65 protein-coding genes, 3 tRNA genes, 2 other RNA genes and 3 pseudogenes (2 of these 73 only partly in view) are annotated in these 55,195 nt (G+C 59.4%); 17 read left to right on the forward strand and 56 right to left on the reverse strand.

Translation table 11 applies throughout. The features are described 5' to 3' along the window. The 5 genes from CPA42_RS07165 to camp1 all read right to left on the reverse strand — a co-directional run. On the reverse strand, positions 1–207 hold the beginning of the coding sequence (locus tag CPA42_RS07165; protein WP_002516409.1) for an LpqB family beta-propeller domain-containing protein. Its footprint begins 1,569 nt before the window's first position; the window shows 207 of its 1,776 coding nt (coding positions 1–207); it begins with the start codon at positions 205–207; its stop codon lies beyond the left edge, outside the window. Then, entirely contained in the window at positions 204–1,709 is a 1,506-nt protein-coding gene (gene mtrB / locus CPA42_RS07170) for an MtrAB system histidine kinase MtrB (RefSeq protein WP_254932590.1), read from the reverse strand. Before mtrB ends, CPA42_RS07165 begins: the two co-directional genes overlap by 4 nt. A gap of 89 nt (positions 1,710–1,798) precedes the next feature. Next, the gene (gene mtrA / locus CPA42_RS07175) at positions 1,799–2,509 is read right to left on the reverse strand and encodes an MtrAB system response regulator MtrA (protein ID WP_002516390.1); all 711 of its coding nucleotides are present in this window, start codon (positions 2,507–2,509) and stop codon (positions 1,799–1,801) included. 64 nt (positions 2,510–2,573) lie between these two features. Continuing rightward, positions 2,574–3,152: a YqgE/AlgH family protein gene (locus tag CPA42_RS07180; RefSeq protein WP_002516393.1), complete on the reverse strand. Its 579-nt coding sequence runs from the start codon at positions 3,150–3,152 to the stop codon at positions 2,574–2,576. A gap of 499 nt (positions 3,153–3,651) precedes the next feature. Further along, the gene (gene camp1, locus CPA42_RS07190) at positions 3,652–4,509 is read right to left on the reverse strand and encodes a CAMP factor pore-forming toxin 1 (protein WP_002516415.1); all 858 of its coding nucleotides are present in this window, start codon (positions 4,507–4,509) and stop codon (positions 3,652–3,654) included. Positions 4,510–4,535: 26 nt separating this feature from the next. Between camp1 and CPA42_RS07195 the strand changes: the two genes are divergently transcribed. From CPA42_RS07195 to CPA42_RS12905, 3 genes are read left to right on the forward strand one after another with little or no spacing between them, the layout of a single operon-like run. Continuing rightward, positions 4,536–4,967, forward strand: coding sequence for a hypothetical protein (locus CPA42_RS07195; protein WP_002519424.1), 432 nt, complete (start codon positions 4,536–4,538; stop codon positions 4,965–4,967). Beyond that, complete coding sequence (locus tag CPA42_RS07200; RefSeq protein ID WP_002519423.1) at positions 4,906–5,292, forward strand: hypothetical protein; 387 nt, start codon at positions 4,906–4,908, stop codon at positions 5,290–5,292. Before CPA42_RS07195 ends, CPA42_RS07200 begins: the two co-directional genes overlap by 62 nt. After that, positions 5,292–5,573: a hypothetical protein gene (locus CPA42_RS12905; protein WP_002520180.1), complete on the forward strand. Its 282-nt coding sequence runs from the start codon at positions 5,292–5,294 to the stop codon at positions 5,571–5,573. Before CPA42_RS07200 ends, CPA42_RS12905 begins: the two co-directional genes overlap by 1 nt. Before the next feature lie 420 nt (positions 5,574–5,993). Here the strand turns inward: CPA42_RS12905 and CPA42_RS07210 are convergent, their stop codons facing one another. After that, complete coding sequence (locus CPA42_RS07210) at positions 5,994–6,221, reverse strand: ribbon-helix-helix protein, CopG family (protein WP_002519420.1); 228 nt, start codon at positions 6,219–6,221, stop codon at positions 5,994–5,996. 258 nt (positions 6,222–6,479) lie between these two features. On the opposite strand from CPA42_RS07210, the gene CPA42_RS07215 reads away from it, so the two are divergent. The 3 genes from CPA42_RS07215 to CPA42_RS13400 all read left to right on the forward strand — a co-directional run bounded on the left by CPA42_RS07215 (position 6,480) and on the right by CPA42_RS13400 (position 7,223). Further along, positions 6,480–6,629, forward strand: coding sequence for a hypothetical protein (locus CPA42_RS07215; RefSeq protein ID WP_002517794.1), 150 nt, complete (start codon positions 6,480–6,482; stop codon positions 6,627–6,629). A gap of 65 nt (positions 6,630–6,694) precedes the next feature. Continuing rightward, complete coding sequence (locus CPA42_RS13395; RefSeq protein ID WP_002516402.1) at positions 6,695–6,946, forward strand: ClbS/DfsB family four-helix bundle protein; 252 nt, start codon at positions 6,695–6,697, stop codon at positions 6,944–6,946. Next, entirely contained in the window at positions 6,885–7,223 is a 339-nt protein-coding gene (locus tag CPA42_RS13400) for a ClbS/DfsB family four-helix bundle protein (protein WP_008599889.1), read from the forward strand. The genes CPA42_RS13395 and CPA42_RS13400 overlap by 62 nt, the downstream gene beginning before the upstream one ends. A 208-nt stretch (positions 7,224–7,431) precedes the next feature. On the opposite strand, the gene CPA42_RS12910 is transcribed toward CPA42_RS13400, so the two are convergent. The 16 genes from CPA42_RS12910 to prfB form a co-directional block, all read right to left on the reverse strand. After that, positions 7,432–7,659 carry an HNH endonuclease family protein gene (locus CPA42_RS12910; protein WP_002520177.1) on the reverse strand — a complete coding sequence of 76 codons (228 nt, stop codon included), beginning with the start codon at positions 7,657–7,659 and terminating at the stop codon, positions 7,432–7,434. Positions 7,660–7,865: 206 nt separating this feature from the next. Beyond that, positions 7,866–8,206, reverse strand: a transfer-messenger RNA (tmRNA) gene (ssrA, locus tag CPA42_RS07240). Between the two features lie 102 nt (positions 8,207–8,308). After that, positions 8,309–8,449 carry a hypothetical protein gene (locus CPA42_RS12610; RefSeq protein ID WP_002547901.1) on the reverse strand — a complete coding sequence of 47 codons (141 nt, stop codon included), beginning with the start codon at positions 8,447–8,449 and terminating at the stop codon, positions 8,309–8,311. Between the two features lie 3 nt (positions 8,450–8,452). Next, on the reverse strand, positions 8,453–8,707 hold the full coding sequence (locus tag CPA42_RS07245) for a DUF4234 domain-containing protein (RefSeq protein ID WP_002516388.1): 255 nt from the start codon (positions 8,705–8,707) through the stop codon (positions 8,453–8,455). Positions 8,708–9,182: 475 nt separating this feature from the next. Next, positions 9,183–9,553: a transfer-messenger RNA gene (gene ssrA / locus CPA42_RS07250) on the reverse strand. Positions 9,554–9,581: 28 nt separating this feature from the next. Further along, positions 9,582–10,184, reverse strand: a complete 603-nt coding sequence (locus CPA42_RS07255; RefSeq protein ID WP_002516421.1) for a DUF1707 SHOCT-like domain-containing protein — start codon at positions 10,182–10,184, stop codon at positions 9,582–9,584. Between the two features lie 98 nt (positions 10,185–10,282). Then, positions 10,283–10,807, reverse strand: coding sequence for a DUF1707 SHOCT-like domain-containing protein (locus CPA42_RS07260; RefSeq protein ID WP_002516418.1), 525 nt, complete (start codon positions 10,805–10,807; stop codon positions 10,283–10,285). Further along, entirely contained in the window at positions 10,804–12,210 is a 1,407-nt protein-coding gene (argH, locus tag CPA42_RS07265; RefSeq protein WP_002519413.1) for an argininosuccinate lyase, read from the reverse strand. The genes CPA42_RS07260 and argH overlap by 4 nt, the downstream gene beginning before the upstream one ends. A gap of 141 nt (positions 12,211–12,351) precedes the next feature. Beyond that, positions 12,352–13,566 (reverse strand): acetylornithine transaminase, encoded by a 1,215-nt coding sequence (locus CPA42_RS07270; RefSeq protein WP_002519412.1) that lies wholly within the window; start codon positions 13,564–13,566, stop codon positions 12,352–12,354. Next, complete coding sequence (gene argB, locus CPA42_RS07275; RefSeq protein ID WP_002516381.1) at positions 13,559–14,491, reverse strand: acetylglutamate kinase; 933 nt, start codon at positions 14,489–14,491, stop codon at positions 13,559–13,561. The genes CPA42_RS07270 and argB overlap by 8 nt, the downstream gene beginning before the upstream one ends. After that, a complete protein-coding gene (locus CPA42_RS07280) occupies positions 14,488–15,297 on the reverse strand; it encodes a bifunctional ornithine acetyltransferase/N-acetylglutamate synthase (protein WP_002519410.1) in 810 nt (269 codons plus the stop codon). Before CPA42_RS07280 ends, argB begins: the two co-directional genes overlap by 4 nt. Before the next feature lie 11 nt (positions 15,298–15,308). Beyond that, complete coding sequence (argC, locus tag CPA42_RS07285; RefSeq protein WP_002515346.1) at positions 15,309–16,367, reverse strand: N-acetyl-gamma-glutamyl-phosphate reductase; 1,059 nt, start codon at positions 16,365–16,367, stop codon at positions 15,309–15,311. Positions 16,368–16,465: 98 nt separating this feature from the next. After that, on the reverse strand, positions 16,466–16,948 hold the full coding sequence (gene smpB / locus CPA42_RS07290) for an SsrA-binding protein SmpB (RefSeq protein ID WP_002515350.1): 483 nt from the start codon (positions 16,946–16,948) through the stop codon (positions 16,466–16,468). Positions 16,949–16,993: 45 nt separating this feature from the next. Beyond that, positions 16,994–17,896, reverse strand: a complete 903-nt coding sequence (gene ftsX, locus CPA42_RS07295) for a permease-like cell division protein FtsX (RefSeq protein ID WP_002515352.1) — start codon at positions 17,894–17,896, stop codon at positions 16,994–16,996. Between the two features lie 33 nt (positions 17,897–17,929). Continuing rightward, positions 17,930–18,616 (reverse strand): cell division ATP-binding protein FtsE, encoded by a 687-nt coding sequence (gene ftsE, locus CPA42_RS07300; protein WP_002515344.1) that lies wholly within the window; start codon positions 18,614–18,616, stop codon positions 17,930–17,932. A gap of 11 nt (positions 18,617–18,627) precedes the next feature. Continuing rightward, the gene (gene prfB, locus CPA42_RS07305) at positions 18,628–19,734 is read right to left on the reverse strand and encodes a peptide chain release factor 2 (protein ID WP_002515349.1); all 1,107 of its coding nucleotides are present in this window, start codon (positions 19,732–19,734) and stop codon (positions 18,628–18,630) included. 100 nt (positions 19,735–19,834) lie between these two features. Here prfB and CPA42_RS07310 point away from each other — a divergent pair. Further along, positions 19,835–19,908, forward strand: a tRNA-Val gene (locus CPA42_RS07310). A 70-nt stretch (positions 19,909–19,978) separates the two neighbouring features. After that, a pseudogene (locus CPA42_RS07315) lies at positions 19,979–20,758 on the forward strand (DUF805 domain-containing protein). 61 nt (positions 20,759–20,819) lie between these two features. Here the strand turns inward: CPA42_RS07315 and CPA42_RS07320 are convergent. Next, positions 20,820–23,186: an FtsK/SpoIIIE family DNA translocase gene (locus tag CPA42_RS07320; protein ID WP_002519407.1), complete on the reverse strand. Its 2,367-nt coding sequence runs from the start codon at positions 23,184–23,186 to the stop codon at positions 20,820–20,822. Between the two features lie 19 nt (positions 23,187–23,205). On the opposite strand from CPA42_RS07320, the gene CPA42_RS07325 reads away from it, so the two are divergent. Next, positions 23,206–23,496, forward strand: coding sequence for a hypothetical protein (locus tag CPA42_RS07325; RefSeq protein WP_002519406.1), 291 nt, complete (start codon positions 23,206–23,208; stop codon positions 23,494–23,496). Between the two features lie 14 nt (positions 23,497–23,510). On the opposite strand, the gene CPA42_RS07330 is transcribed toward CPA42_RS07325, so the two are convergent. Further along, positions 23,511–24,473 carry a thiamine-phosphate kinase gene (locus CPA42_RS07330; protein WP_002515338.1) on the reverse strand — a complete coding sequence of 321 codons (963 nt, stop codon included), beginning with the start codon at positions 24,471–24,473 and terminating at the stop codon, positions 23,511–23,513. Positions 24,474–24,515: 42 nt separating this feature from the next. Between CPA42_RS07330 and CPA42_RS07335 the strand changes: the two genes are divergently transcribed. After that, positions 24,516–24,971, forward strand: a complete 456-nt coding sequence (locus tag CPA42_RS07335; protein WP_002515347.1) for a DUF3515 domain-containing protein — start codon at positions 24,516–24,518, stop codon at positions 24,969–24,971. Between the two features lie 12 nt (positions 24,972–24,983). Here the strand turns inward: CPA42_RS07335 and CPA42_RS07340 are convergent, their stop codons facing one another. The 5 genes and pseudogenes from CPA42_RS07340 to CPA42_RS13205 all read right to left on the reverse strand — a co-directional run bounded on the left by CPA42_RS07340 (position 24,984) and on the right by CPA42_RS13205 (position 28,256). Next, positions 24,984–26,081 (reverse strand): D-alanine--D-alanine ligase family protein, encoded by a 1,098-nt coding sequence (locus CPA42_RS07340; protein ID WP_002515351.1) that lies wholly within the window; start codon positions 26,079–26,081, stop codon positions 24,984–24,986. Between the two features lie 48 nt (positions 26,082–26,129). Then, positions 26,130–26,852 (reverse strand): lysophospholipid acyltransferase family protein, encoded by a 723-nt coding sequence (locus CPA42_RS07345; protein WP_002520170.1) that lies wholly within the window; start codon positions 26,850–26,852, stop codon positions 26,130–26,132. Between the two features lie 153 nt (positions 26,853–27,005). After that, positions 27,006–27,401: a 3-isopropylmalate dehydratase small subunit gene (locus tag CPA42_RS13195; RefSeq protein ID WP_002519403.1), complete on the reverse strand. Its 396-nt coding sequence runs from the start codon at positions 27,399–27,401 to the stop codon at positions 27,006–27,008. A 5-nt stretch (positions 27,402–27,406) separates the two neighbouring features. After that, positions 27,407–28,138 (reverse strand): annotated as a pseudogene (locus CPA42_RS13200) (aconitase family protein). Next, positions 28,077–28,256 (reverse strand): hypothetical protein, encoded by a 180-nt coding sequence (locus CPA42_RS13205; protein WP_002519402.1) that lies wholly within the window; start codon positions 28,254–28,256, stop codon positions 28,077–28,079. The pseudogene CPA42_RS13200 and the gene CPA42_RS13205 overlap by 62 nt, the downstream one beginning before the upstream one ends. A gap of 144 nt (positions 28,257–28,400) precedes the next feature. Between CPA42_RS13205 and CPA42_RS07355 the strand changes: the two genes are divergently transcribed. Then, positions 28,401–29,120 (forward strand): IclR family transcriptional regulator, encoded by a 720-nt coding sequence (locus CPA42_RS07355; protein ID WP_002517908.1) that lies wholly within the window; start codon positions 28,401–28,403, stop codon positions 29,118–29,120. A gap of 123 nt (positions 29,121–29,243) precedes the next feature. Here CPA42_RS07355 and CPA42_RS07360 read toward each other — a convergent pair. The 4 genes from CPA42_RS07360 to CPA42_RS07375 form a co-directional block, all read right to left on the reverse strand. Then, positions 29,244–29,319, reverse strand: a tRNA-Glu gene (locus CPA42_RS07360). 136 nt (positions 29,320–29,455) lie between these two features. Next, positions 29,456–29,527, reverse strand: a tRNA-Gln gene (locus CPA42_RS07365). A gap of 93 nt (positions 29,528–29,620) precedes the next feature. Continuing rightward, positions 29,621–30,565, reverse strand: coding sequence for a CPBP family intramembrane glutamic endopeptidase (locus CPA42_RS07370; protein WP_002516508.1), 945 nt, complete (start codon positions 30,563–30,565; stop codon positions 29,621–29,623). Further along, a complete protein-coding gene (locus tag CPA42_RS07375) occupies positions 30,565–31,365 on the reverse strand; it encodes a fumarylacetoacetate hydrolase family protein (protein WP_002516499.1) in 801 nt (266 codons plus the stop codon). The genes CPA42_RS07370 and CPA42_RS07375 overlap by 1 nt, the downstream gene beginning before the upstream one ends. Positions 31,366–31,445: 80 nt before the next feature. On the opposite strand from CPA42_RS07375, the gene CPA42_RS07380 reads away from it, so the two are divergent. Then, on the forward strand, positions 31,446–32,735 hold the full coding sequence (locus CPA42_RS07380) for a thymidine phosphorylase (protein WP_002516498.1): 1,290 nt from the start codon (positions 31,446–31,448) through the stop codon (positions 32,733–32,735). A gap of 39 nt (positions 32,736–32,774) precedes the next feature. On the opposite strand, the gene CPA42_RS07385 is transcribed toward CPA42_RS07380, so the two are convergent. After that, positions 32,775–33,866, reverse strand: coding sequence for a branched-chain amino acid aminotransferase (locus CPA42_RS07385; protein ID WP_002519401.1), 1,092 nt, complete (start codon positions 33,864–33,866; stop codon positions 32,775–32,777). Positions 33,867–33,953: 87 nt separating this feature from the next. Between CPA42_RS07385 and CPA42_RS07390 the strand changes: the two genes are divergently transcribed. The 3 genes from CPA42_RS07390 (at position 33,954) to CPA42_RS07405 (ending at position 35,392) form a co-directional block, all read left to right on the forward strand. Beyond that, positions 33,954–34,334 (forward strand): isocitrate/isopropylmalate family dehydrogenase, encoded by a 381-nt coding sequence (locus CPA42_RS07390; RefSeq protein WP_002516511.1) that lies wholly within the window; start codon positions 33,954–33,956, stop codon positions 34,332–34,334. 20 nt (positions 34,335–34,354) lie between these two features. Next, the gene (locus CPA42_RS07400; protein ID WP_002516516.1) at positions 34,355–34,747 is read left to right on the forward strand and encodes an isocitrate/isopropylmalate family dehydrogenase; all 393 of its coding nucleotides are present in this window, start codon (positions 34,355–34,357) and stop codon (positions 34,745–34,747) included. A gap of 66 nt (positions 34,748–34,813) precedes the next feature. Then, positions 34,814–35,392 (forward strand): O-methyltransferase, encoded by a 579-nt coding sequence (locus CPA42_RS07405; protein ID WP_002516506.1) that lies wholly within the window; start codon positions 34,814–34,816, stop codon positions 35,390–35,392. A gap of 66 nt (positions 35,393–35,458) precedes the next feature. Here the strand turns inward: CPA42_RS07405 and ilvC are convergent, their stop codons facing one another. The 12 genes and pseudogenes from ilvC to CPA42_RS07470 all read right to left on the reverse strand — a co-directional run bounded on the left by ilvC (position 35,459) and on the right by CPA42_RS07470 (position 45,127). After that, entirely contained in the window at positions 35,459–36,487 is a 1,029-nt protein-coding gene (ilvC, locus tag CPA42_RS07410) for a ketol-acid reductoisomerase (RefSeq protein WP_002516503.1), read from the reverse strand. A 53-nt stretch (positions 36,488–36,540) separates the two neighbouring features. After that, positions 36,541–36,942: pseudogene (ilvN, locus tag CPA42_RS07415) on the reverse strand (acetolactate synthase small subunit). A 17-nt stretch (positions 36,943–36,959) separates the two neighbouring features. Next, positions 36,960–37,187, reverse strand: coding sequence for a hypothetical protein (locus CPA42_RS07420; protein WP_002516488.1), 228 nt, complete (start codon positions 37,185–37,187; stop codon positions 36,960–36,962). A gap of 407 nt (positions 37,188–37,594) precedes the next feature. Beyond that, a complete protein-coding gene (locus CPA42_RS07430) occupies positions 37,595–38,005 on the reverse strand; it encodes an HIT family protein (protein ID WP_002516512.1) in 411 nt (136 codons plus the stop codon). Positions 38,006–38,049: 44 nt separating this feature from the next. Continuing rightward, positions 38,050–38,811, reverse strand: a complete 762-nt coding sequence (gene hisF, locus CPA42_RS07435) for an imidazole glycerol phosphate synthase subunit HisF (RefSeq protein ID WP_002516482.1) — start codon at positions 38,809–38,811, stop codon at positions 38,050–38,052. Positions 38,812–38,860: 49 nt separating this feature from the next. Then, positions 38,861–41,614: a DEAD/DEAH box helicase gene (locus CPA42_RS07440; RefSeq protein WP_002516515.1), complete on the reverse strand. Its 2,754-nt coding sequence runs from the start codon at positions 41,612–41,614 to the stop codon at positions 38,861–38,863. 20 nt (positions 41,615–41,634) lie between these two features. Continuing rightward, the gene (locus CPA42_RS07445; RefSeq protein WP_002516486.1) at positions 41,635–41,799 is read right to left on the reverse strand and encodes a hypothetical protein; all 165 of its coding nucleotides are present in this window, start codon (positions 41,797–41,799) and stop codon (positions 41,635–41,637) included. After that, positions 41,796–42,665 carry a twin-arginine translocase subunit TatC gene (tatC, locus tag CPA42_RS07450; RefSeq protein WP_002519397.1) on the reverse strand — a complete coding sequence of 290 codons (870 nt, stop codon included), beginning with the start codon at positions 42,663–42,665 and terminating at the stop codon, positions 41,796–41,798. Before tatC ends, CPA42_RS07445 begins: the two co-directional genes overlap by 4 nt. A gap of 3 nt (positions 42,666–42,668) precedes the next feature. Next, entirely contained in the window at positions 42,669–42,902 is a 234-nt protein-coding gene (locus tag CPA42_RS07455) for a twin-arginine translocase TatA/TatE family subunit (RefSeq protein WP_002513313.1), read from the reverse strand. Positions 42,903–42,996: 94 nt separating this feature from the next. Further along, positions 42,997–43,200: a hypothetical protein gene (locus tag CPA42_RS07460; RefSeq protein ID WP_002516500.1), complete on the reverse strand. Its 204-nt coding sequence runs from the start codon at positions 43,198–43,200 to the stop codon at positions 42,997–42,999. Beyond that, entirely contained in the window at positions 43,200–44,168 is a 969-nt protein-coding gene (locus CPA42_RS07465; RefSeq protein ID WP_002516491.1) for a WYL domain-containing protein, read from the reverse strand. The genes CPA42_RS07460 and CPA42_RS07465 overlap by 1 nt, the downstream gene beginning before the upstream one ends. Then, positions 44,165–45,127, reverse strand: a complete 963-nt coding sequence (locus CPA42_RS07470) for a helix-turn-helix transcriptional regulator (protein WP_002513310.1) — start codon at positions 45,125–45,127, stop codon at positions 44,165–44,167. The genes CPA42_RS07465 and CPA42_RS07470 overlap by 4 nt, the downstream gene beginning before the upstream one ends. Positions 45,128–45,214: 87 nt before the next feature. On the opposite strand from CPA42_RS07470, the gene gluQRS reads away from it, so the two are divergent. Further along, positions 45,215–46,216 (forward strand): tRNA glutamyl-Q(34) synthetase GluQRS, encoded by a 1,002-nt coding sequence (gluQRS, locus tag CPA42_RS07475; protein WP_172037276.1) that lies wholly within the window; start codon positions 45,215–45,217, stop codon positions 46,214–46,216. Between the two features lie 42 nt (positions 46,217–46,258). Here the strand turns inward: gluQRS and CPA42_RS07480 are convergent, their stop codons facing one another. Then, positions 46,259–47,230 (reverse strand): FKBP-type peptidyl-prolyl cis-trans isomerase, encoded by a 972-nt coding sequence (locus CPA42_RS07480; RefSeq protein ID WP_306387844.1) that lies wholly within the window; start codon positions 47,228–47,230, stop codon positions 46,259–46,261. On the opposite strand from CPA42_RS07480, the gene CPA42_RS07485 reads away from it, so the two are divergent. Continuing rightward, the gene (locus tag CPA42_RS07485; RefSeq protein WP_306387845.1) at positions 47,130–47,414 is read left to right on the forward strand and encodes a hypothetical protein; all 285 of its coding nucleotides are present in this window, start codon (positions 47,130–47,132) and stop codon (positions 47,412–47,414) included. The genes CPA42_RS07480 and CPA42_RS07485 overlap by 101 nt on opposite strands. Here CPA42_RS07485 and CPA42_RS07490 read toward each other — a convergent pair. The 9 genes from CPA42_RS07490 to CPA42_RS07530 all read right to left on the reverse strand — a co-directional run. Continuing rightward, positions 47,343–48,080, reverse strand: a complete 738-nt coding sequence (locus tag CPA42_RS07490; RefSeq protein WP_002516481.1) for a pseudouridine synthase — start codon at positions 48,078–48,080, stop codon at positions 47,343–47,345. The genes CPA42_RS07485 and CPA42_RS07490 overlap by 72 nt on opposite strands. A 17-nt stretch (positions 48,081–48,097) precedes the next feature. After that, positions 48,098–48,463 (reverse strand): hypothetical protein, encoded by a 366-nt coding sequence (locus CPA42_RS07495; RefSeq protein WP_002516502.1) that lies wholly within the window; start codon positions 48,461–48,463, stop codon positions 48,098–48,100. Continuing rightward, positions 48,448–49,365: a ParA family protein gene (locus CPA42_RS07500; RefSeq protein WP_002519394.1), complete on the reverse strand. Its 918-nt coding sequence runs from the start codon at positions 49,363–49,365 to the stop codon at positions 48,448–48,450. The genes CPA42_RS07495 and CPA42_RS07500 overlap by 16 nt, the downstream gene beginning before the upstream one ends. Before the next feature lie 91 nt (positions 49,366–49,456). Further along, the gene (locus CPA42_RS07505; RefSeq protein WP_002516497.1) at positions 49,457–50,377 is read right to left on the reverse strand and encodes a site-specific tyrosine recombinase XerD; all 921 of its coding nucleotides are present in this window, start codon (positions 50,375–50,377) and stop codon (positions 49,457–49,459) included. Next, positions 50,374–51,033, reverse strand: a complete 660-nt coding sequence (locus tag CPA42_RS07510; protein ID WP_002516495.1) for an NUDIX domain-containing protein — start codon at positions 51,031–51,033, stop codon at positions 50,374–50,376. The genes CPA42_RS07505 and CPA42_RS07510 overlap by 4 nt, the downstream gene beginning before the upstream one ends. Further along, a complete protein-coding gene (locus CPA42_RS07515; protein WP_002516490.1) occupies positions 51,030–52,718 on the reverse strand; it encodes a CTP synthase in 1,689 nt (562 codons plus the stop codon). Before CPA42_RS07515 ends, CPA42_RS07510 begins: the two co-directional genes overlap by 4 nt. 528 nt (positions 52,719–53,246) lie before the next feature. After that, positions 53,247–53,468 (reverse strand): hypothetical protein, encoded by a 222-nt coding sequence (locus tag CPA42_RS07520; protein ID WP_002516479.1) that lies wholly within the window; start codon positions 53,466–53,468, stop codon positions 53,247–53,249. A 15-nt stretch (positions 53,469–53,483) separates the two neighbouring features. Next, on the reverse strand, positions 53,484–55,163 hold the full coding sequence (gene recN / locus CPA42_RS07525) for a DNA repair protein RecN (protein WP_002516480.1): 1,680 nt from the start codon (positions 55,161–55,163) through the stop codon (positions 53,484–53,486). Next, a protein-coding gene (locus tag CPA42_RS07530; protein WP_002519392.1) for an NAD kinase crosses the window boundary here: on the reverse strand, positions 55,160–55,195 show its end. It continues 921 nt past the right edge of the window; 36 of the gene's 957 nt are visible here — the last part of the coding sequence; the start codon falls outside the window, past its right edge; it ends in the stop codon at positions 55,160–55,162. Before CPA42_RS07530 ends, recN begins: the two co-directional genes overlap by 4 nt.

Raw genomic sequence — 55,195 nt, forward strand, 5'->3', positions numbered from 1 at the left:
CGCCATCGCCTGCAGGAACCCGCCCACCACGAGGTCGATGGACGCGCCGTCTGCAGGAGGATGGGGAGCGACGTCGATGCTTTCCCGCGCGGCGGCGCGGGGACCATCAGCTCGCTTCACTGGGCCCTGGGATGGTACTTCGGAGCATCCGGTGAGCAAAACAGCAGCAGCTGACAGCACAGCACGCCGGGAAGGGCGTAGGGTCATCGTTCTTCCTCGTCGTCAGAGCGGTCGGCATCGGTCGGAGATGCGGGGAGCGGGGACTTGACGATGACTCCGCCGGGCTGTCTGGGAACCACCAATCGGAAGTAGGCCCCCTGGTTCGGGCGTCCCCAGGCTGTCAGCCAGCCATGATGAAGGTTCGCATCCTGACGCGAGATCGCCAGCCCTAGGCCACTGCCGCCCACAGTACGCACCCGTGATGGGTCGCCTCGCCAGAATCGTCCGAAGACCTTCTCAGCTTGCCATGCCTCAAACCCGACACCGTGATCACGCACAGCGACTCCCACCGCACAGTCATTGCCCACCACCGTAACCTCAACGGTCTTGCGCTCGGCGTGCTCGACGGCGTTGGATACCAGGTTTCGGACGATGCGGCTGATACGACGCGGATCTACCTCTGCGGTCTGAGCAGCCTCGGCAACGAGCACGATCGATACTCCTAGACGATCGGCCAACGGTGTGACGTCGCTGATCTCGGACCGCACCAAGTCAACAATGTCACAGTCTTCTAGGCTGAGTTGGGCAGCACCGGCGTCAAACCGCGAGATCTCCAACAGGTCGGCGAGAAGCAGTTCTAGCCGCTCCATCTGGGCGCGCATGAGCTCCACGGATCGCACTTGCACCGGATCGTCCGGGTTAGCCTCGACCATTTCCGAGGCCATCCGCATCGTCGTCATCGGCGTGCGTAACTCGTGGGATACGTCAGAAACGAACTGCTGTTGCAGACTCGACAACTTCTCGAGCTCACCGATGCGTAGGTCCAGCTGCGCAGCCATGTCGTTCATGGACGATGCTAGGGTCGCCAGATCGTCGGTCCCGCGCACCACCATCCGCTCGTCAAGGGCGCCTTTGGCCAGTTTTGAAGCAGTAATGGACGCTTGGCGAATCGGCAAGGAAATATGACGAGTCGCCAGATAGGTCGTAACTGCAATAGCCAAGGCCATGAGAGCACCGACGCTAATGACACTGCGACGCAATAGCTCGACGGCAGCAACCTCCTGAGTCTCGGGAAAGATGAAATATACCGGGATGGATTGGCTGGCCTCTGGCGACCACAGCGTCGACCCAACGACGATTCCGGGGACATCTGGACGGACATGGTCGGTGTAGTGCACCGTCGTGGGGGCAGTCCACATGCCGTTGGACTCCCCCACCGTCGCTGTCAGGTCCGTCGGGACCGAATCTGGGGACACGCCTTGGGAGATGAGGCCGGAAACCGGTCCCTGAATGAGGACGTGGTATTGGTCGGACTGGCTCGCGGCGTCGTCGGCAAGAAGGTTGAGCCGCTCATAGAAAGATGCCGTACGCAGATCGGTGTCGCGCAGTTGTCCCTGAATCCGATTGATGGTCGCGGTCGTCTCGGCGACGGCTGAGGTGCGCTTAGCTTCAACGATGCCCGCGGTGGCCTGACGAACGAGGAAGAAGCCACCAACAATGAGAATGACGAGGCTACTCGACAAAGTGACAGTAACCGTGCGCAGCGGCAGGGAAGACCACCACAGCCGTCGAGGTCCGGTCAGCCACGATGGGCACCAACCCGGCCGCCAACCACGACCGGCGCGCCCCGCCAGGGTGATCAGCTTTCCTCCCCAGGGGTGTTGATGCGGTAACCGATGCCACGAACAGTGACGATCATCTGGGGGTGGTCCGCGTTGCGCTCCACCTTGGAACGCAGTCTCTGCACATGGACGTTGACCAACCGAGTATCGGTGATGTTGGTGTATCCCCATACCTCACGCAACAGGGTCTCCCTGCTAAATACCCTATTGGGGTATTGGGCCATCGTAACGAGCAGGGAGTATTCCAACGGAGTGAGTGAGATCTCCTCGCCTCCTAGTTGAACCAGATGGGCAACGGGATCAATGGTCAAATCCCCGACGGTAATGACCTCGCCCTCCTCACGCCGGGAAACGGGTGTGCGCAACCGGGCACGAATACGAGCAATGAGCTCGGCGGACCGGAACGGCTTACAGACGTAGTCGTCGGCTCCAGCACCAAGTCCTTGGACGACATTAGGGGTGTCAGTGCGGGCAGTGAGCATGATGATCGGGACGCCTGACTCACGTCGGATGTCCTGACAGATCCGGATACCGTCACGCCCGGGCAGCATGAGGTCGAGAAGGACCAGGGCGGGCCGGTGCTCGCGGAATACGTCCATGACATCACTGCCGTGCCCGACCCCTGCCGTCGAGAACCCTTCTTTGATGAGGACAAGCTGAAGCATCTCCGCTAGGGCCGCGTCGTCGTCAACGACAAGAATCGGCCCATGATCACCGGCGGCGTCCACCGTGGACCTCCTGACTGGATTCTGAGATGGTGCATATGGTAGCCCCCATACTCCTGGCCGGTGATCAGTTGAGGGCAGGGGTGTCGGTCGCCGTTGCGAGCAACGCCGCGGGGCCGTTCTGACGATGCAGCACCGCCCGCCATAAACCTCGCGGCTCAGAGGAGAAGATGTCTTCGGGGTGAGCCACGGCTCTGATCCAGTCTCCGCGAATGAGTTCGGCCTCTAGCTGGCCGGGCACCCATTCGGCGTATCCCGCGAAGATCCGGACGTCGGTGAACGCACCTTCCACAAGTTCAGTCGGGGTGTCGAGGTGGAGCAGACCAGTTAGTCCTTGGACACGTCGCCATCCGGGAGGTTCCTCACTCGAGCGTTGCACTCGGGCCAGGCAGATGGCCCCATTTGGCGACATCGGACCGCCGAGGAAGAGATCCTGCGGCGGGGTAGCTAAATGCACCCAGCCAGGAAGTTGTCTGTGCAAGGTTCCCGCTGTGCATGGTTGGTTGACGATAACTCCAAGGACGCCATCAAGAGCAACGTCGATGAGATAAACGACGGATTCGTAGAAAATACCCTCGTCAATTTGGCGACTTGCCACAAGCAAGTCACCGACCTTGAGAGGGTTCGCGAGTATCACGAGGTCCATTGTGTCACCCACGGGCAGGGAACCGGGGCACGATCGTCAACGGACTCTTAAGATAATCACAGGCCGACCCCGATTCCACCTCGATGCGACGTGCCAGGCCGTCGACGGGTTGCCGCCACGCCCCGCAGGGGTGTGAGCTGGGGCCAGTTCGGGACGTAGATGTGCCAGGGCCAATAAGCCCACTCGGGATACCAAAGGGGAGCCGAGGACCCGATAACACCGACAGGCATTCCGTCCCCGCCGACCCGGCTGGACCAGCGGATTTCGAAAGCCAAAAAGGGCAAGGTATTTCATCACTTGGGTGCGTATCCAGTCACCCCGTAGTTCATTTCAGCGATGACGCATCCGGCGTCGTGGCGGGACGTGACCATGCGCCCCACTCCGACACCTCAATCGAGCCCGGAGGAGAAGAGACTGTGAACACGAACATGGGCCCACCCCTCAAGAGGAATGGGCCCATGCCGTAAATGATTTCGATGCAAGTGTCAGGACAACAGCATCAGGAGGCGGCCGGAGCAGGCAGGCAGACGGACGGCACTGCCGGAGTCAGCAACCTGTTGGGAGCCTTGAGGGCATCCTGGTAGGCAGCCTTGACGTCCGTGATGGCCTGATCGACCTCGGAAACACGCACCAGCGGTTCCATCAGCACACCAGTAGCCTTGAGCAGGGCACGGCTCATGAAGTAAATGGTGCCCAAGCGCTTAAAGGGCAGCACGCAGGTGTTGCGATCGAAACGAATCTGGCGAAGCACACGGGACAGCTTGGTCTTGGTGTAGAAGGTGGCCACATCGTTGGGTTTGAGGTCAGGCATCTTCTGAGCCTCCGCAAGAGCCTTCTTCACAGCCGCCATTTCGTCCTTCAGCTGATCGCTAGTGGCGCTCACGGTCACCAGTAGCACACTGGCGTGGACCAACTCAAGGAACACGTGGGAGTGGGCTGGCTGGGCCTTGTCCTGCAAGGTGTGGGCTGCGCCGTTGACGGTATCGACCATCGTTACCAGCAACTCGACACGAGTGGGGATCGACTTAAGGAAAGCAATCCCACCCTTGATCACGTTGACGAGTGCTTCCTTGATCCGTCTGGCCGTCTCCAGGAGCTTGCCAATGATATTGAGGACGTTCGCGGGCGCGAAGGCTTCCTTTGCGCTCTTCTGGGTATCCAGAAGCGAGGCAATACGGGCATTGACAACCTGCAGCTCCTTCTGCGCTTCCGCAACAGAAAGGGTCTTATTGGGCTGAGTGGCGCTCACCGCAACTATGGGGGCAACCGGGGCAGCATGAGCTGTCGCTCCAGAGAAAGCTGCCGGCGCCATCAAGGCACCAACAATCAGCGGCGCTGCTAAGAACTTAACCTTCATTTGTGGGTTCCTTTCATCGGGAACAATTGCTCGCAACTGCAAGCAAGAAGCATCGTTGCACACCAGGGGGTCAACTTGGCGTCCTCAGTTCAAAATTGATTCAAACTAACAGTTCCATGTCGGGAAACAGCACCAGGAAGCTCGTGACATATCGTCTTTCATTGCGAGAAACATCTTACTTATGTACATTTCTAAGCTATAGCGTCTACCCTTGTCAGACCCAGGACGATGGGTGTCACATCTCCTTTCTAGTCAACCTAAGAGAGGAGGAAATGCCGCGATATATGTTCCACCCTGTCATCACGAAGGCCACCACAATCTATCCCAGAACAGCCGGCACTTCACTCACGATGCCCCGATGCTGGATTCCTATTGTCGCCCTTATTAGGGCAAGCGGTGCCAGTAGCAGAATATGTCACCTCAACAACTCGATCCACCCCTGCCCATTACATGGGTAACATATCCATGGAGGTTCGATGTATACTCGAGGATACAGTCGTCCATCACGCCCGCCTACATACCCATTACATCAGCATAGAAATATGCTCCAACAGCAACTCCGATGCCTCATTTGCCAGCCGGCCACATGCCTATATCCACGAGCAGTGGTTATCACCCAGATGTGGGTGCCGTAGAGAAGACCGCATTCTCGCGCGCGACATTTGCACCCGTCACCATGTCCCCACTCGCAAGCTTTCCACCGCCCAAATACGGGCCGATATGGCGGGAATATACAGTTCGGCGCCTCACAAGTCCGACCACGACGACGACCCCGGACCTTGATGGGCTCCGCTAGGACAGGTTCATGGCCATCATGCAAGGACACCCAACCTAGCCAGAAGGAGACGAACTCACCATGCCAACATCAGTCAGATCACGAAACTCATCAAGGCATCCATTCAGCAATGGCCCGCGATATCCGCATGACGCAAAACCAGAACAGCACGTTGAAACAGCAGGCATCGAACATCTCCACTGTCAAGAACCTCGCCACCAAAATGTGGAAGATCAGGACGCCCTATGACCCATCTGGTACTACGCGCTCGAGAACCAGGCCGCCTTGAATCCAAGCTCTTCGACATCACAAGGAAGGTAAAATGATGACTGACAAGGCTTTTTAGACTGGTGAGAGTGAACGCGCCCTCAAGACATTCTCCAGACCTTCGTCGCCGTGCTCGACGCGACAACTGGCAGGATGGACATGACCGCCCTATCGGTCAGGCGAGCGTAAACAACGGCACGCCTACCAGACCTAAATCGACAACTGCAGGCTCGCCCACAAGCTTTCCAGCCCATTCCTCAACCATCGCACAGGCGAACTCGAGGCTCACGCACCCACAATCCGTGTCACCATGAAGGGCTTGTCCTTCCTGCACTGGCTTCACGGCAGCACCGACGATTTTGCCGACCTCATCGACTCCGACGAGGCGGCGGCAGCATGAGCGCCGTTAACCTGCGCGTATCAGGTGTTGGGGGGCTAGTCCTCATGCGAGCGCAGCTTCGAGCGCTTCACGCACAATCTCGGAGCGTCGCTTCCCAGTGCGCGCAGCTTCATGGTCGAGCTTGGCGTTGAGTCCTTGGGGAAGCCGCACGGTCACCGACGGCGAACGCACGCCGGGGGAACTCAGCGATGGCCTACCCGCACCGCGGGCCTCAGTGGCCGCCTCAACGAGTTCGTCGGCCCGATGTACGACCGCCCTTCGTCTCCACACTTGGTGACAATCGGAGTGGGTTCACAAGTAGCAACGACGTGACGCACGTGAGCCTTGCCGACCCGGTGCCTGCGTGAACCTCAACTCCGCACCCCAAATATGACCTACACAATCAAGGTTATGCAAGACACAACTCAAGATGATGACGACTACCACGCCGATAAAGTGGCCTCATGAGCGCTATCAAAACGACCGAGGCCTCTCTATTCGACTGTCCATCCCATCTTTTGCCCGGCTTCGTGGACAAGAGATTTAACGTTGACTGCCAAATGGAGAGCCACCGGTAGACCACGGATATCGGCAGGTCTCGTTGACCCGAAGATAGCGGCCAAGGGTGACGTATTCGATACCGGTATCGCGCGACAGCTGGACCACGGATTTACCCTCAAAGCTGGCCTGCACACGTGATCACGGCGCCGAGGGTGCCTCCAGTCCATCCTGCCCGTGCGGTTCAGGTCGTTTAGGATGATCGCATGCCCAGACCGACGACGAAGAGCGAACTGCTGGCCGCAGCGAGTGCCTCCTTCAAGAAGCTCACGACGCTGTGGGACGGATTCACTCCCGAGCAAGCCCACGCGCCATTCCCGGCAGCGCTGTTGACAGGCGGTACTGAGGCACATTGGCAGCGCGACAAGTGCCTACGTGACGTCGTGATCCACCTGCATGAATGGCACAATCTCGTCACCGTATGGGTCAGTGCCAATCAGGCTGGCACCCTCTCCTGAACCGTACACATGGCGTAACTACGCCGCGCTCAACGAACAGTTCGTCCGCCAACATCAGAATACGACCTACGAAGCAGCTCGCGATCTCTTGGCGGCATCACACCAGCACGTACTCGGTATTATTAAAGGTTTCAGTAACGACGAGCTGTTCACCAAGAAGCACTTCGGGTGGACGGGGACGACCAGCTTGGGTTCCTACTTTGTGTCGGCGACCAGTTCCCACTACGAGTGGGCGGCCAAGAAAACCCGCACCTACGCGAGGATCCTCGCACGCTAACGTCGCTTCTTGACCCGCTAAGGGCCAATATCATGTTTGAATTCGGGGTTTGTGCGTGGCTGGCCCCACTCGTTGAGGAGCCGGCCAACTCTAAAGACCCGACGGCCCCAACCTCTCACCAACGCCGTGAGGATGCGCCACGTCGCGCGAACTGGCCCCAGAAGCTCACAAAGTTGAGGCCCGCGAGACATGGCGCAACGGCGCCGCATTAGTAGAAGTAGACGCGCGGAGCCTTCCTCCACCAAACGTCCTCACGGGCAGTCTTGGCTGAGTGGCACGGCCTCAAGTTCGCCTTGTCATGGCCGCCATCCCTCTCGAGAGGGATGGCGTGGCCCACATCTTGCACGGGTGTTACCCGTCCTACCGCTACGCAGTGCTCGCACAACGGATGAGCCGTGGCGTGAGCGTCCCGGACGCTCACGCCACCGGTGGTCATAACGCTTGTTAATTGCCGAGTCACATTGAAAGCGTCGGTAACAAACGTCCTCGGCTTTGACGTACGCGGTGCGGAATCCGTCAGAAGTGAAATCGGGACAGCCAGGGTGGGAGCAGAGGCGTTTGGGTTTGACCGGCATGCTCACCGCCTTCTACGAACGGCAAGTCCCTAAACGGGTCACCGAGAAGCGCCTGCGGGTCTCTGCCTAGTGGAGAGGCAGGAATTGAACCCACGTCCTTGAAAGACCATCCAGACATTTTCCGGGCGCAGTCGATGCTGTCGTTATTGCTCGGCTCCTGCACTCACACCGACATGGTGCAAACAAACTCGATCGTAGAAATAATTCCGCCCAGTCACCACGACAACAACTGGGCGGCAAGTCATCGCAACGAAACCAGAATCCGGGCTGACCCTTCGATCACTGATCAGGCAGCAAGAGCGAAGTCAGTGCGAGTATTCTCGGCACTTATAGATTCCCAACGATCGTTAACAAGTTGACCCTGGGCCCTCACCCCACTTCTCCTGGAACAACCGTCCGGAAAACGCTGCACTACAGCTCGGCTATCACTGCGCTGACGCCAACCGAATTGATCAGGATATCGGCCCTGTCACTGGCACCGCCACAGCATGATCCGCATCAGTGACAACGTCAGCCGCGCACGTTATAGTCGGCAGCCAGCGCATTCACGGCGTGCAGGAACTTGTGCATGAAGATAAACGGGCCGACGATGATGAACCCGCCCAACACTGCCCACAACCAGAAATCCCCCGCCGTCACGCCAGACTTCATGCCTCATCGATTCTGTTCGCGCCCAATACTCCCACAGACCTGATGCATCCAGATGTACATGGCAATTCCAATAGTCAGCGGAGAGATCACCAGGGCGACGAGCCAGAAATTCATAGTACGTCGGCCGTCCCACCGCGATGCGATGACATTGAGGTCCTCGCCGGCCCGGGCCAGCACCCAGACGTCGTAGATGCCGAAGGTGATTATCCCCAGCAGAATGTACTTGAGCAGGGACCGGTTGGTGTCAAAAGTGCCCATCTGAAACGCCGGAGCGCAAGGCTGCGGGACACTGCGCGGGTCACATGGCTGCTGGCTTTAGGACAACGGCTGACCATAGGTCTGCCAATCCTGGTCAGAATACGGCTAGGACGCGAACGAAACCTCGCCGCGCTGCGGAGGAACATTGGATTCAGGATTGAATGACACGAAATTCTCTTCTCCTCGGAAGAAATGATACCTGAACATCTCCGATGTCCAGAATCAGATTACCTTACCGAAGCGACCGTAAAAGTCCTGTCCATTCATCGCACTGTGCTTGAACCAGCGCTACGCGAAGGCCAGCACGGGCGAGCATGAGACACAGGACTCATTGCTGGAGTACTCCGCCGGTCGAAAAACTCCCACCATAGCGTCGCGGTTCTACAAAACAGGGAAGAAGAGATCGCACACAGAAATCTCATGTAGACAAAATGAGAAAATGCTGACTCCGGCTGCAGAGTTCAACACTCCCCTCTAGTGGAGATGGCGGGAATTGAACCCGCGTCCTTGAAAGACCGTCCAGACATTCTCCGGGCGCAGTCGATGCTGTCGTTATTGCTCGGCTCCTGCACTCACACCGACATGGTGCAGACAAGCCCAGTCACGGAAACGTCCCGTACAGCCCCCGTGACCACAGCTGTACGGCAAGCCTTCTAAACGAGGCCAGGATCCGGACGGAAGGCTACATCCGGGCTGACCCTTCGATCACTGATCAGGCAGCGAGAGCGAAGTCAGTGCGAGTGTTCTCGGCACTTATAGGTTTCCAAGGATCGTTAACGAGTTGACCCTGGGTCCTCGGCCCGCTTCTCCTGGAACAACCATTCCAAGTCGAAACCAGTCATCCCCCTGTTGAGTTGTGTTGGTTAAGTGTATCTCATCGACCACGACTTAACGAACCTACCGCACGCCGTCGTCCATCATCGAAAAATCTCAGCGGGATCACCCGTAGGAGGGGGTTCGTCCACTCAATTCCCTCGAATGCTTTAGCAGCGTGCATGATCGTGCCAGCGAACCACGCCATACCGACGAATGGGAAGGTCACGATCATGAGGTTCGTTTTGACGGCAACTCCCAATACCACTATCGCCAGGAGCAGCGCGACGAGCTGGAAATTGGCCTGTTGGGCCGCCTGACGACGTATCCAGGACCCCCGTGGCGAGATAGCAACTCCCAGCATCGGCCCAAGAGGCCCAAGGAACAATGGGGACAGCCCAATGACGCCAGCTGCCAACGTCTCGCCTGCGGCGATACGCGAACCGTGAGCCTGTCCACCGACGACCGCTAGTCCGGTCAGGGCGGCATTGAGATCAGCGCGAGTCACCGCCCCCAAAGCGCGAGTCACCCTATCGTCGAAGTCGTCGGGCGAGAGCCGACCGTCAACGTAGGCATCGCGCAAGAAGGCCACGACTCGATCACGGTCGACGTCGTTGACAAGCCAGCCATCTTTTCCGGTTTGCCACGTCTGCCAACTGTTCATGCTTTCCAGGATGAACCGACAGCAAGGCCTAACCAACCGAACTCACCTTGAGGTAGACCGTGGTCATAGGTGCCGCCCACAACCGCGATACCTGTGTCTCAGTCTTGCCCTTTGAACCCTCGAACTGCCTGCACAATCGTGACCACCGTCCAGATCAGTGACAGGAAGCCCGCGTTCCGGTGATTCAAGCCAAAGCCCGTCGGGCTTATACCAAAGCCTGCCACGAAGGCGAAGAATACGATCTGGGTCACCAGCTGGAGTTTGATCTTGCTGTGCGCCCATGACCCTTGAGCCGTCAGCGCGAAACCGACAGCCGGTCCAATCGGACCACTAACCAGAGCTGACAGACCGCACAGCCCGACTCCCGTCGTAGGCCTTTTGTCCGGGATGTCCGGCAATGGTGTCCTGATCCCCTCGGGGACGGAGGGCTTGAAGGACGGCAGATTGCGATAGCTCTCGTCGAGTTCGCAGCGAGTTCGCGCCAATAATGCGGTTTCAGTGCGGCGTTCTCGCTCCATATCGTCAATGGCACCGTGGGCATAAGCGTCGTTGATGTGGTCGAGAACCCGGTCTCGCTGCTCATTCGTCACCCGCAGCGACGAGTCGTCGGTCCCCCAATTCATCGGGTTTCGGCCTCTCCGAAACTGCGCAAGCCCGCAATGGCCTCGCGCAGCTCGGTGATCTGCTCAGCGACGCGCTCAGGCGCGGTCCCACCGCGTCCGGCCCGAGAGCGTACTGACCCCTGAACTGTCATGACCTCGCGCACCTGCGGGGTTAGACGGGGATCGATCGCGGTAAGTTCCTGGTCGGTGAGATCGGCCAACTCCTTATTCTGAGACTCTGCCTCGCGCACGCAAGCCCCGGACAACTCGTGGGCGACCCGGAAGGGAACCCCCTGGCGTACCAACCACTCGGCAACGTCGGTAGCCAATGAGAACCCCTGACCAGCCATCTCGGCCATGCGATCGGTGTTGAACACGGCGGTGTCCACCATTCCAGTGATAGCTGGCAACAGCAGGTGGAGCTGGTCAATCTGGTCGAAAACCGGCTCTTTATCCTCCTGAAGGTCACGGGCGTAGGCCAGTGGCAGGCCCTTAAGGGAAGCCATGAGACCGGCAAGATCACCAATGAGACGCCCTGCCTTGCCGCGGGCAAGCTCAGCGATGTCCGGGTTCTTTTTTTGCGGCATGATCGATGAACCCGTCGAGAAGGAATCGTCGAGAGTGACGTAACCGAACTCGCGGGTATTCCAGATGATGATCTCTTCACTCAACCGCGATAAGTCGACTCCGACCTGGGCGGCAACGAAGGCGAACTCAGCAACAACGTCTCGAGCCGCAGTACCATCAATGGAATTCGGGACTGACGACGAGAACCCCAGATCACGTGCAACCGCCTCTGGATCCAGACCCAATGATGATCCTGCTAGTGCCCCGGATCCGTATGGCGAACAATCCAGTCGCGCATCGAGATCGCGAAAACGCTGCACGTCGCGGAGCAGCGGCCACGCGTGGGCCAGCAGCTGGTGAGCCAGCAACACCGGCTGGGCGTGCTGCATGTGGGTACGACCAGCGATAACCGCGTCACCGACGTCCTCGGCTTGTCGACTTAGCACATGAGCGAGTCCCAGAAGCTCCCCAGCAAGACTGCGGGCTTCCTCACGAAGGTAGCGACGCAGCAGAGCAATAATCTGGTCGTTGCGGGAACGCCCGGCACGTAGCCGTCCTCCGAGATCTTTCCCGGCACGCTCCATGAGACCGCGCTCCAGAGCAGTATGGACATCCTCGTCCTCTGGCTGAGCCACGAAACGGCCCGAAACAACGTCCTCCTCCAAGGCGTTAAGAGCCTTCATCATCCCCTCGTACTGATCGTCATCGAGGAGACCTGCGGCATGAAGTACCCCGGCGTGAGCACTCGATCCAGCAATGTCGTGGCGGGCTAGTCGCCAATCGAATTGGGTGGAGACTGACAGCGCCGCCAGCGCCTCAGACGGGCCGCCAGAGAATCGTCCACCCCACAGCGCCATCGGGCGATCGGCCTGGGCGTTGTTCTGAGAATGGTCGTACGGTTCGGTGGTCACAAAGAACTCCTCTGTCGGGGATTTTCAGCTTACCTACCGTCCTTCACACCGTCTTCAAACCCCATCCCACGGCATCAAGGAGGATCGTCAGGCCTGCACCGCGTCAATGAGACGGGGAAGGGCAGCGATGAAGGACTCGGCCTCCGCCTTCGTGAGGATGTAGGGCGGGGCCAACCTCAGTGTCGATGGGTTAACAGCGTTGACGATGAACCCAGCATGGCGGGCAGCCGCGACAAGATCGGCGGCGATGTCCGAATCGAACTGGACGCCAAGGAGAGCACCGGTACCCCGTACCTCTGTAATGCGCGGATGACTTTGGCGCAGCGCGGTCGACATCAAGGTGCCGATCTGACGGACGTGAGTCAGTAGATCATCGGATTCGATCGTAGAAATGACCGCTAACGCCGCAGCACAAGCTAGCGGGTTGCCGCCGAAGGTAGTCCCGTGCTGCCCGGCTGCGAGGATCCCAGATACGTCCGATCCGAACGCCATCGTCGCACCGATAGGAAAGCCGCCTCCCAGTGCTTTCGCCATAGTCATCACGTCGGGGGTGATGTGGGCGCTCTGGTGCGCAAACCAGCGACCGGTACGTCCCATGCCACATTGCACCTCGTCGACGACCATGAGGACATCGTGGCAGGCCGTCAGCTCGCGTACCTGCTGTAGGTATTCATCCGACAAGGGGACGACCCCAGCCTCACCCTGAATGGGTTCCATAAAGACCCCGGAAACATCGCCCCTGTCTAGCTCACTAGCTAATGCGTCTGGGTCTTCGGGAGCTATGAAGGTGACATCGACAGCCGAGGGACCGAACGGTTGACGGTAAGCGATCTTGTGGGTCAACGAAAGAGCGCCGAGACTACGACCGTGGAAAGCATGATTAAGGGCGATGATACGTCCGTTTTTACGAGCCAAACAGATCTTGATGGCCGCCTCATTGGCTTCAGTACCAGAGTTCGAGAGAAACACTGCCGACCCCTTTGGTGCTTTCGCCAGTGCGAGGAGTTTTTCTGCGAGATCCAGCTGGGGCCCCGTGGTAAAAAAGTTCGAGACATGAGCCAGTGTCTCTGACTGATGGCTCACAGCCTCGACCCACGCTGGATGGGCATATCCCAAGGCGTTGACCGCAATTCCACCCAGCAAGTCCAGGTATTCCTTGCCATCATTGTCGACAACGACGCAACCCTGGCCGTGGTCTAGGCACAGCTGAGGATTGCCAAACACGCCGAGAAGTGCATTGCGGTAGCGCTCTTGCCAATTGCCGTTCGTTTGTTGCTCCGCCATCGTCATCCTCTCAGACATAGTCGTCGCTGCGTGCCATTGTTCCGACGCCCCTGGTAGTGAAAATCTCCAGCAAAAGGGCGTGTTCAATGCGTCCGTCTACAATCGCAGCACTCGAGACCCCGCCGTCAATGGCATCAAGCAGAGCCTGCGCCTTCGGACGCATACCCTCACCTAGACGCGGAATCATGGCACGCAAATCACTCGCGGAGACCTCAGAGATAAGAGTGTGAGGGTCAGGCCAGGTGCCATAAATACCAGCGACGTTTGTCAGCATGACGAGCTTTTCCGCACGTAGTGCCTGAGCAATAGCGGTGGCGGCAGTGTCGGCATTGACGTTGAGAACCTGTCCGGTGGGACGACCAGCCGCGTCAACCTCGGGACTCACCGGTGCAATGACCGGAATCTGACCGCGATCAAGCATAGAGATAACGAGATCGATGTTGACGTCAACGATGTCTCCCACCAAACCCATGTCTATTTGCTCGCCATCAACAATTACCCGCGACTTCCGGGCCGACAAAAGTCCAGAGTCCTCACCTGACATGCCAGCTGCTAGCGGCGCATAGGCGTTGATTCGATTAACGAGCTGACGGCCCACCTGCCCGACGAGCACCATCCGGACAACCTCCATGACCTCCGGAGATGTCACCCGCAAACCATTACGGAACTCCACTGGGGTAGCAGATTCAGCAAGCATCGCATTGATCTGAGGGCCACCACCGTGGACGACAATAGGGCGAATCCCCACAGAGGCCATAAACACAATGTCGTCGGCGAAGGCCTGCTGCAGGCCGGGATCAACCATCGCGTTGCCGCCATATTTCACGACGACAGTGCGGCCCTGAAACCGCCTGATCCAAGGCAGCGCTTCTACCAGGACCTCAGATTTCCGCTGAGCCGAGAACTGGGTGTCGTTGAGGGGGATGTCAAGAGCAAGGGTCATGATGTATACTCGCTATTCTCTTCGACGTATTGGTGGGTCAGATCATTGGTCCATACCGCAGCTTCGGCGTCACCCGCATGCAGCTCAATATCGATGTGAACCTCTCGTGGCCTCATATCGACGAGGTTGCGGTCCTCCCCGATACCCCCGGCCTTACAGATCTGGATGTCATTGATAGACACATCCACTTGGTCGGGATCGAAGGGAGCTACATTCTCGGGAACACATCCGATCGCCGCGAGGATGCGACCCCAGTTGGGGTCATTTCCTGCGATAGCCGTTTTGACGAGGTTGGAACGCGTGACCTCCCGGGCCACCGCCACAGCAGCTTCGGTACTGATGGCACCTGTAACGGTCACTTTGACATCGTGGTGGGATCCCTCAGCATCTGCGACAAGCTGGCGAGCCAAGATGGCGCACAGCTCGGTGAGTGCGTCGGTAAGTTCATCACCCGTCAGGCTGATACCGGAAGCCCCCGAGGCCATAGCGACAACTGTGTCATTGGTCGACATGCAGGCATCGGAGTCAACCCGACTGAAGGTGATGTCACAGTCGGCGAAGCCATCGATCCCGGTACAGGCGTTAGCGACAGCCGCGTTGACAATGACAGCACGAGCCTTGTGGTCGGCAGTGGCATGACGCGACCACTGGACCGGCGCAGCGCACACGCGGTTTGTTGTGAATACCCCGGCAACGACGTCGGCGGGTCCATCGTTGACGATGAGTGCAAGGTCCAGGCCTGGGGTGGTTCGCAACCCGGCCTGAATACCCCCGGCGCGGAATCCGAGTGGATAGGTGACCGACATGAATCCTCCTGTCACGGATTAAGACCAATGAGAGGCAACCCCGTAGTCTCGGGGAGACCAAAGGCCACGTTGAGACATTGAATGACGGCACCAGCCGTCCCTTTAACAAGGTTGTCCAGAGCGACAACGATGGTGGCAAGGCCGTTATCAGGATCGCCCACAGCATTGATGTGCGTCATAGCGGACCCGACGACGTCATGGGTATCGGGGTAGGCGTTAGTGACGTGAATGAGTGGCTCGTCACCATAGACCTCGCGCAACCGCGCGAGTAAATCATCAGAGGAAGCCTGTGATGGTGCGGTGCACACGGCGAGAATTCCCCGGGTCATCGGCACCAGCACGGCGCTAACGCTCAGGTGCGGTTTCTCAGCTCCCGCCATGCGAAGTGACTGCAGAATTTCAGGAATGTGACGATGAGCGTTACCAACCGAATAGGGATGGGCTCCCCCACTCATTCGGGAGAATGTGAGATCTGGACGACTGGATTTTCCAGCACCGGATGTCCCAACTATAAGGGTGGCTGTCGACTGAGAAATGTCAACAAGGCCGACGAGGGGTGCCAGTCCCAGGGCAACCGCGGAGGCATTGCACCCTGGCGCAGCGATGCGGGTTGCACCTGACAGCATGTCACGTTGCGAGCCGCCCTCAGCTCGTGGCAGCTCGGGAAGTCCATACGTCCAGGTACCAGCGTGGTCACTGCCGTACCAACGCTGCCAGTCTGACGCTGATAACAACCGAAAGTCCGCTCCAGCATCGACGATGACAAGGTCGGGATTCATCTTCACAAGCTCCTGGACAATCTGCCCGGAAGCCCCATGAGGCAAGGCCAGCACGACGGCGTCGTCGTGGGAGGCGAGACGCTCAACGTCGATCTCGGAAAGGGTTCGCTCCTTAGCCACACCGACAAGGTGAGGCATGACGTGCGCCAATGGAAGTCCAGCCTGGCTGTGCGCAGCAAGATCTCCCATCGTAAACGCGGGATGCCCTGACAGCAGGCGCACGACTTCGGCTCCCGCATACCCGGAAGCTCCGGCGACGGCAACAGTGAATCCTTTTGCGCTCATGTGCATATTTATACACTCGATCGCCCACGAGACCAACCCCGACTCACAATGTGATCGAGAACGGCCACCCCGCACCTATACGTGCGACGGCGGCCATCAAAGATTCAGCGTTTGCGGTTGCGCACCCGATTTGCCAGAGCTCGCTGAGCTTCACGCTTGGCATCGCGTTCGCGGATCGCCTGGCGCTTATCCCAGTCCCTCTTACCGGTGCCAACGGCAATCTCGACCTTGGCGTAGCCGTCCTTGAAGTAGAGCTGCAACGGAACGATCGTTTTGCCCGGGCCGTCCGCCTCGCGAGACAGCTTGGCGATCTCACGCTTATTGAGCAAGAGTTTGCGCTTGCGCATCACGTCGTGATTTCGCCATGTTCCGAAGGCATATTCGGGGATATGGAGGTTATACATCCACACCTCACCGCGTTCATCGACCTGAGCGAAAGCATCAGTCAACGTGGCCTTGCCAGCCCGCAGGGACTTCACCTCGGTTCCCTGCAGAACGAGCCCGGCCTCCCATGTGTCACCGATGGTGTAGTCATGGGTGGCGCGTCGGTTACGCGCGACGACCCTGACCCCCTGCTCCCTGGGCATGACAAACCTCCTTCGACACAGGATCTTTCATCCTATACGAAGAAATTAGACTCTAAGGTACTTCTTTGTTGCAACGTAGGCTGGCGCCACAGATAGCACGACTGCTACGACAACCATCCACGCGATGGACTTCCACACCTGGGGCCATCCAACCCATGCCAACGTCGTAATAGAATGCGCCATTTTACGCATGACGACCACATCAGCGCCCAAAGCCAGGGTCACACAGGCAAGCAGCGCGCCAAGAAGCCCTGCGATGAGAGATTCAAGGAGGAAAGGCATGAGGATATAGGTGTTGGACGCACCTACAAGTTTCATAATTCCCAATTCTCGACGTCTGGAGAAAGCCGCCATCCGAATCGTGTTACCAATCTGCAAGGCTGCCGCAACGAGCAGAAGCACAGACATCCCAAAGGTGACCCATCTCAGAGCATTCATCCACAGGAATATCGGGTCCAATACGTTATGTAAGTCGACAACCGACTGCACTCCCGGCAGACTTTGAGCCTCCGTCACCACCCCCTGGTACTGCTGAGGGTCAACCAGCTTGACACGATACGAGTCCTGGATGGTGTCCTCTGTCAAGACGTCACGCACCGGAGAATCAGCATAGATACGCTGATACTCTTCGAACGCCTCATGCTTGGATTCGTAGTAGACGCGGGAAACTTGCGGGTTTGACTCCAATGCCTCACGGATGGCGTCCTTTTGGGCCTGGGTGGCAGCTTTCTCGCCTGAGCATTGGGCCCCAGGAACACCATCGACGCACAGAAAGACCGATACCTCGACCTTGTCGTACCACTTGCCCTTGAGCAGATCGACCTGTTGGGTGGCCAACAGAGCCGCCCCGAATAGGGACAGGGACACCCACATGGTGACGACGACGGCCAGGGTCATCGCTGCGTTGCGGCGTAGTCCAGACCACGTCTCTCGCAAGGTGTGACGCATGTACTTCCTCGTTCTGTACTCGTGTCGGGGATCTCAAGAATTACGGTAGACGCCCTCGTTCTCGTCCCGGACAACATGTCCGAACTCGAGTTCGATCACTCGCCGCCTCATCTGATCGACAATCGTCGAATCATGGGTAGCCATGACGACCGTCGTGCCAGTGCGATTAATGCGATCAAGCACTTTCATGATGCCCACTGCAGTATCCGGATCAAGGTTTCCAGTGGGCTCGTCTGCGATGAGGATCTTGGGGCGGTTAACAAAAGCCCTAGCCAGAGCGACGCGCTGTTGCTCGCCACCGGAAAGTTCGTCGGGCATCCGCTTTTGTTTACCATCAAGGCCAACCAATTCAAGGGTGTCGGGGACGACGCTGCGAATCTCCTTCGTCGGCTTGCCGATAACCTGCATCGCGAAGGCGACGTTCTCATAGACCGTCTTCTTCGGAAGCAGGCGGAAGTCCTGGAAGACCGTGCCTATCTGGCGACGCAACGCGGGCACCTTCCACGACCTCAACTGGTTAAGATTCTTCCCGGCGACATACAGGGTGCCGCGGGTGGGTCGGTACTCACGCAAGATGAGTCGGATGAAGGTCGACTTCCCTGATCCGGACTGACCCACGAGGAAAACGAACTCCCCCTTGTCGATGTCGACATTGACGTCAGATAGAGCCGCTTGGCTCTGCCCGGTATATGTCTTTGTGACACTATCGAAGGTGATCACGTCTGTCCCCGTCAGTCGGTTTCGTTCTTGCGACGCCAACGAATACCAGCGTCGATGAAGTCGTCGATATCTCCGTCGAAGACGGCATCAGTGTTACCGACCTCATGATTCGTACGCAAATCCTTGACCATTTGGTAGGGATGCAGCACGTAGGAGCGCATCTGGGCTCCCCAAGAGTTGCCCTCCGACTTCAATGAATTCATTTCGGCTTCCTGTTCCTCACGGGCTTTCTCAAGCAGCTTGGCCTGAAGAACTCGCAAGGCGGCGGCCTTGTTCTGAATTTGGGAACGCTCATTCTGACAGCTCACTACGATGCCGGTCGGAAGGTGTGTCAGACGAACGGCAGAGTCGGTGGTATTCACACCCTGGCCACCAGGGCCCGAGGCATGGAAGACGTCAACGCGCAGATCGGACTCTGGGATGTCGACGTGGTCGGTCTCCTCAACGACGGGCAACACCTCGACACCGGCAAAGGATGTCTGACGGCGCCCCTGGTTGTCGAAGGGACTAATGCGCACCAGACGGTGGGTGCCCTGCTCGACCGAAAGAGTGCCGTAGGCGAAGGGGGCATGAACGACGAACGTCGCCGACTTAATGCCTGCCTCTTCAGCGTACGAAGTGTCGAGGATTTCAACCTTGTAGCCGTGACGTTCGGACCAACGCAGGTACATGCGTAGCAGCATCTCCGCAAAATCGGCAGCGTCAACACCGCCAGCCTCTGAACGAATCGTGACGACGGCCTCGCGCTCGTCGTATTGCCCCGACAGCAAGGTCCTCACCTCGAGAGCGTCAATCTCCTCACGAAGCTTAACCGTCTCGGTCGTCGCCTCAGCTAGGGATTCCTTGTCGTCATCAGCAGCCGCGAATTCCAACAGCACGTGGACATCCTCGATCCGCGCGCGCAACCGCTCCAGACGTTCAATCTCAGCCTGCAGGGCCGACAGTCGAGAAGTCACCCGCTGCGCATTCTCTTGGTCGTCCCAGAGATTGGGAACGGCCACCTGCCTCTCGAGGTCCGCGATCTCCGCTTTCTTAGCCTCCGGATCGAGAACATTCTCAATCGAGGACAGGGATGCGTCGAGGTCCTCAACGGTCTGCTGAAGGTCTACCAATGCCACGTTGAGCAACTCTACAGGGACGTGGCGACAACTCCGGTGCGATGATTCTCCACCCGGGAAGTGTGCTTCACGTGATAAATCGGTAGAGTAGGTGCACCTGGGGCGTATAGCTCAGTTGGTCAGAGCGCCTGCCTTACACGCTGGAGGTCGCCGGTTCGAGCCCGGCTGCGCCCACTTCCACAATGAATGGCCGTGCCAAGTGCACGGCATTCCAGCCCACGGTGTCCATGCTTCTGCATTAACTATGGACATTAAACGTTTTTACGATACCGTGCATCCCGCCAGTATCAACCACACGAAAAGAGGTGTCCATATGACGGAGCCGAACAATCCACACTGACCCGATGAGGCCGGTGTCTCAGGGTGGCCGAGCGAGGCCGGACGTGATCCCTACGGACAGCCTAGCAATCCCTACCAGATGCCCGCCCCCTACTCGAGCGGCCTTCCAGTAGCTGAGAATCATCGCCGCCCGTACGTCGACTTCGGCTTGGCCATCAAGTTGTTCTTCAAGAACTATGCGGTTTTTCGAGGCCGCGCCTCCCGCTCAGAGTACTGGTGGACCGTTCTGTTCAACTTCATCATCGCCGTCGCGATACAGGCGCTCATGCCCATCCTCCAAGGCGTCGGTCTCATGTCGGCCATTACCTCGAACTCCACGACCGAATTCTCCGCCATGTCGACATCCGGCGTCATCTTCACGATGCTGCCCCTTGCTTGGCTACTCGCTATTATTATTCCTTGCCTCGCCCTCACGGTGCGCCGTCTCCACGACGTCAACCACTCGGGATGGTGGGTCATGGCACCGACTCTCTGCGGCATCGTGTCCGCGATCATGATGATTCTCGCATTTGTATCCGCCGCCGCAAATGACGGGAAACCATCTATGGCGCTACTGACGATCGGCATCGTTCTTTTCGTCGCCATCTTCGTCGTCAATATCATCCTTCTTATCTTCGTCATCTCGGATTCTCATCCCGAAGCATGGAAGAAGTACGACAAGGAGCCTCTGCCCGTCACCGAGTGATCCAGGGTTCATGTGGGGGAGGGTCCGCGCCAAGTGCTCGGACCCTCCCCCACATCATCGCTCAACCCTCCGCCTGCAAATTGGCCAACACGTCGTCAAGGTCATCAGGCTTGACCAGAACGTCCCTCGCCTTAGACCCCTCAGACGGCCCGACGACATTACGGGTCTCGAGGATGTCCATAAGTCGGCCCGCCTTAGCAAAGCCCACACGCAACTTACGCTGCAACATTGACGTCGATCCCAGTTGCAGCTCGACCACGAGCTTCGCCGCTTCCAGCACAAGCTCCATGTCGTCACCGATATCCTCAGCCACCTTCATCGCGGCCGTCGGGGCGGCGACATCGTCGCGATAATGAGCCTCCATCTGGGACTTGACATGGGAGACAACCTGATGGATCTCGGAATCAGACACCCACGCTCCCTGCACACGCACTGGCTTCGAAGCACCCATCGGCAGGAAGAGCCCATCGCCCTGGCCAACGAGCTTCTCGGCACCCGGCTGGTCCAAAATGACTCGCGAATCGGTCATTGAGGAGGTCGCGAAAGCCAACCGAGACGGAATATTGGCCTTGATGAGGCCGGTGCACACATCGGTCGATGGACGCTGAGTAGCCAACACCAAGTGGATACCGGCAGCACGTGCCAACTGGGTAATACGAACGATGGAATCTTCAACATCACGAGGGGCTACCAGCATGAGATCGGACAGCTCGTCAACGACGACCAACAGGTACGGGTAGGGAGCCAAGACCCGTTCCGATCCCGGAGGCAAGGTGACCTCGCCAGCCTGTACAGCTTTATTGAAGTCCTTGACGTGACGGAATCCGAACGCAGCCAGGTCGTCATAGCGCTGGTCCATCTCACGCACGACCCATTGCAGAGCTTCGGCGGCCTTCTTGGCGCTGGTAATAATGGGCGTCACTAAGTGTGGAATCCCCTCATACTGGGTCAGCTCCACCCGCTTGGGGTCAACGAGCATCATCCGCACCTCGTCAGGAGTAGCTCGCATCATGACCGAGGTAATGAGGGAGTTAACGAAACTCGATTTACCGGAACCAGTGGCACCAGCGACTAGCAGATGGGGCATCTTGGCCACGTTGGCTATAACAAATCCGCCCTCGACATCCTTACCCAGGCCGACGACCAGCGGATTGTGATCATTGCGAGCCTTCGAAGAGCGCAGCACGTCGCCCAAGGAGACGACCTCCTTGTCCCGGTTTGGAATCTCAATACCGATAGCGGATTTTCCAGGAATCGGCGACAGGATACGCACGTCGGGAGAAGCAACAGCGTAAGCGATATTCTTACTCAAGGCGGTGACCTTCTCCACCTTGACGGCCGCACCAAGCTCGACCTCGTATCGCGTGACCGTCGGGCCACGGGAATAGCCAGTCACCTGGGCATCGATACCAAATTCGTCGAAAACCGTTGACAGCTTGGAAACGACAGCGTCGGAGGCATCAGTACGCGCCTGCGGCACTGAACCTGGACGCAACAGTTCCGAGGCCGGCAGGGTGTAGGCAATGTCCCCGGACAGTTGCAACTGTTCCACTCGGGCCGGCATCGGCTCATGAGCCGGCGGCTCGAGATCGGTATGTTCGTGAACGGTAAAGCCCTGCGGCAACCCGGCAGTTGTGCGCGCCTTATTCAGCTCATCGTCCGTCGGCACGTCACGCGGCAGGGATTCCTCAGCTGAGGCCGACGGCGTCTCGTCCACAATTTCAGCATCAAAGATCGCGTCAAGGCTCTCGTTAGTGCGCTCGGAACTGCTCTTGCGCTTTCGAGGACGCTCCTTAACAGGATCCATCTGCTGGGTATCGACGTCATCATCACGGTGATCGACGAGGGTATCCCCCACCAGCGGGGTGTCATAGGCGCGACGCGACTCAATTTCACGAGGCTTAACCACGGCCCGGTGCGAAGCGCTACGAATGTGGGTTACACCGTCAATTAACGGCCGTCCCACTACCAGCAACACCCCTAGAGCCGTCATGACGAGGAGCAGCGGCAAAGCGACCCATTTCGTTAACAGATCCGCGAACAAACTTGAGGAGATGTAACCGAGCATCCCGCCGGCGGCGCGCACTACCTCAGGATGATCGGGGCGCGGCAGGCCATGGGCAATATTGATAACCCCAAGTAAGCCAAGAAAGAAACAAGCCCAGCCCAGCACCTGGCGTCCACCGGTCCCAAGTGTCACTGGGTGACGCAGGGTATGCCACATCGCGGCTAGGCCGAAGAGCGGAAGGGCATAGGACAGCGCCCCGAAGATCGTCGAGACTCCCATTCGCAACCCATTGCCAAACCCGCCCGGCAGGTCGAACCAAAAGCCAGCTGCGACAAGGGCAGACAGCAGCAACAGCACGAGGCCAGTACCGTCATGAGTGATATCAGGTTCGGAAGGACGTCCACCGATCCCACGAATCATACTTCCCAATCCCCTCGCAATGCCGGACCACGTCGCTGACAGCACCTGGGCCACCGGGTTAGGGGAAGTGGACGCGCTGGAGGGCGTCGACCTGCTCCGCGAGCTGGCCGACGTTTTCTTGTTGCTTCCGTTCGAGCGCGCGCCCGAGCCACGCGACGATTTTTTCGCCGCCGTCTTTCGGGGCCGCGCTGGGGAAGACGCACGGGTCGCCATGTCATTGACGTTATCAACCATGGCCACCACCCGCCCAGAGGTGAAGCGGGGAGTCACGGGATTGGTAGTCGTGGCGCGAAACTCGACGGCACTGTAAACGCCGTCGCCACCTCAGGAATGGAAGTGGGTCCAACCTCGTTCCTGTTGCCAGACTTGGCCATCAACGAGAACCGTGGGATCTGGTGCCTCATCGGGAGGTAGGACCCGTCCGACGACGGTCCACCCATCCGGAACAGTGCCGGGAGCGAAAGTCGCTGCCAACGCATGATCCTCCCCACCGGCAAGCACCCACGTCAGCGGGTCCACACCGGTGGCCATACCGACGGTGCGGACTGACTCGGTGATATCCAGCTTCGCAGTGTCGATATCCATGGCGAATCCGGATGCCTCCGCGATATGGCCCAAATCAGCCAGCAGACCATCCGACACGTCAATCATGGCGTGTACTCCAGCCTTAGCCGCCACCCGTCCTTGACCGTAGGGAACCTCGGGACAACGCTGGGCAGCCACAACGGCACGTGGAGAACGGAAACCGCGTCCGAGAAGGGCCAGTCCGGCAGCTGCCAAACCGAGTTGGCCAATCACCGCAACTTCATCGCCGGGTACAGCACCGTCACGACGCACAGGTGCCATGCCAGCGGTCTGTCCGATAACTGTTACGGCGATGCTGACAACCGGGCCGCCCGTGGTGTCCCCACCGACGACGCTGACTCCTGCCTTCTGGGACTCGGCGGTCATCCCGGCCATGAATTCGCGGGCCCAGGACGCCGGAAGATCACCGGGAGCGGAAAACCCGACGACGAGGGCTACTGGTACGGCGCCCATTGCCTCGATGTCGGAAACGTTGACGGCGACGGCCTTTCGGCCCACGTCGGTCGCCGTCGACCATCGACGCCGGAAGTGAACCTCCTCGACGAGGACGTCGGTCGAGACAACTGCGGAACCGTCTACCTGGAACACCGCGCCATCGTCTCCCGGGCCGAGAGTGACAGCCTGGCCCATCGTCAAGTCGCCGACCATCGAGGAGATGAGGGGAAACTCCCCTACCTGGGAAATGGTCGTCGTGGTGGCCATGGGATCTCCTTATCAACCGGTCATCGGCGCTAGCGTGAATATGTGCGCATCTATCATGCATCCCCGGTCGCAACCCTGCTAGTGGTCTTCCTCCTGACCACTGCCTGCTCCGGCCAGGATGAGCCGATCGCCCATCCTTCTCCCAGCGGCCCTGCTGCGGCGGGGTGTCGAGCAGTCATGGCAGATTTACCGCAAACGGTTGCCGGGGCGACGCTCAACGACCACGACACGACCGTGGCAACCTGGGGTGATCCGCATATCGTGCTGCGCTGCGGGGTCGACAAGCCTGCTGGCCTCCAACCAACGTCACCCTGTGACGTCGTCAACGATGTCGGATGGTTTTCTGAGCAGATTGACGACGGCTGGCGATTCACCACTATTGGGAGAGCAGGCAACATCGAGGTGACGGTTCCGACTAGTTACGCCCCGCAGGCGGACGCCCTGGTCGATCTTTCAGCAGCCATTAAGAAAATGCCCCAAGTACGTGCTTGCCAGTGAGATACACCCCGATCAGCGCAGGCCGAGGGGCCTTTCCAAAGCCAACTCAATGAGCTCACTGACAATCTGGGCGTACGTCATGCCACTGGCCTGCCACATAAGTGGGAATCCTGAGCTGCGGGTAAATCCGGGCATGGTGTTGGGCTCATTCACGTAAACGGCGCCGTCAGGGGTGACGAACGTGTCAATACGGGCAAGCCCTTCACAGCCAAGCACCTGGAACGCTTTGATCGCGACTTTTTGCACCCGTCTGCGGGTCGCATCGTCCAGATTTGCATGAGCCTGAACGGATGCTTTCTGCTCTCCACTGAGGTATTTAGCTTCGAAGTCATAGAAGCCGTCAGGGTCATGAACGACAATCTCACCGGGCACGGAGGCCCGAGGGGCAGCACCATGACGGCCATCAATGACAGAGCACTCGATCTCGCGACCACGAATCCCCTGCTCAATGAGGACTTTGCTGTCGTGCTCGCGGGCCATCTCAATCGCAGTTTCCAGGTGTTCTGGGCTTGTCACGCGAGAAATGCCGATCGAAGATCCACCGCGGGCCGGCTTCACGAATACCGGGTATTCCAGGCGAGATGCAGCCTTGAGGATAGCATTTCTGTCCTCACGCCACTCATGATCACGCACGACAACGTAGGGTCCGACCAATACTCCAGCTTCCGAGAGGATCATCTTGGTGAGGTGCTTGTCCATGCAGTTAGCGCTGGCTGCCACCCCGCACCCGACATATCGCACCCCGGCCATCTCCAGCAGGCCCTGAATGGTGCCGTCTTCACCGAATGGTCCGTGCAATACTGGAAATACCACCTGGACTGCATCGACATTACCCTCGGTATCGACGATGCAGGTGCCCTCGGGCATCTGTTTGACCGACACCAGAGGACGATCTCCCACTTCGACAGTAGGAAGTTGTCCGGTACCGGGAAGAGCGAGGATTTCGTCGGCCCCATATCGCACCCAGATCCCCTCGGGGCTAATACCGACACCGGAGACATCGAATCGTTCGGCGTCAATCGCAGCTACCACGTTCGCCGCCGAAAGGCAGGAGATCGAATGCTCCGAACTCATCCCCCCGAAGATGACAGCGACGTGGATGCGATTCATGTGAGGTCCTTTCCGTATGACGGCACTCAACCTTACCGAGCCAGTACCTCAGTGAGGGTCGACGACTGGCCGCGCGGAAGCAATGGACTTGGGAATACGTGCCCCTTTGCGCATGTCGTAGCGATCCGGCGGTGGGAACTCCCCCCGAGCCCGAGCAACTTGGGCGTCAATGGCGTCCATGATCCGATTCGTGGCCTCCCTGACAGACGCAAGGTCGTGACGACCTCGCAAGTCTGACAGCTCAACATCGGTGCCGCAGTACAGCTTCATGGTCTTACGCGGCCACAGTTTCGGGAAGGTCATCTCCTTGTAGCCCATGACCTCTTGGGGTCCCCATTGTCCAACTGGAATGACGGGGACACCCGTCTCCAGCGCCAGACGTGCCGCTCCTGTGCGTCCTGTCATGGGCCAGTGAAGCGGATCAGCGGTGATCGTACCCTCGGGGTACATCACGACCGTCATGCCCTTATCGAGGGCTGCCTTAGCGTCGTGGAGGACCTTGGCCGGGTTGGGACCTTTCCGGTCGACCGGGATTTGTCCACTAGCCGAGGCCACCCAGCCGACGATCGGCACTGAAAACAGCTCTTTCTTCGCCAGCCAGTGCGGCCACCGTCCGTTGGCGACAAGGAAAGCCCCCAGCACGACTGGGTCGTAATTCGAGATGTGGTTGCTGACGATGAGCGCCGGCCCGGGGCCAGGAAGGTTCTCGCCACCGTGATGATCAAACCGCGTCAGGATACGAGCCAGCGGATACAACGTCCCTACCCCCATTCGGAAAATCAATCCGGGGGCGTCGGCTGGGTTAGTCACGGCGGGCAAAGCCACGGTTGTCCCTCCTGAATGAGCTAGATTACCCTACCCTACCGATTCGTCGATTCTGCGAGCGATCATCGACCGGGTTAGTTGATCGATAGGCGCGCCAGGTCAAGACGTAGTCGGCATGAAGGACGGCCGATGTGCCTCATATGCGGCGATATCGTCTGCGTGTTCTAGGGTCTCGCCGACGGCGTCAAGACCGGCCAGCAGACGCTGACGCGTGACGTCATCAATATGGAACGGGTAGGTCGTGCGACCCGGAAGGTTAATCGTCCGATTCTCGAGGGAGAGGGTGAGCTGCTCACCAGGATGCTGCTCGGCAAAGTCCCACAACTCTCCGACGACCTTGGGATCAACCTGAGCCAGTAACAAGCCGTTGTTCGCAGAGTTATTGCGAAAGATGTCAGCAAACCGGGAACCGATCTCGTCGGGGTCAAATCCATGTACTCCAAACGCTGCGCTGCGAGCTACCTCGTCCTCAAAGTCTTCGACGGCCGGCACCACACCGCCTAGGGGGGAGTCCCTGCCCAGGGTTGGTACCCCAGGTAACGAAGGGGGGCGAGATTCGAGGCGTCCACATGGATCTCAGCGTCAAAGGTCGCATCGTCGTCAGTACGCAGAGTGCGCCAGTACGCGACAGCCTTGTCCCACTGTGCACCACGCGGAGCGTGCGGACGATCCTTGAGGTAGGTGAAGGTGGTCTCATCAGAAGCAACCATGCCGACGCGAGCTCCCCACTCAATCGACATATTGCAGATCGTCATGCGACCCTCCATCGACATCTTCTCGATGGCCTCGCCGCGATACTCGACCATATGACCTTGTCCCCCACCGGTGCCGATCTCGGAGATGAGGGCCAGGATGAGGTCCTTAGGTGTGACCTCCTCAGGCACTTCCCCATCCACCATGACGGCCATCGTTGTGGGACGAACCTGCGGGAGGGTCTAGGTAGCCAACACATGCTCAACCTCGCTGGTACCGATACCGAAGGCTAAGGCCCCGAAGGCGCCGTGTGTAGAGGTGTGGGAGTCACCACAGACGACAGTCATCCCCGGCTGGGTGAGACCCAGTTGGGGACCGATGATGTGCACGACCCCCTGATCGGCGTCCCCTAAAGGCGGCACACCGAACTCAGGTGCGTTGGCTCGCAACGCCTCGACCTGAGCGCGCGAGACCGGGTCAACAATTGGCTCGATACTGCCGACGGTAGGGATGTTGTGGTCCTCGGTGGCAATGGTCAGAACCGAACGACGAACCGAGCGCCCAACTAATAAGCTCATCGAAAGCCTGCGGACTTGTCACCTCGTGGACGAGGTGAAGGTCGATGTAGAGAAGATCACGCTCCCCGTCGTGCCCCATGCCTGAACGATGTGAGCGTCCCAGAGTTTCTCGCTCAACGTCCTCCCCACCGCACCTTCCCATCCGTTGTTTGCAGTGTGATCCCCCTCTTGACAACACCCATTTTGGTTCGACGGTCAAGATTTGGAACGCTAGTATCGGCATATGGACGAATCAAGTGGTGTTGGTGTATTGGACAAGGCCGCCCTCGTATTGGCAGCCCTCGAGACCGGACCGGCCTCCTTAGCAGGGCTGGTTCAAATGACCGGATTGGCTCGCCCGACAGCCCATCGCTTGGCGCGCGCTCTGGAACACCACCGTTTCGTCGGACGCGATCTACAGGGGCGTTTCATTCTTGGCCCGCGGCTATCAGAACTTGCCGCAGCCGCCGGCGAAGATCGTCTCTTGGCGGCTTCCGGGCCGATCCTGGCCAGGCTGCGTGACATCACAGGTGAGTCCGCTCAGTTGTACCGACGCCAGGCCGGCAGCCGTGTCTGTGCCGCAGCTGCTGAACGTCCCACCGGTCTTCGCGACACCATTCCGGTCGGGTCGGTGTTGTCGATGGACGCCGGTTCAGCCGCTCAGATCCTGCTGGCATGGGAAGACGTCGACAAGATCCGCCGTGGCTTAAGCCACTCTGCCTTCTCCGAAGTCACCTTGGCAGCCGTGCGCAAGCGCGGCTGGGCTCAATCTGTCGGTGAGCGTGAGGCCGGTGTGGCATCGGTCTCGGCCCCAGTGCGCTCTCCCTCAGGAAAGGTCATTGCGGCTATATCGGTGTCAGGACCGATCGAGCGTCTCACCCGTCAGCCGGGACGTATTCACGCTCCTGCCGTCGTCGCGGCGGGAGAGCGCTTATCGGAGGTGCTGCGCCGGTCCGCGCAATGAGGGTCACAGTGCTGCCCAAAGCGACCAGGGGTGTGAGAGGGTAATTCTTCGCACCTTGGGGGATGGCATCTCGCCAAGATGCTGCCATGGCCCGGATCCTGCTAGATCCGGGCCATCTACCATTGGTAGCCCCGAGCGGATTCGAACCGCCGTTTCAGCCTTGAGAGGGCCGCGTGCTAGGCCGCTGCACTACGGGGCCATGAAGTTATCAATGACCGTCGAGTTCGGTCTTGAAAACCTTCTTCGATTGTCCCCCGACTCGTTTCCAAACCGGGCTGGAAAACTTTAGCAATCCATCCGCTATCTGTGCAACTTCATGGATTTGGTTTCCCGCGCTGGGGTACCAGGACTCGAACCTGGACTAACTGAACCAGAATCAGTCGGGCTGCCAATTACCCCATACCCCAATGTCATTCCACCGTGATGAACCTCGGTGGCGCAACGACGAGAAACTCTAATGGCCCATCCACCAACTTTGCAAATCAGGGCGAAACTCCTTGTCACGCGGGTGTCCGTCGGGCCACTCTCATGAGACTTCCGATCCACCATCCGGCAAGAGCGATCGTCAAGAAGCCACCAACGTCCCACGCGGCATCCACCCAACTCATCGCGGTCATGCCGCGGGCCTGCGACACCCCTCCCAGAAAGACTGCATAACCGAAGGCGAAAAGGTTGTTGACGACGTGAGCCGCCACGCCAGCCTCGAGGCCTCCTGTGACGATGACGAGCCAACCGGCGAGCAAACCAAAGGCGAATCGATCCGCGAAAAGCCACGCGTTTTGCGTGCCATGCATGAAGGCAAAAACCAGTGCGGAGACGACTACCGACGTCCAGCACCCGGCTTTTTCCGGCAGGTTCACCGACAGTCCAGAGATGACGTTCATGAGGTAGCCGCGAAAGAACATCTCCTCGGCGATCGCTTGGAACGGCGAAGTTATGATGATTGCCAACAACCACGCCCACCAGTGCCGGGGAACGATGTAATGGGCGTTGACCCCTCCTCGTACCAGTAACTGCGTGAGGTTGAGCACCACTACAGCGACAAGGCCCACCAACAACCCGAATCTCCAGCGAATTCCTGGTTGTACCGAAGCCACCCATCGCGGCACACGATGGTTAAGGTAGCGGGCGAGCACAAGCACCACGACGATCAGGCTGGCTAGAGCTACATGTGTGGCTATGAGCCCTCCGACGGTGTGATACCCGGCTGCTCGCGTGTAATAGGCGCTGAACCTTTCCCCGTCGGTACGCTCAAGGAGCCAACCGACGCCAAGGAAGGCGTATAGCAAGCCCGGAACGACGACGGCATACCCCAACAGCAACCCGATGAGCCCCAGCAGTCCGGGACCCGGGCCAGCACTCGAATCAACGAGAACCCGGGTGTAGTCGACCCGTGGCTCGGGGTCAGTCACCGTCACATGGCGGGACAGGACACGAGCCGCCATCAGACCTCCACGACAGTGTTCGTTAGCGTCCCGATCCCCTCAATTTCAACCTCGACGCGCTGTCCGAGCTCCATCGGCCCGACCCCAGCGGGGGTACCCGTGAGGATGACATCGCCCGGCAACAAGGTCATGAACGAAGAGATATAGGAGATGAGCTTGGGGATGGTGTGGACCATCTGGTCGGTATTACCGTGCTGAACCTCCCTACCGTCTAGTCGAGTCACAATCTGGCGGTGAGACGCTTCTGCAATGGAGAAGTGGGTAACCATCCATGGCCCCAGCGGGCAGAAGGTGTCAGCCCCCTTGGCGCGAACCCAGTGACCGTCAGAATCTTGCAGATCGCGGGCAGTGACGTCATTGGCAACGGTGAACCCAAAGATGACTTCCTGAGCTCTGTCCTCTGGCACGTCCTTACAGATCCGTCCGATAACGATGGCCAGCTCCCCCTCGTAGTGCAGGTTGGAGGACGCAGTCGGTCGCACAATGGGTTCGTCAGGGCCGATAACCGAGGTATTCGGTTTAACAAATAGAAGCGGTTGGTGGGGAACCTCATTGCCCAGTTCGCTGGCGTGATCGGCGTAGTTACGACCAACCCCAATGATCTTCGATCGCGGAATCACCGGAGACAGCAACCGCACATCGGCAAGGTCGTGACGGGCACCAGTGTATTGAACCGGTGCCGCCACTGGGTCTCCAGTGATAACGGCGATGGTCTCGGGATGATCTCCATGATCGGCAGCAAGCTCTACGATCCCGAAGGCAGGGTCGGAACCAGCGGTGACAAACCGGGCAATACGCATGAGTTAAGACTAACGACATAACGCGACATAACCGGGGCATCCACGCACTGAAGAAGGGTAAGCCCTGTCATACTTGCGCCATGACCAGCACCTATTCCGTCGTCGACCTTATCCGCGCTAAGCGCGAAGGCCAGACTCTCAACTCCGACCAAATCGCATGGCTTATCCGCGCCTACACCGACGACATCGTCGCCGACGAGCAGATGTCTGCCATGGCGATGGCGGTGTACTTCCAGGGGCTCGACGACGCTGAGCTGTCAGCCTGGACGACGGCCATGATCAAGTCGGGCGAGCGGATGTCCTTCGCTGGGCTGTCCCGCCCCACTGTCGACAAGCACTCCACTGGCGGCGTGGGCGACAAAATTACCTTGCCGCTGGCTCCCCTGGTGGCCGCGTGCGGTGCTGCCGTCCCACAGCTGTCTGGGCGTGGCCTGGGCCACACCGGAGGCACCCTCGACAAGATGGAGGCCATTCCCGGATGGCGGGCGGATCTCTCTCATGACGAGATGGTCGCCCAGCTCGAGAAAGTCGGCGCCGTCATCTGCGCAGCGGGCCCGGGACTAGCCCCTGCTGACAAGAAGCTCTACGCCCTGCGCGACGTTACCGGCACCGTCGAGTCCATCCCGCTGATTGCTTCGTCCATCATGAGCAAGAAGATCGCAGAGGGCACCGACAGCCTCGTCCTCGATGTCAAGACCGGCTCGGGTGCCTTCATGAAGACAGATAAGGACGCCCGCGAACTCGCCAGCCGTCTCGTCGAGCTAGGTGAAGCCGCCGGGGTGCGTACCACCGCCCTACTGACCCACATGGACGTCCCACTGGGTTACGCCTGCGGTAACGGCATCGAGGTTGCCGAATCCCTCGAGGTGTTAGCCGGCGGAGGTCCTGCCGACGTCGTCGAGCTCACCGTCGCCCTGGCCCGTCACATGGTGAAGGTGGCTGGATTGGACGGCATCGACCCGGCCGATGTACTCGCCAGTGGCCAGGCAATGGATGTCTGGCGCAACATGGTTCGTGCCCAGGGCGGCGACCCTGACGCTCCACTACCGATGGCCCACCACACCCAGGACATCGTCGCCACCGAGGCTGGCGTCATCACCGGGATTGATGCCATGTCCGTTGGCCTAGCTGCCTGGCGTTTGGGTGCCGGACGCGCCCGCAAAGAGGATCCGGTGCAAGCTGCGGCTGGCATCATGTTAAGAGTTCGCCCCGGCGACCGCGTTGTCACAGGCCAGCCATTGGCCACCCTGCTCACCGACACCCCCGACTCCATTGCGCGGGCCGAGGATGCCATGACCAACGCGTTCACCGTCGGGCAAACCTTCCAGCCGCAAGACATTGTCATCGACACCGTCGTAGCCCAGTCGTGAACATATCATTGGGGCCGGCCCCAATGGACGTCGACGCCGTCAGCAGACTCGCTTCAACCAGCCACGGGTGTCCTCAGCGCGTCCGAACTGGATATCCAGCAGACGGCGACGGATCTCCATCGTGGTCTTTCCGGTGGGCTCAGAGACCTTCACGTCGGTATCTCCATCTAGGAAAGAGCCGATCGGTGTGACAACCGCGGCGGTACCGCAGGCGAAGACTTCCGGGAACTCGCCAGAGCGAACGCCATCAAGGAGCTCGTCAACATCGATCTTGCGCTCCACTGGTTCAAGACCGAGGTCGGGGGCAACTTCCAGAATGGATCTGCGAGTCACGCCACGTAGGATGGTGCCAGCTAACTCGGGGGTGACGAGCTGACCGTCCTTGCTGATGGCCATGAAGTTCATACCACCCAGTTCCTCGATCCAGCGATGTTCAACTGCATCGACAAAGAGCACCTCGTTGCAGCCACGGGTCTTGGCATCGATCTGGGAACGCAGCGAAGCTGCGTAATTGCCACCGCACTTCGCCTCACCGGTACCGCCGGGGGCCGTTCGAGCTTGACGACGCTCGACGAGGAGCCGCAGCGGTTTCACCCCGCTGACAAAGTAAGCGCCAACGGGAGAACCAATAACGGAAAACAGCACGGTACTTGCCGCGGCAAGACCGAGGAAATCCTGGTAGGCGATCATGAACGGCCGCAGGTAGAGGGACTTCTCTCCACCCTCACCGGGCTCAGGGACCCAACGGGAGTCGACCTCAACCAAGCGCATACAAGCAGTAACGAAGTCTTCGACTCGCAGCGTGGGCAGGGCGAGACGCTCGGCCGACCGAACAAAACGCTCACCGTTCTGATCAGGGCGGAAGAGCCAGATAGAACCGTCAGCGTGGCGGTAAGCCTTCAGGCCCTCGAAAATCTCCTGGGCATAATGCAGCACAGCGCTGCCAGGATTGATATCAAGTCCGTGGTAGTTGACCACGGCGTCGTCTCCCCAGCCTTCACCGGCCTGCCAGGTAGCAACAGCCATATGGTCGGCAAGGACCGCACCAAATCGTGGATTGGCATGTTCCAGCGCGATCCGCTCGTCGGAGGACCACGTCAGATCGTCAGCAGAAGCAAAGCGCAAACTCATAGCCACACATTACACCCACGCCGAGCCATTCGTTCCATTTTTTGAATCGACGGATCATATCGTGGACGTGCTGAGTATGGTTCACCTATGACCGACGACGTAACGCAACCCGCTGTCATCGGCGGCGACGGAATTGGCCCCGAAGTCACCGAGCAGGCACTCCACGTACTGGAGCAGACCGTCGGATCTGATGCTTTTGCCACCCACGAGTACCACCTTGGCGCCGCACATTGGAAGGCCACGGGAGAGGTTCTTGACAACTCCACTCTGGCCGAGATTGCCCAGGAAGTCGCCATCGTGCTCGACGCTGTCGGTGCTACCCCTGACTCGACAGAGGTGCCGTCAGTTTTATTTGGAGCGCGGCCATTTCGCCCTGATCCACAAGCACAACGTGCTCGTCAATGCCGGAACCTTGTGGCGTCGGATCGTCGACGAAGTTGTTCAAGAGTTCCCGAGTGTCACCACTGACTACTTGCACGTCGACCTACTTGCACGTCGACGCTGTCACGATCGCTCTGGTACGAGACCCCCAGCGATTCGACGTCATCGTCACCGACAACCTCATCGGTGACATCATCACCGACCTTGCCTCAGCGGTGACCGGTGGCGTCGGGCTCGCCCCTAGCGCCAATATCAATACCTCCGGCGAATTCCCGTCGATGTTTGAGCCGGTGCACGGCTCAGCGCCTGACATTGCTGGCACTGGTAAGGCTGACCCGACGGCAGCGATCCTGTCGATAGCATTGCTGCTAGATCACCTTGACCGCCCTGAGGATGCAGCCCGCGTCCGCGAGGCTGTCTCGGCGGACAATGCCACTAGGGCTTCCGGCCCCGCTCGAACGACCAGCGAGATCGGGCGAGACATTGCCCAACGCATCTGACCCAACCAACTACCAGCTAACCGCCCTCACAAAAAGTTCGAAGATACCGACTGGCAGAATGGCCCCGTGTTACCCATTCCCGAGATCCCTGAACCGGTGACGAAAGCTCTCCATAACGCACTGGAGATGGGCTATTTCACCACCACCCGCAATGAGACCGGCCGATTCATGGCTACCCTGGCGGCCGGGGTACATGGCGCCATTGGGGAGTGCGAAACGGGGTCTGGGGCAGGAGCTGCCTGGCTACGACTGGGGGCACGAAAACGCACCAGGGTTGTCAGTTACGAACCAGATCCCACGGTCTGCGCCCGAGCTCGCGAGGTCTTGGCTGACCTCGATATCGAGGTCATCGAGGGCACCTGGGATGACCTGCTCGATCACGGCCCCTTCGGCCTGCTCTCGGTACCGATCCGAGTAGCGAGAGCGCACGATGTTGACGAGATTCTCAAGGCGGTCTCGGTCGGAGGCCTCGTCGTCATCGACGATATGCCCCCCAGCCATGGTTTTCCTCCCCACGACATCAATGGCACCGTCGATACCACCAGGCTGGCCTGGCTGACCCACCCGAAGGTGCACGCCACCGAGATTCAGCTTGCCTCCGACATGGCGGCCATCGTTGCCTGTCGGCTATCTGCTCGAGGCTGACGAGGCAGAGGATACAGAATTGAGGGCCCGCGGTACCTACGGGCCCTCAACGTCAGGCCAGCAGGCTCAACGAGCCACGCTGCCTTCGGTGTAGTCGTCATCAGCAGCTGCCAGCCAGGAGTACATCTTGCGAAGCTCTTTACCGGTGGCCTCGATCGGATGCTTTGCCTCACCCTCGCGAAATTTCTTGGACTGTGGAGCACCGGCATCCTGATCGGCGATGAAACGCTTAGCGAAGGCGCCATTTTGGATGTCGTCTAGGACCGCCTTCATATTCTTTTTGACGTGGTCGTCGATCACACGCGGGCCAGACACGTAGTCGCCATACTCAGCAGTATCGGAAATTGACCAACGCAGCTTGGAGATACCGCCTTCGATGATGAGGTCGACGATCATCTTCATCTCGTGACAAACCTCAAAATAGGCCATCTCCGGCTGGTAACCGGCGGTAACGAGAGTCTCAAAACCGGCCTGGATGAGGTGGGACAGGCCACCGCACAGCACCGCTTGCTCACCGAAAAGATCGGTCTCGGTCTCCTCACGGAAGCTCGTTTCAATGCCGCCGGCGCGCAAACCGCCGAGGGCCTTGGCGTAAGACCTCGTGAGGTCCCAGGCGATGCCAGAGGCATCCTGCTCGACGCACACCAGCACCGGGACTCCGCGACCATCAGAGTACTCCCGACGCACGATGTGACCGGGACCCTTCGGGGCAACCATACAGACGTCGACGCCCTGGGGAGCTTTGATGTAGCCGAAGTGGACGTTGAAGCCGTGAGCGAAGAAGAGAGCGTCACCGTCCTTGAGGTGCGGGGCAATGTGCTCAGCATAGAGCTGGCGCTGGTTTTGGTCGGGAACGAGCACCATAATTAAGTCGGCCTCTTCGCAGGCATCCTCGATGGACAGCACCCGCAGCCCCTGAGCCTCAGCCTTGGCGATAGACGAGGAGCCGTCACGCAGACCGACACGCACATCGACACCGGAGTCGCGCAGGTTGAGAGCGTGAGCATGACCTTGGGAACCGTAACCGATGACGGCAACCTGACGGTTTTGGATGATGGACAGATCGGCGTCATCGTCGTAGTAGATCTTTGCCATAGCGTATTTCTCTCCTTGTTGGGGGTCTGGGTTGTCTTGGGATCTAGGGAACGTCACCCGGGGCGTTTCGCCCCGAGAACAGCCACACCACGGTTGAGGGCCACTTGTCCGGATTGAACAAGTTCGACAATTCCGAAGTGTTCCAGCACCTGCAGTAACACATCCAGCTTCTCACGTCACCCGGTGGCCTCGATCGTCAGCGATTCCAGTGAGGCGTCGACGGCCTTGGCACGACGTAGAGCAACGGTGTCGATGATCTTTGAACGGTTTTCGACGTTGGAACGCACTTTGACCAGGATGAGCTCACGGGTGACCGTGCTCGGCTCTGGTTCGGCGATCTTATGAATCTCAATGAGTTTGTTAAGTTGCTTGATAATTTGTTCAAGGGCCTGGGCGGAGACGGCGTCCACTCCGATCGTCATCCGGGTCTCACTGGGATCGTCAGTCGGCGACACCGACAGTACGCGTCTGGTCAACTCATCTTCCCGGCCTCATCATCGTTGCTGTCCTCGTCGCCGGGAGCAACGTCGTCTCCAACGTCACCCCAGTCCGGAGCCATATCTCGGGCGATCGTGATTTCATCATTACTGGCTCCGAAAGCCACCATCGGCCAGACCATGGCGTCAGTGCGGATGATGAATTCCACCACGACCGGGCGGTCATTGATCGTGTTGGCAGCTGTGATCGTCTCGTCGACCATGCCCGGTCTGCGACCCGGAAAACAGCGCACCCCAATGCTTCAGCAAGCTTGACGAAGTCTGGTAAGGGGTCGGAGTGCAGATCCATGTGAAAGAACCGACAATCAAAAGAACAGGTTCTGCCGCTGGCGCACCATGCCGAGCACGGTGTCTTGGGGTGCCAAAGCACCAACGCGCTGGATGACCTGCTGCGGGGGGAGATTTCTTCCTCGGGCGTTTCTTCACCATGTGAGTGCATAGGTTTTTCATCCGCTGTAACTGACGCACCCAGGCAGAGATATCGGGCAGGTCGTGCTGTCCGGGAGGATCAGGACACTAGCCAATAACAAGAAGCTGGTCGTTCATGCCACTGATCCTTGTGTGCACGACTAACCGTCAACAGTTTCGGACAAACGTCTCACATTATGAGCTATTTGCGATTCGATTCCCCAGTCACCATGGCCGCAACCTCCTCAATAGGGCGACGAGGCATGGCCGACCGAATGGCGTTGATGCCCGGCTCACGGTCGTACCGGGGAATGACATGCACGTGCAGATGATGGACACTCTGACCGGCAACCTCACCGGCGTTTGAGACGACATTGACTCCAGAAGCCCCCAGAGAGTCCACGAGGCGACGAGCCACCTTCGTGACCATCGGGCTGATACGTCCGAGCTCACCATCATCGTCGAGAACGCTTGTAACGTGCCTACGCGGGATGACGAGAGTGTGGCCATCCTGGAAAGGCTCGATGTCGAGGAATGCGACTGAGGCGTCGTCCGAGTCAATGATCGTCGCTGGGATGTCTCCCGCAGCGATTGAGCAGAAAAGGCAGTCCATAAGTTATGACTACCACATCGGCTAGGCGTGCAGTACGTGTTCGCTCAGCGGACCTCAAAGCCGGCATGACGCAGGCCGTCCTTGATCTGCGCGATCGTCAGGGTGTGATAGTGAAAAACTGACGCGGCGAGCACCGCGTCAACTCCGGCGCGCGCCGCCTCGACGAAATCGGCAACCTTTCCAGCTCCACCTGAAGCGATGAGGGGGACGTCGACAGCTGCTCTCACTGCCTCGATCATCTCAATATCGAAGCCATCAGCCGTACCATCGGCGTCCATCGAATTGAGCAGAATCTCACCTGCCCCACGCTCCACGGCTTGGCAAGCCCACTCAACGGCGTCCAACCCTGCCGAACGGGTGCCACCATGGGTCGTCACCCCAAAACCGGATGGCCGATCTGGTTCGCGACGGGCATCGACAGACAACACGATGACCTGATTGCCAAACCGGTCAGCGACCTCGTCGATCATCCCGGGATGAGCAATCGCTGCGGTGTTGACACCAACTTTGTCAGCTCCCGCCCTCAGCAGGACATCGACGTCGTCGACCCCGCGCACCCCACCACCTACAGTGAGGGGCACGAAAACTGTCTCAGCGCACCGTGTCACCATCTCGCGAGTGGTGGCGCGCCCCTCTGTTGAGGCAGAAATGTCGAGGAAAGTCACCTCGTCGGCACCGAGCCGCCCGTATTCCGCCGCTAGCTCCACGGGATCACCGGCATCGCGCAGACCGACGAAGTTAACCCCTTTAACGACCCGCCCATCCTTAACGTCCAGACATGGAATGACACGTATAGCCACAGCCATGACCTCAGGCTACCGGGCCGCACATCCCCCTTGTTAGTGGGCGCACGAATCAGTCTTCTTCGCGGTCCATGGTGACAACCCCACGCTGCATGGCACCCACCACTTGACGACAAGTGTGGGCCAGATTCTCCCCAACCCCGGCATGGGCAATCTGTCCAGCTAGATCGCACACCTGACGCACCCGGCGCACAAAATCACCAGCACTCATGTCGTCGAGTACGGTGTCCAGACCGGCACCGGCAGCCCATGCATAGCTGGCCTCGGCAAAACCAATGTCGAGATCTCGGGGACGCTCAATGCGGTGGTCACGCTCGAGCAGACCAATTTCGGCTCGGACCGCACGCAGTTGTGACTCCGCCGCTTCGCTCTTCCCATCGGGCATGCGATGAAGGTGGCCCCGGTCCCCCGGCCGCGACTCGTGAACGATGGTCGACAACACCGCCGCCAACTGCGGACAATCCAGGCCGTCAAAGACGCCTCGCCGAATTGCCTCAGCCGTCACCAAGTCGAGTTCGGAATAGATCCCCGAAAGCATCCGGCCAGCGTCCGTGACAGTATCCCCACCCGTACCGAGGTATCCCAAAGCCTCCAGTACCAGCACAATTCGCTCAAACTGGGTGGCAATCGACGTCGCCTTCGCGCGTGCTTTCGTCAATTCCCTCTCACTGCGACGGCGAAGTCTCATGGCACGTTCAGCGAAACGCGCATGGGACTCGCGATCAGGGCAGGAGTGGCAGGGATGAGCCTTCATCTGGGAGCGCAGCTCGGTGATCTGGTCGGAAAGCTCAGCATCCACCGCAGCACGACGCGGCTTCACCACTGGCCTCCCCAGCCCCTCAAGTACCCGATCGAAGGCCTTGCCGAGGCAGCGACGATCGGCCTGGTTTTCGGGGTGGAAATGGCGCGGGACTTTCACGCCGGCTACTCGCGTAACGGGGGCGTCAATATCCTGATGCCCCAGACGAATCACCGTCCGATCCGGAGTCATGACAAGGGGGCGAGGCCGTTGACCTCTCGTGCCGTGGGTGCCAGGGTCAACGACAACGACCCACCCAGCGTGACGCCCAGATGGCACGGCGATGATGTCCCCAGGATCAAGGCTCGACAGTGAGTCGGCAACCTGGCTAGGAAGTTCACCTTTGCGCAACCTCGCCTGCTCATGTTCCAGCTCCCTAATGTTTTCCCGCAACCGGGCGTATACGGTGAAATCTCCCCTTTCGCAATGGGCCGCCTTGAGGTAGGCCTCGATGTCGGCCTGGGTTTGCCGGTTGCGAACTGCCGAGCCTCCCAATCTGCGATCGATTTGGAACTGCGCGAAGGAATGCTCCAGTAGGTCACGAGCTTTTTCCCGCCCCATCGATCCAACGAGGTTGACGGCCATGTTGTATGTCGGCACAAAGGTCGAATTGAGCGGGTACGTACGACGCGACGCCAGTCCGGCCACCGCACGCGGATCCATACCTGGTTGCCAGCAGACGACGGCGTGCCCCTGGGTGTCGATCCCACGGCGTCCGGCGCGTCCGGTGAGCTGGGTGTATTCCCCGGGGGTGATGTCAGCGTGAGTCTGGCCATTGTATTTGACGAGTTTTTCCAGCACGACGGTACGAGCTGGCATATTGATGCCCAGGGCGAGGGTCTCGGTAGCGACGACGACCTTGAGTAATCCCGCGACGAACCCCTCCTCAACGATCGCTTTGATCACCGGGAGCAGACCGGCATGGTGAGCAGCAATGCCACGTTCGAAGGCTGCCATGAAGTGATTCCAGCCAACCGCGCGGCGTTCCTCGTCAGTCAATCCTTCCCCACGGCGTTGAGCGATGCGACGCAACTGACGAGCTTCCTGCTGGCTAGTGAGCACCAGGTCGGTGTTAAGCAGCTGGCTGACAGCAGCGTCACAGCCGCTCCGGGAGAACACGAAGATGATGGCCGGCAAGAGGTTGACCTTGTGGAGGGAACGCACCACCTGGATACGGCTCGTCTGGTTGCGAGGGCCACGAGGCCGACCGCCACGCCCCCGACGCTGTGCCGAAGCCCCACCGAATCGGCCAGTTCCATAAGACACACTGCGTTTCCCCTTGCCAGACCTCCCTCGCGGACGACGGGAGTCATCACGCTGGAACCGGGCCTCCTCCTTGGCAATGGAGGTTAGTTCGGGGTTGACCCCCGTAGGACGGCGCGAATCGAAGAGTTCATAAAGACGCCGCGCCACCGCTACGTGTTGGACAAGCGGTACCGGGCGACGCTCGGATACGACGACCCTGACGTCGCCACGCACCTCGTCGAGCCACTCCCCAAATTCCTCGGCATTAGAGACGGTTGCCGAAAGACCAACGATCTTGACGCGCGGATCGAGCCCAAGGATGACCTCTTCCCACACCGGGCCGCGGAAACGGTCCGCGAGGTAGTGCACCTCATCCAGCACCACCCACCCCAAGGTGTCGAGAGTATGGGAATTGCGGTAGATCATATTGCGCAATACCTCAGTCGTCATGACGATGACTGGTGCCTCGGAGTTGATGGTGACGTCACCGGTGAGAAGGCCTACTTGGTCTTCACCGTGTCTAGCGACAAGGTCATGGAACTTTTGATTGGACAGCGCCTTAATGGGTGTGGTGTAAAAGCACTTCAGCCCCGATGCCAGAGCTAAATCAGTGGCATACTCCCCCACCACCGTCTTGCCAGCTCCAGTAGGAGCGGCCACCAGAACACCCGCGCCGTCATCGAGATCTTGGCAGGCCTTTACCTGGTAGTCGTCAGGTTCAAAGGACAACCCGGCGATGAACCGATCGAGAATCTCGCTCATACCTCCAACCTAGCGGGAGGCTACGACTCTCCGGGAACCCCGACAAGGGGTCGGGCGACGACGCTGGGGCGCGAGCGTATCCGCATGCCGTCACCATCCCATGACAACGAGCCGGTCACCTTGACCGTGGCAAGCCACGAAATATCAGCGGCTTGAACGTTTGTGGTGTGACTGACACCGCTCAATCGATCTGAATATCGAATTCTGACTTATCAATACCCATATTGTCGGTCGAGCGCTTACGTTCATTGCTGCGGCAAATCCATTCCGCAATGACATACATGACGCTCAGCGGAATAGCCAAAGCACACATGGAAATTGGGTCACCAGACGGGTTCACAAAAGCGCCCAGACAGAAGAATCCAAAGATGGACCACTTCCGTGCCGCCTTCAGCTGCGCAGACGACAAGACGTGAATCAGATTGAGCAAGACCAAGACCACCGGCAGCAGGAAACTCACTCCAAAGAGCAAGATGACGCGAATCTCCAGTGCCAAGAACGCATTCATGTCAAGCAGGTTGGTAATGCCCATGCCGTGAGGCGTGAAGTTCAGCATCAAGGCAATACCCTTCGGGAGCACCCAATACCCCAGTACTGATCCTAGAAGAAACAGGGGGATAGCCGATCCCAGGAATCGCAGAGCCCACTTCTTCTCATTGACGAGCAAGCCAGGAACAATAAAAGCCCAGACCTGATAGAGCCAAATGGGGCAGGCAGCAATGAGGCCAGCAACAATGGCCACCCTCATATTCAGCACGAACGGGGCGACGACACCAGTATTGACTACCTGGAGGGAGGCCGTCGGGTTCTTCGCCTTGATGGCGAGGCTCGCCTGCTGGTACGGATGCATGACGATCTCAACCAGCGGACGGTAAAAGACAAAGGCCACGGAGCTCGTAATGACCACCGCTATAAACGACACAATGATCCGGTAACGGAGCTCCCGGATGTGGTCCAGGAGCGACATTGTGCCGCCCTCCCCAGCCTGGGGCGGACGGAATCGGGCAAACCGGCGGTGATCCTCATCGGACTGCCGAGTATCCGTGGCCATGACTCACTCAGTTGGCTTGGTCTCGTCCTTGGCGACGTCAGCCTCGGTAGCCTCAATGTCCTTCTCGGCCTTCGCATCCTTGCCCTTGTTCAGACCCGCTGTTTCTTCCTTGAACTCACGGATAGCGCGGCCAGCACCCTTACCGACGCCAGCGATGCGGGAACCACCGAAGAGTACGAGCGCGAGAAGCACGATGATGATGATGGTTGCTTCATTCGCAATGAGCAGAGGAGCCATTGAGGCTCTCCTTCCAGACTTGGCTGGCATCCCATCCCCGTACCGCACAGGAAGGCTACCAACTCGACGATCGGCGTTCAGGCTACCACGATGATCAGGGCGCTTCGGGAGCCGTCATGTCCTTGTTCATCGTGGTATCGACATCCTCGAGAATGTGAGCCAACTCATCGAGTCGACCGGTTACCCGCTCAACCTCACCCAAGATAGCCGCGATCTTTCGCCACAACCAGATCGTGCCAACGACGATCTCCACGACAAGCAGCACACCGGCAAAGACCAACACCCAGATCCACCACATCAGGATTTCTCTACCGCCTCACGGTTCGAAATCTCAATGCTATTTGCGGCAGCCGCAGCGCGCGCCAGCTGAAGGGCAGGAGCTGCAGCATGAGGTGGGTCAACGGAGAGAACATCTGGTCCGAGGCCCACCATGAGCTCAGCAAGCCACGTCGCAGAGGCGACGGCAAAAGTCACCTTCCACATGTCCCCGTCCTTCTCAACATGGCGCACCGGGTGATACTCAGCAACCCAGCCCGCGCGCGGAGCAAGGGTCAGCGTCACCTCGTCCACGACGTCAGAGAACCATTCGAGGGTTTCGGGCGGACGTCCGTGATTCGTGGCGTGCCCAACTCGCCTGCCAGTGACGATGCGGTCAAGCCGCCACGTGCGCCACTGCTTGCGAGCCATCGACCATCCGACGAGGTAGCGATGACCGTCGCGAACTTCGACACGCACCGGGTCGACGATCTGGGTATGCGGAGTAGGGTCGTCACCGCGTCGATGGACGATCTCAATCCGCCACTTGTTAGCACAGGCCCCGGTGAACCACTCTGAGCGAGGGTCGTAATCGGCTTGGAGGCTGGCCTCCACCGGATCTGGACCAGCCTGCGGGCAGACCTGGCGCAACTTCTCTACCGCGGATTCCACTGCAGGACGAACGGTGTCGTCAGCCAAATCGGCGATGACTTGCAAGGCGGCCAGCAGAGACCACGCCTCGTCGGGCGTCAGACGCATAGGCCGTGGCAGGGCATCAGCATTGGTGATGGTGATGGTGCCGTCGGAGTCGACGGCGTCCATGTCAATGTCGATGAGGTCGTCTGGCATCCCACCGGGCAGACCAACCATCCATAAAATCTTGAGATCGGCAATCACACGGTCAGTGCTGACACCAAACACTCGGGCAACCTCGGTGACGGCCACCCCAGGGTGAGATCGCAGATAGGGAATAAGAGCTAGCAGACGGGCGGTATCAGTGCGAGCCGTCATGAGGCGTTCTCTTCCAACCGCAGCACGGCATTGATCCTCTCGGCTAATACAGTGCGAGCCTCCTGGGGGGCAAGCAGGATGATACGACCGCCGGCGCGTAGCACGGCTGTCGCGGCCTCGTCATATCCGCCAAACCCACCGGTAACAACTTCGTAGCCCTCGGGAACTGGACCATCCCATTCGGCATGCGTAGTCATGACCCCTAAACGCACTCCGGGGGCGACGGCCATCGTGACGTCAACCTCCTCCGGTTCAGGTGGCTCGAGGCGATTGAGGTGGGCCTCGATCACCTCAGGTTCAGGACTCGCGACGGCGCCGGGTTCTCCCACGGTCGTCACGGCAGAACTGATACGTGACAGCCGAAATAGTCGTGGCTCATCGCGGTCGACGTCTCGTCCAACGAGGTACCAACGACCACGCCGCAAGGCCATTCGCCAGGGGTCTACGGTACGGTGCTTTCCCCCTCGGTAACCGAAGCGGACCCTGGACCGGTCAATAGTGGCCCGCCACAGATCAGAGAACGATGGCGCGTCTGCGCCAGTGACGACCTGGGTCGCGATGCCGGCCTCCGTGTCGGGCTCAACTCCTGCGGCACGCAACTTCACCAGGGCAGACGTGGAGGACTCGTCGAGGACGGATTCGCGCCACACTCGGGCTGCGGTCGCTAAAGCGTCAGCCTCCGCTTGCGTAAATTGGACAGGGGGAAGCTCCACATCGGCACGGGGAATGCGGTAGCCGACCTCGTCACCGAAGAAGGTGTCGAGGGTGACCGATTCGACGGTGATACCGATTCGACGCAGCTCCTCTTTGTCGCGTTCAAAGGACCGTTGAAACGCTACCTCGGAAACCTTGCGGTAGTCCTCGATCATGTCACGCAGCTGCGCACGCGTGAGAGGACGGTCGGTGACCAGGAGAGCGATGACGAGGTTAACCAACCTCTCCGAACGCTGTGCAGCCATCGGCACCCTCCTTCCAGCGTCCCAGCCTACCCATCTGACGGGGGCATGCCCGCCGCGTCACCCCAATTGTTGCCTACACTGCCGCTCGTGACCGATTTCGCCACCACTCACTCCGGTCTTCGACACGCAGCTGGTCGTTTCGCCCCCTCCCCAACCTCGGCACTGCATCTGGGGAACCTCCGCACCGCATTAGCGGCCTGGCTTTTGGCACGCTCGACAGGTCGTCGGTTCGTGGTACGCATCGAGGATTTAGATCGTGCGCGGGTGGCCGCGGCCGGAAAAATTGCCTCGACTCAACTACGCGACCTGGAGCCCCTAGGTCTGGATTGGGATGGTCCAGTCGTCCGACAGTCTGAGCGCCTCGACTTGTACGCCGACGCAGTAGCGGGTCTGGAAACCTACCCCTGTTTTTGCACTCGCAGGGAAATCGCTGCGGCCACTACCGCCCCCAACGAGGCCGATTGGCACCCGTATCCGGGTACCTGCCGCCGCCTCACCGTCCAGCAGAGACACGAACGTCTGACCACCCGGGCGCCAGCCACCCGACTGGCCAGTCAACTGAACACTTTCGAAGCGACCGACCTCGCTCGCGGCTGTGCTCGAGGACGGGTGGACGATCTTGTCCTGGTGCGCAATGACGGCACGCCGGCCTACAACCTTGCGGTAGTCGTCGACGACGGTCTGCAAGGGGTCGATCAGGTCGTTCGAGCCCGAGACCTATGGTCCTCGGCCCCTCGCCAAGCCCAGTTGGCCGAACTGCTCGGATTTATCCCTCCGGTCTACGCCCACACCGGTCTTGTCACCGGTCCAGGAGGGGTACGCTTGTCAAAGTCGGCGGGTGCGGCGGGGCTGTCCGATCTCGCGGATTCAGGTATTGACCACCGCCAGGTCGTGGCGTGGCTCTGCCGTTCCCTCGGACTCCCTGAAGTTGCTGATCCCCATGAGCTCGTCAACAATGTGGCCCTGACACCGCCTACCCCTGTTGCGGGCATTCACCGCTTAGATCCTAGGCCTCTTGGCGGAGCGATGGGGTGGTGGAGTGATGCGGTTCTCGATGTGGCGGTGCTGCGCGAGACCCGTCGACCCTAAGACACATATCGGCCGACATGTCTCGCGCAAAGCCATCGCCACTCAGGATTCTTTTTGAGCCGAAAGGATGTCGATAACGTAGATCAGGGTCTCGCCCTTCTTTACCGGCGGGTTAGTGCTGCCGTTCGGGTAGGCGTCAGCGGGCGGCACGATGAGCATCACCCGAGAACCGACGGTCTGCCCAATCAATCCCTTCTTCCATCCAGGAATAACGGAGTTCATGGATCCAGTCACAGGCTCACCGGAGTATCCGTCCTCAATGAGCTCCCCAGAGGACCAAGCATAAGTGCGGTACTTGACGTCGATGGAGTCATGAGCAGTAACCGCAGCTCCCTTACCCTTGATGAGGGGCTGGACGACGAGTTTATTCGGCTTGGTGGCCTTGCCGATGGTTACCGCGGGAGCACCCTGCACCTCCTTGACGGTGGGCAGACCAGCCGCCGGTTTGACGGTCTCACCCGTCGCCTTGGGCAAAGGTATGGCAACGATGTCGACGACAAAAATAAGGGAGTCACCCTTCATGATGCCAGCTTGCGGGGCACCACCTTGGGAGTCATAGCCGTCAGAGCCGGGCATCATGATGAGTACTCGGTCGCCCTGATGCTTTCCAACAAGACCCTTAGCGAATCCAGGAACCACCTGGGCCAATGGGAAGTCAGCCGTAGTGCCACGCTTATAGGAAGAGTCGAATTCCTTGCCAGTACGTCCGTTGACACCGACATAATTCACTTTGAGGGTGGCGTTCTTGTCGACCTTTTCGCCTGTGCCCTCCTTGAGGATTTTGGACTCGGTTTTAGCAATAGCTAGCGGCCAGGCTCCCTCAACCTTTGGCGCCTTGCCGTCCTCGCCAGACACCTTGATCTGGTCGAGGTTAGTGACCATAGTCGGCTTCTTCGTTGGGGAAGAGGAGGCCTTGGCGCTGGCAGAAGCGGGGGCCGAAACGCTGGAGACACTCGCCGAAGGCTTCGGACTCGACGACGACTTGTTACAGGAAGCGAGGGCCAGTGACGACACGCACAGGACGGCAGCGAGTGCCGCGGCGTTGACCAGACGATACTTGTTCGAACTCACCTGCTTGAGGTTACCCGAGCGATGCTTGAGGACAATTCCAGCCATGCGCGAGAACTCACAGTTCGACGAGGTCGAGGAGCTGGCCCAGTTCTTCATGGGTAAGTTCACGCATATCTCCGCGCCCTAACCGCTTCAATCGGACCGGGCCGATCGCGGTGCGAGACAGTCGACGCACTGGATGAGCGACCGAATCCATGATGCGACGCACAATCCGGTTGCGGCCCTCATGAAGGCTCACCTCAACCAAGGAATGCTCCTCGCCAGCCTGTACTAGGCGCACGGCGTCGGGCTTGACAGGGCCGTCTTCAAGGGTCAGCCCTTTCGAAAGGCGGCGAATGACTTTGTCATCCACGCGGCCCTCAACATCTGCCAAGTAGGTCTTGAGAACCTTGTAGGACGGGTGGGTCATCCGGTTAGCGAATTCGCCATCATTGGTCAGCAAGATGAGGCCCGAGGTCTCAGTGTCGAGACGACCGACGTGAAACAGACGGATACCGCGCGGCACTCCTTCGAGGTCGGACAGGCACGGGCGGCCTTCCGGATCGTCCATAGTAGAGACAACTCCCTGCGGCTTATTAAGTACGTAGTAGACGTGACGCCGCGCAGTCGGGATACGGGACCCATCGACCCGGATCTCATCGCGCTCAGGGTCAACACGTCGCCCCTGCTCAACGATGAGTTCACCATTGACCTCAACCCTTCCGGCCGCGATCATGTCTTCAGCAGCACGGCGGGATGCCAGACCGGCCTGGGCCAGCACCTTCTGCAGCCGGATGCCTTGCTCGTTACTCATATGTGTCCTTAAAGTATTCAGTCAGTCGTGAGGAGATGGGCGAGAGCAGAGTCCTCACCATTCTCCTCAAAATCGGCCAGGGCCATCGCCACCGAGGCACGCACAATTCTGCCTCGATCAGCATTAATGCCCTGGGATCTCATTGTCAGCCTCGCAGTCTCCAGAGCGATGAGCTCCTCCGTAGAGACGTAGACGGTGATCTTCTCATCATGGCGCACTCGCCCGCTACCAGCATGTTTCCCACGAGAGGTGGCGTCTTGAGACGTCTTGCGTGCTCTGTGTGCCTTGGACTGTTGGGGAACTTCAACTGACTGGGGTTCGTGGCTACCAACCGTTGGACGGAAAAGCTCGTTCGCCCCCGGCAGGCTCACGCGGCGCGGCATCGGGCCAGTACCTCCTTGGCCAGGTCACGGTAGGCCTGAGCTCCCGGAGATGAGGAGGCGTAGCTCGTAATGGGTTCCCCAGCGACGGTGGTCTCGGGGAACTTGATAGTGCGCTTGATAACGGTGTGGAATACGACGTCACCAAAGGCTTGTACCACCCGTTCCATGACCTCCCGGGCGTGCAGGGTACGCGGGTCGAACATGGTTCCAAGGATGCCGAGGACCTCCAAGTCGGGGTTGAGACGGTCCTGAACCTTCTCAATAGTGTCGGTGAGCAGAGCAATTCCGCGCAAGGCAAAGAACTCGCATTCCAAAGGCATGATGACGTAGTCGGAAGCGGTCAGAGCGTTGATGGTGAGCAGACCTAACGACGGTGCACAGTCGATGAGGATCATGTCGTATTCGCCGCGGATCCGGTCAATGACCCGTTTGAGGGTCTGCTCGCGGGCCACCTCGCTGACGAGCTGCACCTCAGCGGCAGACAGATCAATATTAGCCGGTAACAAGTCCATACCCTCGGTCTCAGTGGGCTGGATGACGTCATGAACGTCGTCACGAGGCGACATCAGCAGGGTGTAGATGGAATTTTCGAGAGTATGGGGGTTAATCCCCAAGCCCACCGAGAGGGAGCCCTGCGGATCGAAGTCCACCAACAGAACGCGTCGTCCGTATTCGGCCAGTCCCGCACCCAAGTTGATGGTGGTTGTTGTCTTACCGACACCACCCTTCTGGTTACACATCGAAATGACGGTGGCATGTTTCGGGCCGCCGAGAGCCGGCGTCGGCTCAGTAAGGTCAGGAAGCGGACGTCCGGTCGGACCGATCGAGTTCTCGGCAGCCTCTTCGGCCTCCCGGCCCGGACCGGGTACGCGGAACAACGGTTCGGGGGCAGTCTCGGACACGTAGTGACCTTCCTCTCGACGTCGCGGCAATATTGCTCTTCCTAACGATAGTGGGCACAACCGACAACCACACCCACCCGCAATGCTGAGCCTAGACGGCGCGAGGGTGCGACGAGCGGTAGACCTCCCTCAGGTGATCGGCCGTCACGAGGGTGTAGATCTGGGTCGTCGTCACGGACGAATGCCCCAGTAGCTCCTGCACGACACGAACATCGGCACCACCGTCCAGTAGGTGGGTGGCGTAGGAGTGTCGAAGACTGTGCGGGGATAGGTGCTCAACGTCGAGCCCGGCAGCCTCACCGGCACGACGAATGACAGCCCACGCTGACTGTCGGGACAGCCGCCGACCGCGGGTATTGAGCAGTAGGGCATGTTCCCCGTTGCCAATCTCAGCCCATGCAGGACGTCCCCTTATTAACCAGGCATCTACAGCTTTAGCGGCGTAGCTACCCAGCGGAACGATGCGCTCCTTATCCCCCTTGCCGATGAGCCTCAAACCGAGGTCAGGGTCATCCAACACGGGACGGATGTCGTCAACGTCAAGAGCACAGACCTCCGAAACTCGCGCCCCCGTACCGTAGAGCAGCTCCAGCAGGGCAGCGTCCCGTAGCCCCTCGACCGTACTGGTGTCTGGTGCAGCGAGCAAGGACTCAACTTGATCCATCGACAAGGCTTTCGGGAGCCGACGGGAACGGGTTCCTGGGGACATCCCAGCGGTGACATCGGCCTGGAGTTGCCCAGACCCCACTGCGAAACGATGCAAATTTCGTACTGCAACCACACAACGCGTCACAGACGCGGGGGCCAGGCCAATGTGATCCAGATGGCGTCGAAACTCCTCGACGTCGACACGGGTCACTTCGGCTAACGATCCGATCCCCCGCGAACCAAGGTATTCCTGGTAACGCAACAGATCACGTCGGTAGGCCTGCACCGTGTTATCGGACAGACCCCGCTCCACTACAAGGTGACGCAAGTAATCCTCGGCCTGACCGCCGACCAACGAGGTCACTCTGCGCGAACTCCGTCAATACCACCAGGACGCTCCCGAATCGGCCACGGCGCATGAGCGGGACGCAGCTCGTTAACTCGATCAGTGCGACGAGCCAGTTCCAAAGCCATCACGCCCGTCACGAGGGTGGGAGACTGGCATTGCCCGGCGTAAATTGCCTCGACAAGGTCGTCCAACGGCTCCCAACCAGCCTTCATCGACACTTCCTCGCCTTCTAGCAGGAATCCCTCGGGACGCGGTACCTCATGAAGACCCCGGGCCAGGTAAATACGCAAAGACTCCTGGCACCCGCCCGGAGTGGTGACGATGTCGACGAGAACCCGCCAATCGTCGGCCGACAACATGGCCTCCTCAGCCAATTCACGCTGGGCAGCCGCTAGAAAGTCTTCTCCCTCGACATCGAGCAGGCCAGCCGGCGGCTCGACCAACACCATGCGCACCGGGTGACGATACTGTCTGACGACCGCGACGCGATCCTGATCGTCAAGGGCGATGATGCCGACTGCGCCGGGGTGGCTCACGTATTGACGGTTGATCCGCTCCCCCGACGGGGTAATGACCGCGTCATCAATGAAATCGCACACCTGTCCCGTGGCCTTTACCTGGTGGTCAACGACCTGCCAATACTCGTCCTTATCCCAGCGCTCCTGACTCACTTGTCGGCCACCTTGGTGGAGGACTCCTTGGCCGCTCCCTTCGATGCTGCTTTGGCATGCCCGACGGCCGCTGCGACGAGTCCGCGGAACAGCGGGTGGGCGTGAGTCGGACGGGACTTGAGCTCAGGATGAGCCTGGGTGGCCACGAAGTACGGATGGGTCTGACGGTCCAACTCGACAAACTCAGCAAGGCCGCCATCGGGGGAAGTACCACTAATACGCAGCCCAGCCTGCTCCAGACGGTCACGGTAGGCGTTGTTGACCTCGTAACGGTGACGGTGGCGTTCGGTAACTGTCGTCGTGCCATACAATTCGGCGACCAGGGAGTCCTTGGCAAGCTTGGCCGGGTAGGCCCCCAGACGCATCGTTCCACCGAGATCGGCCTTGCCGGCCACTGCCTCGACCTGCTCTGCCATCGTCGCGATGACCGGATCGGGGGTTTGTGAGTCGAACTCACTGGATGCGGCATCCTTGATGCCAGCCAGATCGCGGGCAACCTCAATGACGGCGCACTGCATGCCAAGGCACAGCCCCAGGAAGGGAACCTTGTGTTCGCGGGCGTAGCGGATGGCACCGACTTTGCCCTCAACACCGCGGATCCCGAACCCGCCCGGAACGCAGATGGCATCAGCATCACGTAACTGCTGGGCAGCACCTTCGGCAGTGGCGCAGGAATCGGAGGCCACCCACACCACGTTGACCTTCGCCTTGTTGGCGAATCCGCCGGCTCGCAGCGCCTCGGTCACCGACAGGTAAGCGTCCGGCAAGTCGATGTACTTGCCGACCAAGGCCACGGTCACCTCGCTGCGCGGCTTACGGACGCGATCCAGCAGGTCGTCCCAGGTTGTCCAGTCGACGTCGCGGAAAAACAGGCTCAACTTCTGCACGACGTAGGCGTCGAGACCTTCACGGTGCAGAACCTTCGGAATGAGGTAGATCGACGGAGCGTCCGGACAGGAGACGACGGCCGGGCCCTCGACGTCGCACATGAGAGCGATCTTCGACTTGATGCCCTTGCCAATTGGACGCTCGGATCGACACACGATGGCGTCGGGCTGGATGCCGACCTCACGTAACGCGGCCACCGAATGCTGGGTGGGCTTGGTCTTCATCTCGCCGGACGGCTTGATGTAAGGAACAAGCGAGACGTGCAGGAAGAAAACATTCTCCCGGCCGATCTCGTGACGCACCTGGCGGGCGGCCTCGAGGAAAGGAAGCGACTCGATGTCGCCGACGGTGCCACCGATCTCGTGGATGACAACATCGGGATGGCCCTCCTCCATCGCCAACATACGTTCCTTGATCTCGTTAGTGATATGGGGGATCACCTGGACAGTGTCTCCCAGGTAGTCGCCCCGACGCTCCTTGGCGATGACCGCGGAGTACACCTTGCCAGTGGTCACATTGGCCTGCCCTGACAAGTTCTCGTTAAGGAAACGCTCGTAGTGGCCGATGTCGAGGTCAGTCTCCGCGCCGTCCTCGGTGACGAACACCTCGCCATGCTGGAACGGGTTCATCGTTCCCGGATCGACGTTGAGGTAAGGGTCCAGCTTCTGCATTGTGACCTTAAGGCCACGCGCCTTCAGAAGCGACCCGAGGGAGGAGGCCGTGAGCCCCTTTCCCAGGGAGGAAACGACCCCTCCAGTGACGAAAACGTGCTTGCTGCAGTGATTGTCGGTGCCCACGGACCTCCAGCCTAACCGATCACCACGACTTCGGGGCAAGCCCCCACGACCGTACCCGACTCGCGACGCTGAGGATCATAGCGCGCCTGTATGGTCAATCTCGTCTGTCAATGGAACGGCATGAAGGAGCTCTGGTGGCTGTCCATTTAGAAATGGTTATGGCGTCGAAAAGTCATTCCACAACGACCAGATCGTCAGGCATGCGCCACGACAAGGAACCATCCATCACCTCCGATGAATACCCAGGCCACGGATATTCCGGATCATAGGGATACATCATCGATATTTCGCGTCTCACGACATCCGGATCGAAGTTCATGGGCCTCGAACGTTGCTCACTGTGTATGACCGAGATGCGGCGAGAAACATCGCATCGATTCATACATCAAGTATGTACGCATTTGCTCTTAGGTGGAGGGTCGATCAGTTCCCATCCCTCCGCAACGAAGTACATTGATTCGACGTCAACTGCAATCGGAGTGGCCAGCCCCATAAGTCGGATGAGGTCAGCCATCACAAGCATCGTGTTCACGCCCGGACTCTGGACATGATGGGGCACCGGATGTGGTAATGACCGTGCATCTGCGCACAAGTCATGAGGATCGCCAGCTCGTCGGTATCGACGAATCGCCCCACGTCGACCGGGTCCAGATAGATCGCCGTTTCTATTTCAGCACTCGTCGACAGAGTCACCACCGTCGCCTCCATGATGAATGCGTTGCTCTTTTCGAAATGGTCCAGTGGTCCCATGCGCCAACGCCGTCATCAATCCATCTCACCAGCCTCGCGCAGCAGGTCATGAGCATGTTCTAGCCCGGATTCTGAGTCCACCATGCCGCTCATCATCCGAGACAGTTCGATTTCCCGATCCGATCCAGTGACCTCGCGCAGCCCCGAACTAGTGATGGCCCCGTCGGAAGCCTTAGTGATAACGACATGCGTGTCCGCGAAGGCAGCCACCTGGGCCAAGTGAGTGACAACAATGACCTGGTGCCGTCTTGCCAACTGACGCAGTCGTCGTCCGATCTCGATACCGACCGCGCCTCCGACGCCCGAATCGATCTCGTCGAAGACGAAAGTTTGCGGAACCTGGGGTTGGGCCACGACGACCTCTAAGGCCAGTCTCACTCGTGAAAGCTCTCCGCCCGAGGCGGCCTTAGCCAACGGGGCCAAATCGGAACCGGGGTTGGCCGCCAACATGATCGTCACCGAGTCAGCGCCGCGTGGCCCCATAGGTGCAGGCTCGACACGAAATTCCAGCCGGGCGTGCGGCATCGCAAGAGCAGCCAGCTCAGGACGCACCTCAGCAGCAAGCCGGACGGCCGTGCGACGGCGCACCGCGCTCATGTGGTCCGCGGATCGCCTCAACTCGAATCGCAGTTGTTCAACCTGCTGTCCCAAGAAATCGAGATCTGTCGCGCCAGGGTCAAGCTCAGCAAGTCGGTGTCGGTCTGCCGCAGTGGAGTCGAGGAGATCGTCGAGGGTGGTGGTGCGCGCCCTCAACAGCCGCTGAATAGCCGCCAAACGACCCCCCAATTCCTCAAGCCGTTGCGGATCAGCTTCAGCCCGAGCCGCATGGCCAGCGACCGAAGCAGCGAGGTCAGTGAGGTCATACGACATCTGGCGGGCGCGCTCAGCCAACTCAGCAGCGTGAGGATCAGCATCCCCAGTGCCATCCAGCTCATGTACGGCCTGTTCCAGCAAAGCAAGCGCACCCGGCTGTGGACCGGTCGACGTCTCTACCCCATTGAGCAGGACATCAGCCTTGTTCAAGGATTCCCGGATCGACTGAGCAGCCTGTAGCCCCGCCATCTCGGCGATGAGGTCGTCGTCCTCATGGGGCTTAGGATCAACAGCGTCAACCTCGCCGACCCGACGCGTAAGCACCTCGCGTTCCATCTCGGCCCCAGCGCGATCCTCGTTGAGGCGCTGAAGGCGCTGGGATGCAGCACGAAACTCCGACCACAGCTGTGCATGTCGACTTAGGTAGCCTGCCAGCTCATCTCCGGCAGCCCGGTCAACGACGTCGAGCTGCCGCGCTGCGTCGACCAACCTCACTTGTTCAGATTGGCCATGGATGGTCACCTGATCCCCGACGATGTGGGCCAGCTGACTAGCGGTAACTTGAGCTCCTCCAAGCAGCGCTCGAGAGCGACGACTCGTGATGTGTCGAGCGCAGATAACCTCGCCATCCTCGACTGTTCCGCCAAGCTCGCTGACGCGACCGGCATCAGGCGTGTCGAGGACGGCTTCGACGACGGCACGATCGCAGCCATGCCGGACCAATCCAGTGTCAGCCTTGTCGCCGAGCAGCAAACCAATACCGGTGACCACCATGGTCTTTCCGGCGCCGGTCTCGCCGGTGACTGCCGTCAGCGCGGATGAGGGTTCGAGGACCGTCTCATCGATGACGCCGAGTCCACGAATTCGCACACTACGTATCACGAAGTCTCCTCTAGGTGATGACGGTCACGACC

The sequence above is a fragment of the Cutibacterium acnes genome (assembly GCF_003030305.1).
Classification (GTDB): Bacteria; Actinomycetota; Actinomycetes; order Propionibacteriales; family Propionibacteriaceae; genus Cutibacterium; species Cutibacterium acnes.

Bases quoted from the DNA above. Each gene is read 5' to 3' on its own strand.
- CPA42_RS07370 (WP_002516508.1), bottom strand. From the start codon at position 30,565: ATGGCGGCTCGTGTCCTGTCCCGCCATGTGACGGTGACTGACCCCGAG.
- argH (WP_002519413.1), bottom strand. From the start codon at position 12,210: ATGGCGCTGTGGGGTGGACGATTCTCTGGCGGCCCGTCTGAGGCGCTG.
- CPA42_RS07245 (WP_002516388.1), bottom strand. From the start codon at position 8,707: ATGGGCACTTTTGACACCAACCGGTCCCTGCTCAAGTACATTCTGCTG.
- camp1 (WP_002516415.1), bottom strand. From the start codon at position 4,509: ATGAAGGTTAAGTTCTTAGCAGCGCCGCTGATTGTTGGTGCCTTGATG.
- CPA42_RS07355 (WP_002517908.1), top strand. From the start codon at position 28,401: ATGGACGAATCAAGTGGTGTTGGTGTATTGGACAAGGCCGCCCTCGTA.
- CPA42_RS07465 (WP_002516491.1), bottom strand. From the start codon at position 44,168: ATGACGGCTCGCACTGATACCGCCCGTCTGCTAGCTCTTATTCCCTAT.
- CPA42_RS07180 (WP_002516393.1), bottom strand. From the start codon at position 3,152: ATGGACCTCGTGATACTCGCGAACCCTCTCAAGGTCGGTGACTTGCTT.
- CPA42_RS07325 (WP_002519406.1), top strand. From the start codon at position 23,206: ATGCCGGACCACGTCGCTGACAGCACCTGGGCCACCGGGTTAGGGGAA.
- CPA42_RS07520 (WP_002516479.1), bottom strand. From the start codon at position 53,468: ATGGGACCACTGGACCATTTCGAAAAGAGCAACGCATTCATCATGGAG.
- CPA42_RS07490 (WP_002516481.1), bottom strand. From the start codon at position 48,080: ATGAGTAACGAGCAAGGCATCCGGCTGCAGAAGGTGCTGGCCCAGGCC.
- CPA42_RS12610 (WP_002547901.1), bottom strand. From the start codon at position 8,449: ATGAAGTCTGGCGTGACGGCGGGGGATTTCTGGTTGTGGGCAGTGTTG.
- tatC (WP_002519397.1), bottom strand. From the start codon at position 42,665: ATGGCCACGGATACTCGGCAGTCCGATGAGGATCACCGCCGGTTTGCC.
- CPA42_RS07390 (WP_002516511.1), top strand. From the start codon at position 33,954: ATGACCGACGACGTAACGCAACCCGCTGTCATCGGCGGCGACGGAATT.
- CPA42_RS07455 (WP_002513313.1), bottom strand. From the start codon at position 42,902: ATGGCTCCTCTGCTCATTGCGAATGAAGCAACCATCATCATCATCGTG.
- CPA42_RS12910 (WP_002520177.1), bottom strand. From the start codon at position 7,659: ATGACCACCGGTGGCGTGAGCGTCCGGGACGCTCACGCCACGGCTCAT.
- CPA42_RS07380 (WP_002516498.1), top strand. From the start codon at position 31,446: ATGACCAGCACCTATTCCGTCGTCGACCTTATCCGCGCTAAGCGCGAA.
- CPA42_RS07345 (WP_002520170.1), bottom strand. From the start codon at position 26,852: ATGGGGGTAGGGACGTTGTATCCGCTGGCTCGTATCCTGACGCGGTTT.
- CPA42_RS07420 (WP_002516488.1), bottom strand. From the start codon at position 37,187: ATGGTCGACGAGACGATCACAGCTGCCAACACGATCAATGACCGCCCG.
- CPA42_RS07340 (WP_002515351.1), bottom strand. From the start codon at position 26,081: ATGAATCGCATCCACGTCGCTGTCATCTTCGGGGGGATGAGTTCGGAG.
- argB (WP_002516381.1), bottom strand. From the start codon at position 14,491: ATGACCCTTGCTCTTGACATCCCCCTCAACGACACCCAGTTCTCGGCT.
- CPA42_RS07270 (WP_002519412.1), bottom strand. From the start codon at position 13,566: ATGTCTGAGAGGATGACGATGGCGGAGCAACAAACGAACGGCAATTGG.
- CPA42_RS07430 (WP_002516512.1), bottom strand. From the start codon at position 38,005: ATGGACTGCCTTTTCTGCTCAATCGCTGCGGGAGACATCCCAGCGACG.
- CPA42_RS07495 (WP_002516502.1), bottom strand. From the start codon at position 48,463: ATGCCGCGCCGCGTGAGCCTGCCGGGGGCGAACGAGCTTTTCCGTCCA.
- CPA42_RS07255 (WP_002516421.1), bottom strand. From the start codon at position 10,184: ATGAACAGTTGGCAGACGTGGCAAACCGGAAAAGATGGCTGGCTTGTC.
- ftsX (WP_002515352.1), bottom strand. From the start codon at position 17,896: ATGCGTCACACCTTGCGAGAGACGTGGTCTGGACTACGCCGCAACGCA.
- CPA42_RS13395 (WP_002516402.1), top strand. From the start codon at position 6,695: ATGCCCAGACCGACGACGAAGAGCGAACTGCTGGCCGCAGCGAGTGCC.
- CPA42_RS07460 (WP_002516500.1), bottom strand. From the start codon at position 43,200: ATGTGGTGGATCTGGGTGTTGGTCTTTGCCGGTGTGCTGCTTGTCGTG.
- hisF (WP_002516482.1), bottom strand. From the start codon at position 38,811: ATGGCTGTGGCTATACGTGTCATTCCATGTCTGGACGTTAAGGATGGG.
- CPA42_RS07320 (WP_002519407.1), bottom strand. From the start codon at position 23,186: ATGATTCGTGGGATCGGTGGACGTCCTTCCGAACCTGATATCACTCAT.
- CPA42_RS07385 (WP_002519401.1), bottom strand. From the start codon at position 33,866: ATGAGTTTGCGCTTTGCTTCTGCTGACGATCTGACGTGGTCCTCCGAC.
- CPA42_RS13205 (WP_002519402.1), bottom strand. From the start codon at position 28,256: ATGGGGCACGACGGGGAGCGTGATCTTCTCTACATCGACCTTCACCTC.
- argC (WP_002515346.1), bottom strand. From the start codon at position 16,367: ATGCACATGAGCGCAAAAGGATTCACTGTTGCCGTCGCCGGAGCTTCC.
- CPA42_RS07470 (WP_002513310.1), bottom strand. From the start codon at position 45,127: ATGGCTGCACAGCGTTCGGAGAGGTTGGTTAACCTCGTCATCGCTCTC.
- CPA42_RS07440 (WP_002516515.1), bottom strand. From the start codon at position 41,614: ATGAGCGAGATTCTCGATCGGTTCATCGCCGGGTTGTCCTTTGAACCT.
- ilvC (WP_002516503.1), bottom strand. From the start codon at position 36,487: ATGGCAAAGATCTACTACGACGATGACGCCGATCTGTCCATCATCCAA.
- CPA42_RS07260 (WP_002516418.1), bottom strand. From the start codon at position 10,807: ATGAATTGGGGGACCGACGACTCGTCGCTGCGGGTGACGAATGAGCAG.
- CPA42_RS12905 (WP_002520180.1), top strand. From the start codon at position 5,292: ATGGGCTCCGCTAGGACAGGTTCATGGCCATCATGCAAGGACACCCAA.
- smpB (WP_002515350.1), bottom strand. From the start codon at position 16,948: ATGCCCAGGGAGCAGGGGGTCAGGGTCGTCGCGCGTAACCGACGCGCC.
- CPA42_RS13400 (WP_008599889.1), top strand. From the start codon at position 6,885: ATGAATGGCACAATCTCGTCACCGTATGGGTCAGTGCCAATCAGGCTG.
- CPA42_RS07375 (WP_002516499.1), bottom strand. From the start codon at position 31,365: ATGCGTATTGCCCGGTTTGTCACCGCTGGTTCCGACCCTGCCTTCGGG.
- CPA42_RS07280 (WP_002519410.1), bottom strand. From the start codon at position 15,297: ATGTCGGTCACCTATCCACTCGGATTCCGCGCCGGGGGTATTCAGGCC.
- CPA42_RS07330 (WP_002515338.1), bottom strand. From the start codon at position 24,473: ATGGCCACCACGACGACCATTTCCCAGGTAGGGGAGTTTCCCCTCATC.